The sequence below is a fragment of the Streptomyces sp. NPDC100445 genome (genome assembly GCF_044759735.1).
Classification (GTDB): Bacteria; Actinomycetota; Actinomycetes; order Streptomycetales; family Streptomycetaceae; genus Streptomyces.
The window spans coordinates 623,634-678,369 of the sequence record NZ_JBIVZV010000001.1; the positions used below are offsets into that span (position 1 = coordinate 623,634).

Annotated in this window: 55 protein-coding genes and 2 pseudogenes (2 of these 57 only partly in view); 31 read left to right on the forward strand and 26 right to left on the reverse strand. The window is 73.6% G+C overall.

The features are described 5' to 3' along the window. On the reverse strand, positions 1-16 hold the 5' end (the start) of the coding sequence (gene yicI, locus ACIQVT_RS02790) for an alpha-xylosidase (RefSeq protein ID WP_403746379.1). It extends 2,261 nt beyond the left edge of the window; 16 of the gene's 2,277 nt are visible here — the first part of the coding sequence; its start codon is at positions 14-16; its stop codon lies off the left edge, out of view. A 384-nt stretch (positions 17-400) separates the two neighbouring features. Here yicI and ACIQVT_RS02795 point away from each other — a divergent pair, with 384 nt between their 5' ends. Genes ACIQVT_RS02795 through ACIQVT_RS02810 form a run of 4 tightly spaced genes read left to right on the forward strand, consistent with a single transcriptional unit; the run spans position 401 to position 4,849 of the window. Continuing rightward, positions 401-1,654 carry an ABC transporter substrate-binding protein gene (locus tag ACIQVT_RS02795; protein ID WP_403746383.1) on the forward strand — a complete coding sequence of 418 codons (1,254 nt, stop codon included), beginning with the start codon at positions 401-403 and terminating at the stop codon, positions 1,652-1,654. 13 nt (positions 1,655-1,667) lie between these two features. Further along, a complete protein-coding gene (locus tag ACIQVT_RS02800; RefSeq protein ID WP_403746386.1) occupies positions 1,668-2,606 on the forward strand; it encodes a carbohydrate ABC transporter permease in 939 nt (312 codons plus the stop codon). Between the two features lie 5 nt (positions 2,607-2,611). Beyond that, positions 2,612-3,439 (forward strand): carbohydrate ABC transporter permease, encoded by an 828-nt coding sequence (locus ACIQVT_RS02805; protein WP_403746389.1) that lies wholly within the window; start codon positions 2,612-2,614, stop codon positions 3,437-3,439. Between the two features lie 30 nt (positions 3,440-3,469). Beyond that, on the forward strand, positions 3,470-4,849 hold the full coding sequence (locus ACIQVT_RS02810; RefSeq protein ID WP_403746392.1) for a GH1 family beta-glucosidase: 1,380 nt from the start codon (positions 3,470-3,472) through the stop codon (positions 4,847-4,849). A 23-nt stretch (positions 4,850-4,872) separates the two neighbouring features. Here ACIQVT_RS02810 and ACIQVT_RS02815 read toward each other — a convergent pair whose 3' ends face one another. From ACIQVT_RS02815 to ACIQVT_RS02825, 3 genes are all read right to left on the reverse strand, one after another. Beyond that, positions 4,873-5,691 carry a GNAT family N-acetyltransferase gene (locus ACIQVT_RS02815; RefSeq protein WP_403746395.1) on the reverse strand — a complete coding sequence of 273 codons (819 nt, stop codon included), beginning with the start codon at positions 5,689-5,691 and terminating at the stop codon, positions 4,873-4,875. A gap of 138 nt (positions 5,692-5,829) precedes the next feature. Further along, positions 5,830-6,771, reverse strand: a complete 942-nt coding sequence (locus tag ACIQVT_RS02820; protein WP_403746401.1) for an SDR family oxidoreductase — start codon at positions 6,769-6,771, stop codon at positions 5,830-5,832. Between the two features lie 190 nt (positions 6,772-6,961). Further along, positions 6,962-7,807, reverse strand: coding sequence for an SDR family NAD(P)-dependent oxidoreductase (locus ACIQVT_RS02825; protein WP_403746406.1), 846 nt, complete (start codon positions 7,805-7,807; stop codon positions 6,962-6,964). Positions 7,808-7,893: 86 nt separating this feature from the next. Here ACIQVT_RS02825 and ACIQVT_RS02830 point away from each other — a divergent pair, with 86 nt between their 5' ends. The 4 genes from ACIQVT_RS02830 (at position 7,894) to ACIQVT_RS02845 (ending at position 11,924) form a co-directional block, all read left to right on the forward strand. Further along, positions 7,894-8,394, forward strand: coding sequence for a MarR family winged helix-turn-helix transcriptional regulator (locus ACIQVT_RS02830; RefSeq protein WP_403746409.1), 501 nt, complete (start codon positions 7,894-7,896; stop codon positions 8,392-8,394). A 295-nt stretch (positions 8,395-8,689) separates the two neighbouring features. Then, the gene (locus tag ACIQVT_RS02835; protein ID WP_403746412.1) at positions 8,690-9,988 is read left to right on the forward strand and encodes an extracellular solute-binding protein; all 1,299 of its coding nucleotides are present in this window, start codon (positions 8,690-8,692) and stop codon (positions 9,986-9,988) included. Continuing rightward, positions 9,985-11,046 (forward strand): carbohydrate ABC transporter permease, encoded by a 1,062-nt coding sequence (locus ACIQVT_RS02840; RefSeq protein ID WP_403746415.1) that lies wholly within the window; start codon positions 9,985-9,987, stop codon positions 11,044-11,046. Before ACIQVT_RS02835 ends, ACIQVT_RS02840 begins: the two co-directional genes overlap by 4 nt. A 53-nt stretch (positions 11,047-11,099) precedes the next feature. Continuing rightward, entirely contained in the window at positions 11,100-11,924 is an 825-nt protein-coding gene (locus ACIQVT_RS02845; protein ID WP_403746421.1) for a carbohydrate ABC transporter permease, read from the forward strand. Between the two features lie 39 nt (positions 11,925-11,963). Here ACIQVT_RS02845 and ACIQVT_RS02850 read toward each other — a convergent pair whose 3' ends face one another. Further along, on the reverse strand, positions 11,964-12,464 hold the full coding sequence (locus tag ACIQVT_RS02850) for an EF-hand domain-containing protein (RefSeq protein WP_403746424.1): 501 nt from the start codon (positions 12,462-12,464) through the stop codon (positions 11,964-11,966). Between the two features lie 338 nt (positions 12,465-12,802). Here ACIQVT_RS02850 and ACIQVT_RS02855 point away from each other — a divergent pair, with 338 nt between their 5' ends. Next, positions 12,803-14,137 carry a cellulase family glycosylhydrolase gene (locus ACIQVT_RS02855; protein ID WP_403746428.1) on the forward strand — a complete coding sequence of 445 codons (1,335 nt, stop codon included), beginning with the start codon at positions 12,803-12,805 and terminating at the stop codon, positions 14,135-14,137. 64 nt (positions 14,138-14,201) lie between these two features. Here ACIQVT_RS02855 and ACIQVT_RS02860 read toward each other — a convergent pair whose 3' ends face one another. Then, positions 14,202-15,239 (reverse strand): LacI family DNA-binding transcriptional regulator, encoded by a 1,038-nt coding sequence (locus ACIQVT_RS02860; RefSeq protein WP_403746432.1) that lies wholly within the window; start codon positions 15,237-15,239, stop codon positions 14,202-14,204. Beyond that, entirely contained in the window at positions 15,236-17,659 is a 2,424-nt protein-coding gene (locus tag ACIQVT_RS02865) for a glycoside hydrolase family 2 protein (protein ID WP_403746435.1), read from the reverse strand. Before ACIQVT_RS02865 ends, ACIQVT_RS02860 begins: the two co-directional genes overlap by 4 nt. A gap of 269 nt (positions 17,660-17,928) precedes the next feature. Here ACIQVT_RS02865 and ACIQVT_RS02870 point away from each other — a divergent pair, with 269 nt between their 5' ends. From ACIQVT_RS02870 to ACIQVT_RS02885, 4 genes are all read left to right on the forward strand, one after another. After that, positions 17,929-19,248, forward strand: coding sequence for an ABC transporter substrate-binding protein (locus ACIQVT_RS02870; RefSeq protein WP_403746438.1), 1,320 nt, complete (start codon positions 17,929-17,931; stop codon positions 19,246-19,248). Positions 19,249-19,351: 103 nt separating this feature from the next. Beyond that, complete coding sequence (locus ACIQVT_RS02875) at positions 19,352-20,311, forward strand: carbohydrate ABC transporter permease (RefSeq protein WP_403746440.1); 960 nt, start codon at positions 19,352-19,354, stop codon at positions 20,309-20,311. Then, entirely contained in the window at positions 20,308-21,150 is an 843-nt protein-coding gene (locus ACIQVT_RS02880) for a carbohydrate ABC transporter permease (RefSeq protein ID WP_403746443.1), read from the forward strand. The genes ACIQVT_RS02875 and ACIQVT_RS02880 overlap by 4 nt, the downstream gene beginning before the upstream one ends. 84 nt (positions 21,151-21,234) lie before the next feature. After that, complete coding sequence (locus ACIQVT_RS02885) at positions 21,235-22,431, forward strand: glutamate--cysteine ligase (protein WP_403746445.1); 1,197 nt, start codon at positions 21,235-21,237, stop codon at positions 22,429-22,431. A gap of 174 nt (positions 22,432-22,605) precedes the next feature. Here the strand turns inward: ACIQVT_RS02885 and ykgO are convergent, their stop codons facing one another. Genes ykgO through rpmG form a run of 3 tightly spaced genes read right to left on the reverse strand, consistent with a single transcriptional unit; the run spans position 22,606 to position 23,236 of the window. Further along, a complete protein-coding gene (gene ykgO, locus ACIQVT_RS02890; RefSeq protein ID WP_121785362.1) occupies positions 22,606-22,728 on the reverse strand; it encodes a type B 50S ribosomal protein L36 in 123 nt (40 codons plus the stop codon). 35 nt (positions 22,729-22,763) lie between these two features. Continuing rightward, positions 22,764-23,024, reverse strand: coding sequence for a type B 50S ribosomal protein L31 (locus ACIQVT_RS02895; protein ID WP_403746449.1), 261 nt, complete (start codon positions 23,022-23,024; stop codon positions 22,764-22,766). Positions 23,025-23,071: 47 nt separating this feature from the next. Then, positions 23,072-23,236, reverse strand: a complete 165-nt coding sequence (gene rpmG / locus ACIQVT_RS02900) for a 50S ribosomal protein L33 (RefSeq protein ID WP_121785364.1) — start codon at positions 23,234-23,236, stop codon at positions 23,072-23,074. Between the two features lie 246 nt (positions 23,237-23,482). Here rpmG and ACIQVT_RS02905 point away from each other — a divergent pair, with 246 nt between their 5' ends. From ACIQVT_RS02905 to ACIQVT_RS02920, 4 genes are all read left to right on the forward strand, one after another. After that, on the forward strand, positions 23,483-23,761 hold the full coding sequence (locus ACIQVT_RS02905; protein WP_403746454.1) for a polyprenyl synthetase: 279 nt from the start codon (positions 23,483-23,485) through the stop codon (positions 23,759-23,761). Further along, the gene (locus tag ACIQVT_RS02910) at positions 23,751-24,806 is read left to right on the forward strand and encodes a polyprenyl synthetase family protein (RefSeq protein ID WP_403746456.1); all 1,056 of its coding nucleotides are present in this window, start codon (positions 23,751-23,753) and stop codon (positions 24,804-24,806) included. The genes ACIQVT_RS02905 and ACIQVT_RS02910 overlap by 11 nt, the downstream gene beginning before the upstream one ends. 36 nt (positions 24,807-24,842) lie before the next feature. Then, positions 24,843-26,006, forward strand: a complete 1,164-nt coding sequence (locus ACIQVT_RS02915) for an oxygenase MpaB family protein (protein WP_403746460.1) — start codon at positions 24,843-24,845, stop codon at positions 26,004-26,006. Positions 26,007-26,098: 92 nt separating this feature from the next. After that, complete coding sequence (locus ACIQVT_RS02920; protein ID WP_403746463.1) at positions 26,099-27,100, forward strand: NAD-dependent epimerase/dehydratase family protein; 1,002 nt, start codon at positions 26,099-26,101, stop codon at positions 27,098-27,100. A 23-nt stretch (positions 27,101-27,123) separates the two neighbouring features. Here ACIQVT_RS02920 and ACIQVT_RS02925 read toward each other — a convergent pair whose 3' ends face one another. Both ACIQVT_RS02925 and ACIQVT_RS02930 read right to left on the reverse strand, forming a co-directional pair. Further along, the gene (locus ACIQVT_RS02925) at positions 27,124-28,233 is read right to left on the reverse strand and encodes a sensor histidine kinase (protein ID WP_403746465.1); all 1,110 of its coding nucleotides are present in this window, start codon (positions 28,231-28,233) and stop codon (positions 27,124-27,126) included. Between the two features lie 2 nt (positions 28,234-28,235). After that, positions 28,236-28,976, reverse strand: a complete 741-nt coding sequence (locus ACIQVT_RS02930; RefSeq protein WP_403746468.1) for a response regulator transcription factor — start codon at positions 28,974-28,976, stop codon at positions 28,236-28,238. Positions 28,977-29,090: 114 nt separating this feature from the next. Between ACIQVT_RS02930 and ACIQVT_RS02935 the strand changes: the two genes are divergently transcribed. The 3 genes from ACIQVT_RS02935 to ACIQVT_RS02945 are packed head-to-tail and all read left to right on the forward strand — an operon-like array spanning position 29,091 to position 31,167. Then, on the forward strand, positions 29,091-29,810 hold the full coding sequence (locus tag ACIQVT_RS02935) for a glycosyltransferase family 2 protein (RefSeq protein WP_403746471.1): 720 nt from the start codon (positions 29,091-29,093) through the stop codon (positions 29,808-29,810). After that, on the forward strand, positions 29,807-30,424 hold the full coding sequence (locus ACIQVT_RS02940) for a DUF2064 domain-containing protein (RefSeq protein WP_403746473.1): 618 nt from the start codon (positions 29,807-29,809) through the stop codon (positions 30,422-30,424). Before ACIQVT_RS02935 ends, ACIQVT_RS02940 begins: the two co-directional genes overlap by 4 nt. Then, on the forward strand, positions 30,421-31,167 hold the full coding sequence (locus ACIQVT_RS02945) for a class I SAM-dependent methyltransferase (protein ID WP_403746478.1): 747 nt from the start codon (positions 30,421-30,423) through the stop codon (positions 31,165-31,167). The genes ACIQVT_RS02940 and ACIQVT_RS02945 overlap by 4 nt, the downstream gene beginning before the upstream one ends. Before the next feature lie 307 nt (positions 31,168-31,474). Here the strand turns inward: ACIQVT_RS02945 and ACIQVT_RS02950 are convergent, their stop codons facing one another. Then, positions 31,475-32,704 (reverse strand): molybdopterin-dependent oxidoreductase, encoded by a 1,230-nt coding sequence (locus ACIQVT_RS02950; RefSeq protein ID WP_403746480.1) that lies wholly within the window; start codon positions 32,702-32,704, stop codon positions 31,475-31,477. 115 nt (positions 32,705-32,819) lie between these two features. Between ACIQVT_RS02950 and ACIQVT_RS02955 the strand changes: the two genes are divergently transcribed. Beyond that, positions 32,820-34,196, forward strand: a complete 1,377-nt coding sequence (locus ACIQVT_RS02955; RefSeq protein ID WP_403746485.1) for a hypothetical protein — start codon at positions 32,820-32,822, stop codon at positions 34,194-34,196. A gap of 34 nt (positions 34,197-34,230) precedes the next feature. Here the strand turns inward: ACIQVT_RS02955 and ACIQVT_RS02960 are convergent, their stop codons facing one another. Further along, the gene (locus tag ACIQVT_RS02960) at positions 34,231-34,377 is read right to left on the reverse strand and encodes a hypothetical protein (protein ID WP_403746487.1); all 147 of its coding nucleotides are present in this window, start codon (positions 34,375-34,377) and stop codon (positions 34,231-34,233) included. Between the two features lie 413 nt (positions 34,378-34,790). On the opposite strand from ACIQVT_RS02960, the gene ACIQVT_RS02965 reads away from it, so the two are divergent. After that, a complete protein-coding gene (locus ACIQVT_RS02965) occupies positions 34,791-35,111 on the forward strand; it encodes a hypothetical protein (RefSeq protein WP_403746489.1) in 321 nt (106 codons plus the stop codon). 7 nt (positions 35,112-35,118) lie between these two features. On the opposite strand, the gene ACIQVT_RS02970 is transcribed toward ACIQVT_RS02965, so the two are convergent. Continuing rightward, positions 35,119-37,353, reverse strand: a complete 2,235-nt coding sequence (locus tag ACIQVT_RS02970; protein ID WP_403746492.1) for an FUSC family protein — start codon at positions 37,351-37,353, stop codon at positions 35,119-35,121. Between the two features lie 166 nt (positions 37,354-37,519). Between ACIQVT_RS02970 and ACIQVT_RS02975 the strand changes: the two genes are divergently transcribed. Continuing rightward, on the forward strand, positions 37,520-38,092 hold the full coding sequence (locus ACIQVT_RS02975) for a Dps family protein (RefSeq protein WP_403746494.1): 573 nt from the start codon (positions 37,520-37,522) through the stop codon (positions 38,090-38,092). Between the two features lie 80 nt (positions 38,093-38,172). Here the strand turns inward: ACIQVT_RS02975 and ACIQVT_RS02980 are convergent, their stop codons facing one another. The 3 genes from ACIQVT_RS02980 to ACIQVT_RS02990 form a co-directional block, all read right to left on the reverse strand. Then, on the reverse strand, positions 38,173-40,458 hold the full coding sequence (locus ACIQVT_RS02980) for a prolyl oligopeptidase family serine peptidase (RefSeq protein WP_403746497.1): 2,286 nt from the start codon (positions 40,456-40,458) through the stop codon (positions 38,173-38,175). Next, a complete protein-coding gene (locus ACIQVT_RS02985; protein WP_403746500.1) occupies positions 40,434-42,215 on the reverse strand; it encodes an N-acetylglutaminylglutamine amidotransferase in 1,782 nt (593 codons plus the stop codon). The genes ACIQVT_RS02980 and ACIQVT_RS02985 overlap by 25 nt, the downstream gene beginning before the upstream one ends. A gap of 162 nt (positions 42,216-42,377) precedes the next feature. Further along, entirely contained in the window at positions 42,378-43,577 is a 1,200-nt protein-coding gene (locus tag ACIQVT_RS02990) for a glutamate--cysteine ligase (protein WP_403746506.1), read from the reverse strand. A 291-nt stretch (positions 43,578-43,868) separates the two neighbouring features. Between ACIQVT_RS02990 and ACIQVT_RS02995 the strand changes: the two genes are divergently transcribed. The 5 genes from ACIQVT_RS02995 to ACIQVT_RS03015 all read left to right on the forward strand — a co-directional run bounded on the left by ACIQVT_RS02995 (position 43,869) and on the right by ACIQVT_RS03015 (position 46,406). Further along, positions 43,869-44,105, forward strand: a complete 237-nt coding sequence (locus tag ACIQVT_RS02995; RefSeq protein WP_403746509.1) for a DUF2945 domain-containing protein — start codon at positions 43,869-43,871, stop codon at positions 44,103-44,105. A 7-nt stretch (positions 44,106-44,112) separates the two neighbouring features. After that, entirely contained in the window at positions 44,113-44,454 is a 342-nt protein-coding gene (locus ACIQVT_RS03000; protein WP_403746512.1) for a DUF3140 domain-containing protein, read from the forward strand. Positions 44,455-44,551: 97 nt separating this feature from the next. Further along, entirely contained in the window at positions 44,552-45,772 is a 1,221-nt protein-coding gene (locus ACIQVT_RS03005) for a spore photoproduct lyase family protein (protein ID WP_403746515.1), read from the forward strand. Positions 45,773-45,851: 79 nt separating this feature from the next. Further along, positions 45,852-46,208, forward strand: a complete 357-nt coding sequence (locus tag ACIQVT_RS03010; RefSeq protein ID WP_403746517.1) for a PRC-barrel domain-containing protein — start codon at positions 45,852-45,854, stop codon at positions 46,206-46,208. Positions 46,209-46,232: 24 nt separating this feature from the next. Beyond that, positions 46,233-46,406 (forward strand): hypothetical protein, encoded by a 174-nt coding sequence (locus ACIQVT_RS03015; RefSeq protein WP_403746521.1) that lies wholly within the window; start codon positions 46,233-46,235, stop codon positions 46,404-46,406. A 6-nt stretch (positions 46,407-46,412) separates the two neighbouring features. On the opposite strand, the gene ACIQVT_RS03020 is transcribed toward ACIQVT_RS03015, so the two are convergent. The 5 genes from ACIQVT_RS03020 to ACIQVT_RS03040 all read right to left on the reverse strand — a co-directional run bounded on the left by ACIQVT_RS03020 (position 46,413) and on the right by ACIQVT_RS03040 (position 49,903). After that, positions 46,413-47,279, reverse strand: a complete 867-nt coding sequence (locus ACIQVT_RS03020; RefSeq protein WP_403746524.1) for an oxygenase MpaB family protein — start codon at positions 47,277-47,279, stop codon at positions 46,413-46,415. A gap of 693 nt (positions 47,280-47,972) precedes the next feature. Continuing rightward, entirely contained in the window at positions 47,973-48,455 is a 483-nt protein-coding gene (locus ACIQVT_RS03025; protein WP_403746526.1) for a DUF3618 domain-containing protein, read from the reverse strand. Then, positions 48,452-48,880 carry a phage holin family protein gene (locus ACIQVT_RS03030; protein WP_403746529.1) on the reverse strand — a complete coding sequence of 143 codons (429 nt, stop codon included), beginning with the start codon at positions 48,878-48,880 and terminating at the stop codon, positions 48,452-48,454. Before ACIQVT_RS03030 ends, ACIQVT_RS03025 begins: the two co-directional genes overlap by 4 nt. A gap of 151 nt (positions 48,881-49,031) precedes the next feature. Continuing rightward, the gene (locus ACIQVT_RS03035) at positions 49,032-49,316 is read right to left on the reverse strand and encodes a hypothetical protein (RefSeq protein ID WP_403746532.1); all 285 of its coding nucleotides are present in this window, start codon (positions 49,314-49,316) and stop codon (positions 49,032-49,034) included. 134 nt (positions 49,317-49,450) lie between these two features. Further along, a complete protein-coding gene (locus ACIQVT_RS03040; protein ID WP_403746534.1) occupies positions 49,451-49,903 on the reverse strand; it encodes an SRPBCC family protein in 453 nt (150 codons plus the stop codon). Positions 49,904-50,164: 261 nt separating this feature from the next. Between ACIQVT_RS03040 and helR the strand changes: the two genes are divergently transcribed. Continuing rightward, entirely contained in the window at positions 50,165-52,312 is a 2,148-nt protein-coding gene (helR, locus tag ACIQVT_RS03045; RefSeq protein ID WP_403746538.1) for an RNA polymerase recycling motor ATPase HelR, read from the forward strand. A gap of 106 nt (positions 52,313-52,418) precedes the next feature. Here helR and ACIQVT_RS03050 read toward each other — a convergent pair. Further along, positions 52,419-52,622 (reverse strand): annotated as a pseudogene (locus tag ACIQVT_RS03050) (STAS domain-containing protein); the annotation flags it as partial. 69 nt (positions 52,623-52,691) lie between these two features. Between ACIQVT_RS03050 and ACIQVT_RS03055 the strand changes: the two are divergent. Then, positions 52,692-52,996 (forward strand): annotated as a pseudogene (locus ACIQVT_RS03055) (MerR family transcriptional regulator). A 215-nt stretch (positions 52,997-53,211) separates the two neighbouring features. Beyond that, positions 53,212-53,637, forward strand: coding sequence for a septal ring lytic transglycosylase RlpA family protein (locus ACIQVT_RS03060; protein WP_403746541.1), 426 nt, complete (start codon positions 53,212-53,214; stop codon positions 53,635-53,637). A gap of 54 nt (positions 53,638-53,691) precedes the next feature. On the opposite strand, the gene ACIQVT_RS03065 is transcribed toward ACIQVT_RS03060, so the two are convergent. Then, positions 53,692-54,153, reverse strand: coding sequence for an AAA family ATPase (locus ACIQVT_RS03065; RefSeq protein WP_403746544.1), 462 nt, complete (start codon positions 54,151-54,153; stop codon positions 53,692-53,694). 65 nt (positions 54,154-54,218) lie between these two features. Further along, on the reverse strand, positions 54,219-54,736 hold the 3' portion of the coding sequence (locus ACIQVT_RS03070) for an MFS transporter (protein ID WP_403746548.1). It continues 922 nt past the right edge of the window; only the last 518 of its 1,440 coding nucleotides appear in the window; its start codon lies off the right edge, out of view; its stop codon occupies positions 54,219-54,221.

Consider the following 54,736-nt stretch of genomic DNA (forward strand, 5'->3'; position numbering starts at 1 on the left):
CGTTGGTGAACTTCATGGTCTTCCTCGGGGGGAGCAGGGCTGTTCGGCGGGGACTGCGGAGGCTGTCGCCCCGGCGGATGGATCGTACACAGGACGAGCGGGTCCGATGGGTGCTGCGCACCAGGAAAACCCGTCTCCAGCAGTGCTTTTTCGGGCATGCGCGGGAGCGGCGGCCGGGGCGGCGGAGGAAACGGAGTGGCGCACGGGGCTAGCGGGACGGCGGGGTTCTGACGTATTAGTCATCGCACCGAACAAAAGCACCGGCGGGGACGCCGGTGACGACCACAGCAAGGGCCACCGCATGCCGAAGCGATGTCGAAGCGCTTCAACGACGTCCGTCACCGTTTCCCCGGCGCCCGCTGACGCCCGTCCCTCCCCCTCCCACGCAAGGGCATCCACCGTGACAGCACCCCTACCGGCCCGCGCCCGCCGCGGACGCTCCCGCGGGGCCGTGACACCGCTCGCCGCCGTCTGCGCCCTGGTCGCCGGGGCGGCCCTGACCGGCTGCGGCCAGCACCGCGACGACGGCGTCTACACCGTGATGAACTCCTCGACCGACGAGAGCTACCACCGCTGGGACGCCGAGGCGATGACCCGTTGCGGCCGAAGGTTGGGCGTCACCATCGAGCAGCGGAGCGTCCCCGCCGCCCAGGTGATGACGAAGGCCCTGCGCATGGCGTCCTCCAGGTCGCTGCCCGACATCGTCCAGTTCGACGCCTCGGAGATGCCGACGTTCGCCGAGGCCGGTGGGCTGACCGACCTCAGGGCACTGGGCCTGCGCACCGACGGCGTCCCCCGGGGCATCGTCGACTTCGGCTCGTACGAGGGGACGTACTACGGCGCGGCCCGCTCGGTGAACACGCTCGCGCTGTTCTACGACAAGGACGCCCTCGCCGAGGCGGGGCTCGCCGTCCCGCGCACCTGGGCCGAGCTGCGCGCGACGGCGAGGAGGCTGACCCACGGCAAGCGGTACGGCCTGGTGCTCAGCGCGGGCGGCGCCGAGGACGGCGTCTTCCAGTTCACGCCGTTCATGTGGTCCAACGGCGGGGACGAGCGGCACCTCGACGGGCCGCGGGTCGTCGAGGCCCTGGACTTCTGGAAGACCCTGCTGGACGACGGCTCGCTGTCGAGGTCGACGGTCGGCTGGACGCAGGCGGACGTCAACGACCAGTTCATGGCGGGCAACGCGGCCATGATGATCAACGGTCCGTGGCAGGTGGAGACCTTGAACACCGACAAGTCGCTGCACTGGGGCCTCGCGCGGATCCCCGTGCCGAAGGCCGGGGACCGGTCGGTGGGCCCGCTCGGCGGTGCCGTCCTCACGGTCCCCGACACCGGGGACCGGACGCGGGAGCGGACGGCCGGGCGGATCGTCGCCTGTCTGTCCGGCGCCAAGGAGCAGCTGACGTACGCGCTCAACAGCTGGATGGTGCCGGCCGCCGAGAAGGCCGCCGCGGCCTGGCGCGAGCGGGTGCCCGAGCTGGACGCGCTCGCCGACCAGGTGGCCACGGCCCGCTCCCGCACGGCCGAGCTGGGCGCCGGCTGGCCGGGCGTGTCGCTCGCCCTCCAGAGCGCCTTCCAGTCCGCGCTCACCGGCGAGTCCAGCAAGGCCGCCCTGACACGCGCCCAGCAGCGGGCCACGAGCGGGAACTGAGGTACACGCGCACATGACCACGTCCACCGCCACCGTCCCGGCGTCCGGGGCGGCCGGCGCCCCGGGTCCCGGCGGGCCGCACCGGCGTCGCCTGGCACAGTGGGGGTTCGTCGCCCCCGCCGTCGTCTTCATGCTGCTGTTCTTCGGCTACCCGCTCGTCCGCAACGTCGTGATGAGCTTCCAGCACTACACGCCGCGGACGTTCTTCACCGGCGAGGCCCCCTTCGCCGGCTTCGACAACTGGTCGCACGTCCTGCGGGACGCGCTGTTCGGCAAGGCGTTGTGGCACACGCTCGTGTTCACCGCCGGGTCGCTGCTCGGGCAGTTCTGCGCCGGTCTCGCGCTCGCGGTGTTCTTCAGCCGCAGGTTCCCGCTGAACGGCGTGCTGCGGTCGCTGATCCTGCTGCCCTGGCTGGTGCCGATGGTGGTGTCCGGCATCGTGTGGCGGCGCATCCTCGACCAGGACACGGGCGTGCTGAACTCGTTCCTGGACACGCTCGGCGTCGGCGGCCACACCCCGTGGCTGACCAGCCCGCACCTGGCCCTGCTGTCGGTGATCCTGGTCAACATCTGGATCGGCATCCCGTTCAACATGGTCATCCTCTACGGCGGCCTCCAGGAGATCCCCCGGGAGTTGTACGAGGCGGCCGCGCTGGACGGCGCCTCGGCCTGGCGGACGTTCCGCTCCGTCACCCTGCCGGTGCTCAGGCCGGTGATCACCGTCGTCCTGGTCCTCGGCTTCATGTCCACGGTGAAGATCCTCGACCTGGTCCTCGCGCTCACCGAGGGCGGCCCGGCAGACGCCACCCAGACCCTGGGCACGCTGACCTACCAGAACTCGTTCGTGCGGCTGGACTTCGGGGCGGGCGCGGTCGTCGGCAACGTCCTCGTCCTCGTCTCCGCCGTGTTCGCGGTCATCTACCTGCGGGCCGGCCGCAACGAGGGGAAGTGACGGCCATGGCCTCCCGTACGTCCACGACGTCCCGGCGCCGCTGGGGTGCCACGCTCGCCGGTGTGCTCATCCTGTGCGTGATGCTCTTCCCGCTGTACTGGATGCTCGACACCGCGCTCCAGCCGGCCTCGGGACTGCTCCAGGCCGACCCGGTGCCCAGCCGCCTGGACCTGTCCGGCTTCTCCAAGGCCCTCGGTGACCAGGGCGGGCACCTGCTGACCTCGCTGGCCGTGTCACTCGGCGCGGTCGTGCTGTGTCTGGCGGTCTCCGCGCCGGCGGCGTACGGGCTGGCCCGGTTCGGACTGCGCGGCACCCGGACGATCGTGTTCGGCACCCTGATCACCCAGATGGTCCCGGGCATCGTCGTCGCCAACGCGCTGTACGACTCCTACGTCGAACTGGGCCTGGTCAACTCCTACTTCGGGCTGATGCTGGCGGACTCCTCGCTCGGCATCCCGTTCTCCATCGTGCTGATGCGGTCCTTCATGCTGTCGATCCCGGGCGAGGTGATCGAGGCGGCGCAGATGGACGGCGCCGGGCCGGTGCGGACGTTCGTGCGGGTGGTGCTGCCGATGAGCCGGAACGCGCTGATCACCTCGGGCCTGTTCGCGTTCCTGTTCGCGTGGAGCGACTTCATGTTCGCCCTGACCCTGAACACCACCGACGACGTCCAGCCGGTGACGCTGGGCATCTACCAGTACATCGGCGCGCACGTCGGCGACTGGGGCTCGGTGATGGCCGCGTCCGTCCTGTCGGCCGTACCGGCGGCCGTCCTCCTCGTCCTCGCCCAGAAGTACATCGCCGCCGGCATCACCGGCGGTTCGGTCAAGTGACCTGCACCCCATCGAGAACGGGCCACCGCCATGAGTGACTTCCCCTTGTTCCCGCCCGGTTTCGTCCTCGGCGCCGCGACCGCCTCGTACCAGATCGAGGGAGCGGTGCGGGAGGACGGTCGCGGTCCGTCGATCTGGGACACCTACAGCCACACCCCCGGACTGGTGGCCGGCGGCGACACCGGTGACGTGGCCTGCGACCACTACCACCGCTATCCGCGGGACGTGGCCCTGCTGCGGGAGCTGGGCGTGGGATCGTACCGGTTCTCGGTCGCCTGGCCGCGCGTCGTGCCGGACGGCACCGGCCCGGTGAACCCCAAGGGGCTGGACTTCTACTCCCGGCTGGTCGACGAGCTGCTCGCGGCCGGCATCGAACCGGCCGTCACGCTCTACCACTGGGACCTGCCGCAGGCGCTGGAGGACCGGGGCGGCTGGCGGGTGCGGGAGACGGCGGAACGGTTCGCCGAGTACACGGCCGTGGTCGCCGGGCACCTCGGGGACCGCGTGCCGCGCTGGATCACCCTGAACGAGCCGTGGTGCAGCGCCTTCCTCGGCTACTCCGTGGGCCGGCACGCCCCGGGCGCCCGGGAGGGCCGGGGCGCGCTGGCCGCCGCCCACCACCTGCTGGTCGGCCACGGCCTGGCCGTGCGGGCGCTGCGGGAGGCGGGCGTGCGCGAGGTGGGCGTCACGATCAACCTCGACCACAACCTGCCGGCCACCGGCTCGCCCGCCGACCTGGCGGCCGTCGTCCGCGCGGACACCCAGCACAACCTGGTGTGGACCGAACCGCTCCTCGCGGGCCGCTACCCCGCCACGGAGGAGGAGACCTGGGGGGAGTTGATCGCCGACCCGGACTTCCGGCTCGACGGCGACCTCGAACTGATAACCCAGCCGCTGGACTTCCTCGGCGTCAACTACTACCGGCCGATCGTCGTCGCCGACGCACCGCACCGCGAGGGCGACCCGGCACGGCGGGTGGCCACCGACAACCGGTACGAGGAGGTGCGGCTGCCGGGCGCGCGGCACACCGCGATGGACTGGCCGGTCGTCCCCGGCACCCTCACCGACCTGCTGGTGCGGCTGAAGGACCGGTACGGGGAGGCGCTGCCGCCGGTGTACCTCACGGAGAACGGTTCCGCGGAGGACGACGAGGTGGGTGCCGACGGAGCGGTGCACGACACGGACCGGGTGGCCTACCTGCGCGACCACCTCAGCGCGCTCCGGGAAGCGATGGACGCCGGCGTGGACGTCCGCGGCTACTACGTGTGGTCGCTGCTGGACAACTTCGAGTGGGCGTACGGCTACGGCAGGCGGTTCGGGATCGTCCGGGTCGACTACGCCACCCAGGCGCGCGTCCCGAAGGACAGCTACCACTGGTACCGGGCGATGATCGCCGCCCAGCCCGGCTGACGCGAGCGCCGGCGCGGTGGCCGTCAGGAGGGCGGGGCCGGCGTCCCGGCCAGGGCGTAGAAGTGGACGGGCGAGTTCGGCCGGAAGCCGATGCGGGGGTACACCGGGGCCCCGGCCGCCGTCGCGTGGAGGGTGGCGCGGGTCAGACCGGTGGCCCGGCCGCCCTCGTACAGTGCCTTGCGCGTCACGGCCTCGCCGTAGCCCCGGCGTTCCCACTCCGGGGCCGTGGCGACGAGCACGACGAACAGCCGGCCGTCCGCCTCCACCGTCGCCGCGCATGTCACCGGGACACCGTCGCGCAGCCCCAGGTAGGCGTGGATCCGGTTCTTCCACGCCGTCGACCCCCGAAGCCCGTCGCGGCCGTCCTCCAGGGTGAAGCCGTAGGCGCGTGCGTTCAGGTCGGCGTAGGCCAGGAGGTGTTCGTCCGTGTCCACGCGGACGAACACCAGCTCCGGGTGGGACGGTTCGGGGACGGGGAGGAGGTCCCCGGCCATGCCGGTGCCGGAGAAGGCGTACGCGAGGCCCGCCCGCTCGGCCGTCTCCCGCAGCCGTCCGCGCGCCCCGTCGTCGAGGAGGTCCTCGAAGAGCCACAGGAAGCCGGGGCGACTCTTGGTGCGCATGACGTCGACCGCCCGGTCCAGGCGGCGCGCGAGGAGCCCGGTGTCCGCGCCGATGTCCGTGAGGGTGACGCAGTTCCAGAAGGGGAACCGGCAGTCGGCCCAGCGGACGGCGACGCCCGGGAGGTCGCGCACATCGGCGTCCGGGTCGCGGTCGAGGACCAGCGCCCGCCAGACCAGGGAGAGTTGCTCCATCGATTCGACCGCTTCCGTACGATCCCTCATCGGTCCCCCGGGTGGTGGAGTCGGATCCGTCCGTCTTCCGGACACGCTACGTCAGCGGGCGACCGCGCCGGGTGGCCGCGCGCCCACCGGGGCACGTTCCAGGACATCGCCGTCCCGGGTGGAGCGGGGCGGGTGCGGCTATCCCCGCGGGCCGGAGCGCGGGTGCGCGGCGGAGGAGAAGGCGTCCCAGTCGGCGCGGCCCCCGGCACCCAGGACTCCGACCTCGTGGCCGAGTTCCGCGGTGGAGAGGGCCTTGAGTTCGCGCCGGGCGAGCCGGGCGACCAGGGGCGGGAAGAGCGGCCGCAGGGGCTGGCACCAGCGCAGCCACGGCGGGGCGTAGACGTGGTGGGCGCGGTGCAGGACACCGGCGGCGAGCCAGTCGGCCACCTGGTCGGGGGTGTGCACCCGGCGGGCGAACCAGGGCTGGTTCTGGCGCAGGGCACGCAGGACGGGATGGTCGTCGATGCCGCTGATCATGTCGGTGCCGGTCCAGTGGAGGTAGGCGATGCCGACGGCGACACCGTCGGGTTCGACCTCGCCGCGCAGGGCCTGGGCGAAGGATTCCACGCCGGCCTTGGAGGCGCAGTACGCGCTCATCATGGGCGCGGAGCCGAAGGCGGCGGTGGAGGCGATCTGGAGGAAGTAGCCGCGTGTCCGGGCGAGTTGCGGCAGGAAGGAGCGGGCGGTGTTCGCGGCGCCGACCAGGTTGACGTCGATGACCCGCTGCCACAGGTCGGCTTCCGTGCGGCTGAACGGTCCGCCCGCGGCGATGCCCGCGTTGGCCACCAGGACGCTGGCCGGGCCGAGCCGTTCGGCGACCTGCCGGGCGGCGGCGTCGAGCGCGGCGCGGTCGGTGACGTCCGCCTCGACGCAGATGCTCGGTGCGGTCAGGGCCGCGGCGGCCTGACGCAGGGTCTCCGCCTCACGGCCCAGCAGGGCCACCTTCATACCGGTGGCGGACAGGCGCCGGGCGAGCGCCTCACCGATCCCCCGGGCCGCCCCGGTGACGACGGCGACGCGCCCCGCCAGTGGTGTGCCGTGGGCGGAGGGCCGCCCGCCGGTGCCCGCGATGTCGCGCATTCGATCCTCGTGTCCGTAGGCCACCGGCGGTGGCGTTCTCTACCGCACTACCCGGAATGCGCGGATCTGCTCTCCGCCATGCGGAGTGACCGGGCGCGCCCCGCGTGCCGCCGGCGATGACGGGCGACCCGACGAGCGCGGGGCCGGTCGGGGTCGGGGCCTCGGCCGGCCGGGCACTCCGCGGGGTCGGTCAGGCGATCCAGGTGGCGGTGAGCTCCTGGACCGCGGAACCGTCGGTGTCGGCCAGCTTGGTGCCGACGAAGGAGCGGGCCCAGTCGGAGGTCTGGATCCGGAAAGCCGGCCGGTCGGCGTGGAGGGCCTCCATAACCGCCTCCGCCGCCGCGGCCGGGGTCTGGGCGTTGCCGTCCTTGAACTGCTCGGTGGTGCGGTCGATGTAGCGGCGCAGGGCGCCGGAGTACGGGCCGGCGGCCATGTCGGCGCCGAGGTCGATGCCGATGTTGTTCACGAACTCGGTGGCCACCGCGCCGGGTTCCACGACGGACACGCTCACGCCCAGCGTCCGCGTGACGGGGGCCAGGCTCTCCATGTAGCCCTCGACGGCGAACTTGGCGGCGCAGTACGCCTCGTTGAACGGCTGACCGACGACTCCGCCGACGCTGGTGACGGTGACCAGACGGCCACCGGTGGCGCGCAGGTGGGGCAGGGCGGCCCTGGAGACGTTCAGGACGCCGAAGAAGTTGACCTCCATCACGTCGCGGACGTCGTCCACCGTGTCGGTCTCCAGGGTGCCCAGGTGGCCGGCGCCCGCGTTGTTGACGACGGCGTCGAGGCGGCCGTGGTCGGCGATCACGCCGTCGACGGCGGCGGTGACGGAGTCCGCGTCGGTCACGTCGAGCTGCCGGATGTCGAGCGTGACACCGGCGTCCGCGGCGGCCCGGCGCAGCGCGTCGGCGCGGGTGGTGTCACGGAGGGTGGCGACCGTGCGCCAGCCCGCCTTCGCGGTGGCGACGGCGGCGGCGAGGCCGATGCCGGAGGAGGTACCGGTGATGAGGACGGTGCGGGGCGTGGTGGTCATGGTGAGGCCTTCCCTGAGGATTATGTGCGTGCACACACAACATAACTATATGTGTGTGCGCACGCAACTCGCCTATACTCGGTGCCATGCCGAAGAAGCTGTCGCAGGCCGAGATGCCCGCCGCGGACCACGCGTTCTACGGGCTCGTCTGGGCGGGCACCGTGATGACCGAGCACGTCGACCGGGCCCTGGTCAGAGCGCACGACCTCCCCGTCTCCTGGTTCGAGGTGATGCTGTGGCTGGCGTCCAGCCCGGAGCCCGTGCCGGCCTCCGTCCTCGGCAACAGCACCATGCTCAGCCGCAGCCAGGTCTCCCGGGTCGTGGACGCCCTCCAGGGGCGCGGCCTGGTGGACCGGACTCCGTCGGCGCGCGACGCGCGGTCGGTCGAGGTCTCGCTCACCACCGAGGGCCGCCGGGTCTTCGAGCAGGCGGACGCCACCCGCAGGGAGGCCCTGGCGCCGGTGTTCACCGACCTCCTCGACGAGCGGGACATCGAGGCCCTCGGCACGGTGTGGCGCAAGCTCAAGGCGCAGAAGGACAAGCTCGGACAGGAGCCGGCCACCCGGCCCGCGCGGCCGCGCCGGTGACCCAGCCGGTGACCCGCGGGCGGACGCCGCCCGCGGGCCACGGCTCCGGACCGCTCCACCGGTACCACCCGCCCGCATCAGATGGACCCCGCTCCACCGCCGCGACCGCGCGACGGTGGTTTTTTCATGCCCCGAGGCCTTTGCGACCGTTCGCCGTTGCACGGCGTGCGGCTGCCGGTCACAGAGTGGTTGAGACCTCTTGTGGGCACGTCGACGCTGTCTCTAGCCTCCGAGTGTTGTGCAGGGCGAAACCGTCATTGCGCATGCTGCAACGCGCCCATCGGAGGAGCACCGCATGAAGCTGTCCGTCCGTATTGCCGGGTTCACCGCGCTCACCGTCGTCCTGACCGCCGCCTGCGCGCCCCAGACCTCGGGCGGCTCCTCCTCCGGCAAGGACGAGAAGACCGGCACCCTGCGCGTCTGGCTCTTCCAGGAGGTCGACAACCAGCCCAAGCAGCGCGTCGTCGACGCGGTGCTCGCCGACTTCCGGAAGGCCCACGGGGGCGCCCGGGCCACCGTCGAGTACATCCCGGTGGAGAGCCGGGCCCAGCGCATCAAGGCCGCCTTCAACGACCCGAAGTCCGCGCCCGACGTCATCGAGTACGGCAACACCGACACCGCCGGCTACGTGCGCGACGGCGGACTCGCGGACGTCACCAAGGACTTCAACGCCTGGAGCGAGGCCAAGGACACCGATCCGACCGCCCGTCAGTCCGTCACCGTGGACGGCAGGATCTACGGGGCGCCCTACTTCGTCGGCGTCCGGGCGCTCTACTACCGGACCGACGTACTGCGCGAACTCGGCCTGCGCGTCCCGCGGTCGCAGGCCGAGCTGATCTCCACCGCGAAGCGCGTCCGGGCCGCCAGACCCGGTCTGTACGGCCTCGCGGTCGGCGGCGCCTACACGTACGGCGCGATGCCGTTCATCTGGGCCCACAGCGGCGACCTGGCCGGCGGCAAGGGCGGCTCGTACGCCTCGGTCATCGACCGTGCCGCCGCCCGGAAGGGCATCGAGGCGTACACCTCCCTCTTCGGCGACGACAACTGCCCCGCCGCCAAGTGCGCGGGCATGGGCGGCAACGACACCGTGACCGCCTTCGCCTCCGGCAAGGCGGCCATGGCGATCGGTGGTGACTTCAGCCATGCCGCGGTCGAGGCCGGGAAGGTCAAGGGCAAGTACGCGGTGGTGCCGCTGCCCGGTGTGGAGCCCGGCTCGATCGCCCCGGCGTTCGCGGGCGGCAACAACATCGGCGTACTGAAGAGCACCTCGCACCGCACCCTCGCCGTCGACCTGATGAAGCGGCTCGCGTCCAAGGAGACGCAGGGCCGGCTCTTCGACGCCATGGGCTTCCTGCCGACCTTCGCCGACGTACGGCAGCGGGCCGCGGCCGAGCAGCCGTTCGTGAAGCCGTTCGTGCGCACCCTCGCCGCCGGCACCAAGTTCGTGCCGGCCTCGCCCGCCTGGGCCCAGATCGACTCCTCGCTGGTGCTGCCGACCATGTTCCAGGAGATCGTCAGCGGCAAGAAGGACGTGGCCGCCGCCTCCGCCGAGGCGGCGAAGAAGATGAACGACGCGTTCGGGACCGTGGGATGACCCGGACGACCGGCGCCGCTCCCCCGCCGGACGCCGCCGGACCGGCAACCGGCGCCGGAGGGCCGGGGACGACCGCCGCGGACCGGGCGACGCGGACCGGCATCTCCCGGCAGGAGGCGGTCGCCGCACAGCCGGCCGTCGCGACACCGGTGCCGTCCCGCCGGAGCCGGCGCCCGGCGGGCCCGCGCGGTGGCTGGGTCCCCTGGCTCTACCTCGCACCCGCCCTCGCCGTCCTCGGCGGCCTGCTGGCCTACCCGGTCTACCAGCTCGGCCTGATGTCCGTCCTCCAGTACACCCAGGCGCAGGTCAGCGGGGGTGAACCGACCAGCTTCCGGGGCCTGTCCAACTACCGCGAGCTGTTCGCCGACGACCAGTTCTGGCAGGTGCTGCTGGCGACGATCGGCTTCGCGGCGGCCTGTGTGCTCTCCACGCTCGCGGTGGGCTGCGCGCTCGCGGTCCTGCTGACCCGCGTCCGCGCCGTCCCGCGGCTCACGCTGCTGCTGGCCGCGCTGGGAGCGTGGGCCACACCGACCGTCACCGGTTCCACGGTCTGGCTGTTCCTCTTCGATCCCGACTTCGGCCCGGTGAACCGTCTCCTCGGCCTGGGCGACTTCTCGTGGACCTACGGCCGTTACAGCGCCTTCCTCCTGGTCCTGCTCGAAGTGGTGTGGTGCTCCTTCCCGTTCGTGATGGTCACCGTCTACGCCGGCATCCGCGCGGTGCCCGGCGAGGTACTGGAGGCCGCCGCCCTGGACGGCGCCTCGCAGTGGCGGACCTGGCGCTCGGTGCTGGCGCCCATGCTCCGGCCGATCCTGGTCATCGTCACCGTGCAGTCGGTGATCTGGGACTTCAAGGTCTTCACCCAGATCTACGTGATGACCGACGGCGGGGGCATCGCCGGCCAGAACCTGGTCCTGAACGTCTACGCCTACCAGAAGGCGTTCGCGTCCTCGCAGTACAGCCTTGGTTCGGCGATCGGCGTGGTGACGCTGCTGATCCTGCTCGGCGTGACGCTCGGATACCTGCGGCTGCTGCGCCGCCGAGGGGAGGACCTGTGAGCGCGGGAGAAACCGTGGGCGGGAGGGGAACGGCGCGTGCGCGGCGCCGGCCCGTGCGGAGTCCATGGCGGCCGGCGGCCGAGGCGACCGCGCTGCTGACGGCGGCGGTGGTCGCCTTCCCGCTCTACTGGATGGTGCTCAGCGCGTTGCGACCGGCCGGGGAGATCGAGTCGACGCGACCGAGGCCCTGGACGTCGTCGCCCTCCCTGGACTCGTTCCGGCGCGTGTTCCAGCAGCACGACTTCGGGCGGTACTTCGTCAACAGTCTCGTCGTCGCGGTGAGTGTCGTGGTCGCCTCCGCGCTGCTCGCGTTCCTCGCCGCGACCGCCGTGACCCGCTTCCGGTTCCGCTTCCGGACCACCCTGCTGATCCTGTTCCTGGTGGCGCAGATGGTGCCGGTGGAGGCGCTCACCATCCCGCTGTTCTTCCTGATGCGCGACTTCGGCCAGTTGAACACGCTGGGTTCGCTGATCCTGCCGCACATCGCCTTCTCGCTGCCGTTCGCGATCTGGATGCTGCGGGGGTTCGTGAAGGCCGTACCGGAGTCGCTGGAGGAGGCCGCGTACCTGGACGGGGCGAGCCGGGCGCGGTTCCTGTGGCAGATCCTGCTCCCGCTCGTCCTGCCGGGCCTGGTGGCCACGAGCGTGTTCTCCTTCATCTCCGCCTGGAACGACTTCCTGTTCGCCAAGTCGTTCATCATCAGCGACACGTCGCAGTCGACGCTGCCGATGGCGCTCCTCGTCTTCTACAAGCCCGACCAGCCGGACTGGGGCGGGGTCATGGCGGCGTCCACGGTGATGACGGTGCCGGTGCTGGTGTTCTTCGTCCTCGTGCAGCGGCGCCTGGTCTCCGGGCTGGGCGGCGCCGTGAAGGAGTGACGGGCGGCCGCCTGCGGGGCAGGAGCCTACGGCGGCCGTTCAGGGGGCGGCGACCAGTGCGTCGTACATGGGTGACGCGCCCTCGCTGACGAAGGCGCGGATGGCGGCGAGGTACTCGTCGCGGTGGACGCGGCCGTCACCGTCGGCGTCCAGGGCGTCGAACGCCTCCCCCGCGTTGCCGGCGCTGTTCCCGAGGACCTCCCGCAGCCGGGTGAACTCCTCGCGGACCAGCATGCCGTCGGCGTCGGCGAGGTCGAACAGGGACCCCAGGGCCTGCCGGCAGACGTCGTCGAAGGTGTGGGCCCCCGCCCACGCCGCGTATTCCTCGAAGGTCACCCTGCCGTCCCCGTCCCCGTCCATGGAGTCGTAGACGCGCTCGTGCCGGCTGCGGGCGACGGCGACGAGCGGGTCGTTGACCCCGCGGCCCAGCCGCGCCGCGGCCCGTTCCGGCCGGACCAGGTACTCCTCGCGGGTGATCACACCGTCGCCGTCCGCGTCCAGCGTGCGGAAGACGCGGTCCCTCGCGGCCATGACGTCCATGGGGCTCCCTTTCACGAACCGACGGCCGCCCCGCCGGAGGACGCCGGAGACGGGCCACCACGGCTACTAAACCGGTTTCTCCAAATGATTCAGAAGACCCGCCCACGTGCCCGTCCTGCCGCGTCAGCTTAACTTCAACTAAACTTAACCGGTTTGGTTCGAATGGTTGTCCGCGCGACAGTCTCGTTCTAGCCTCTCTCCCGGCCCGCCGCCCGGTGCGAGCCGCCGAACCGGCACCGGGCGGCGGGCCGGACCCACAGCCATGCACTGAACGGCCGCGCCGTGCGCCGGAGACGTCCCCGTGTCCCGCCGCACGCGCCACCATCCTGGGAGCAGTCATGAGAAACCCCCTGGCCACCGCGGCGGGAGCGTTGTTGGCCCTCGCCGCCTCGATACTGGCCGCGCCGACCCCCGCACAGGCGGACACGCAGGCCGCACCGGGCTTCCACGTCACCGACGGGCGGCTGCTGGACGCCACCGGCAAGGACTTCGTGCTGCGGGGCGTGAACCACGCCCACGCCTGGTATCCCACCAGGACCGCGCAGGCCCTGAAGGACGTGAAGGCGCTCGGCGCCAACTCGGTGCGCGTGGTGCTCGCCACGGGTGACCGCTGGACCAAGAACGACACCGCCGACGTCGCGTCCGTCGTCGCCCAGTGCAAGGCGAACCGGCTCGTCTGCGTCCTGGAGGCCCACGACACCACCGGCTACGGCGAGCAGGACGGCGCGGTGTCCCTCTCCCGCGCCGTCGACTACTGGACCAGCGTCAAGGCCGCGGTGCAGGGCCAGGAGAAGTACGTCGTCCTGAACATCGGGAACGAGCCCTACGGCAACACCGGGTACGCCTCGTGGACGGCCGACACCACGAACGCCGTGACCCGCATGCGGGCCGCCGGCTTCCGCCACACCCTCATGGTCGACGCCCCCAACTGGGGCCAGGACTGGTCGTTCACGATGCGCGACCACGCCGCGGAGGTGTTCGCCGCGGACCCCGACCGCAACACGGTCTTCTCGATCCACATGTACGGCGTGTTCGACACCGCCGACAAGGTCGGGAACTACCTGGAGTCGTTCACCTCCCGGCACCTGCCCATCGTGGTCGGGGAATTCGGCAACATGCACTCGGACGGTGACCCGGACGAGGACGCCATCATGGCGACGGCGCAGCGCCTCGGCGTCGGCTACCTCGGCTGGTCGTGGAGCGGCAACGGCGGCGGCGTGGAGTACCTGGACATGGCCACCGGGTTCGACGCCTCGAGGCTCACCGCGTGGGGGCAGCGGATCTTCTCCGGTGCCGATGGCATCAAGCAGACCGCCAAGGAGGCCGGCGTCTTCGCCGACGGCACCCCGGCGACCGGGAGTTGCTCGGTCGGCTACGCCCTCAGCGACTGGGGCGGCTCGTTCAACGCGGACGTCACCATCCGCAACACCGGCACGACGGCCGTCAAGGGCTGGCAGCTCGCCTTCGCCTTCCCGGGCGCCCAGAAGCTCAACTCGGTGTGGAACGCCAAGGCCGTGCAGCAGGGCAGCGAGGTCCGGGTGAGCAACGAGTCGTGGACGGAGACGATCCCGGCCGGCTCCAGTGTGAGTTTCGGGTTCAACGGGTCCTCCACCGGCACCAACGGCGTGCCGGCCGCCTTCACCCTGAACGGGACCGCCTGCGCCAAGGGCTGACCCCGCTCACCCGGCGTGCCGGAGGGCCGCGTCCGCACCGGACGCGGCCCCTCGGTGTCGGTCCCTACGCGTCGCTCCCCGGCGCCGGCGCGGTGGAGCCGCGCGGGGTCAGGGACGGGGTCGGCACCTGATGGCCGCCGGTGTGCGTGCCGTTGACCACGTCGAAGAGCACGCGCGCCACCTCGGCGCCGAAGTGGTGCACGTCATGGCTCATGGCGGTCATCGTCGGGTGGGTGATCCGGCACAGCTGGGAGTCGTCCCATGCCAGCAGCGACAGGTCGTCGGGCACGGTGAACCCCATCTCCGCCGCGACGCCGGCCCCCGCGACCGCCATGATGTCGTTGTCGTAGACGATGGCGGTGGGCCGGTCGGCGGCGAGCAGCAGGGTGCGGGTGGCGCGGGCGCCCTCCTTCTCGTCGAAACCGGTGGCGATCTGCCGCCCTTCCTCCAGACCCAGTTCCCGGGTCGTGGCGGCGAAGGCGCGGGCCCGGATGGCGCTGTGCCCGAGGTCGGCCGGGCCGCCGACGCGGGCGACGCGCCGGTGACCCAGGGCCGCCAGGTAGCGGACCGCCTCGACGACCGCGGACGCGTCGTCCGTCCACACCGCCGGGAAGGGCCCGGTCAGGGAGGGGTGGCCGACCGCGACCGCGGGCAGGCCGAGGCCCTGGAGGGAGGGCACCCGGGGGTCGTCCTCGCGGAAGTCCACCAGGATGGCACCGGCGATCATCCGGCCGCGCCACCACTCCCGGTACAGCGCGATCTCCTCGTCGAGGTCGCGCACCAGGCGCAGCAGCAGGGAGCAGGACCGCTCCGCCAGGACGCTCTCGATGCCGGAGATGAAGTCCATGTAGAACGGCTCCAGACCCAGCAGGCGGGCGGGCCGGCACAGGGCCAGGCCGACGATGTCGACCCGCCGGCTGGACAGGCTGCGGGCGGTGGCGCTGGGAGCCCAGCCCAGTTCCTGGGCGGCCGCGAAGATCCGCTCGCGGGTGGCCTGGGAGACGCCGGGCTTGTCGTTGAAGGCGAGGGACACCGCCCCCTTGGACACCCCGGCCCGGGCCGCGACGTCCTTGATGGTGACCCGCTGGGCGGAGCCGCTCACACCACGTCCACGCAGAACAGGGCGGCCGTGACGGCGTCGACGGTGACGGGCCCGCAGTCCCGGACCCGGATGCGCGTCCGCTCGCCGGGCAGCAGGGTCTGCCGGCCGCGGTCGCAGACGGCGGCCGGGCCGAGCCGGTCGGGCTGGAGCAGGAGGTCTCTGACCAGAGTACGGGCGCTCACCACGACGTCGACTCTATCTCCCTGGCCGGGTACCGGCTCGAGCGTGACGTCGTAACGCGGCCGGGGGTAGGCGAAGTCCTTGTCGGGGACCGGGAAGTGCAGGGCCCGCAGGGCCTCCCCGGTCCCGTCGGCGTCGTCGTCCGCGTCGGCGACCAGGAACTCCTTGGCGGAGTCCGCGTCCGGTACGAGCGTCGGGGGCACCTCGGTCCGGGTGACGGAGCGGGGGCCGGCGGTGAGGTCGAGGCGGGCCTCGCCGGCCACGGTGCCGTCCGCCTCGACCCGCCGCAGCGTCACCGTGGTGCGCCAGGTGCCGGCGGACTGGTTGACCACGGCGAGGACGAGGCCGTCGGCGTCCGGCTGGAGGGTGAGCAGCCGGTCGGCGTAGACGCGGCGCAGCTCGTGGTAGAGCGGCTTGGGGCGCCCGTCGCCGTCGACGGCGGCCCAGGAGGTGACCGGCCAGCAGTCGTTGAGCTGCCAGACGATCGTCCCGGCGCACACGGGCCAGTGGGCGCGCCAGTGCTCGATGCCCGCGGCGACGGCGCGGGCCTGCACGAGCTGGGTCAGGTAGTGCCACCGGTCGAAGTCGCCCTCGGGCAGCGGGAAGTGGCGCGCGACACCGCGGTTCAGCTTGCCGTTGCCGTCCTCCGCCTTCTGGTGGTGGAGCATGCCCGGGGAGTCGGGGGCGAGGTCCTCGCCGGGCAGGGCGCGGCGCAGGGTGGTCAGCGCGGGCGGCGCCTGCCAGCCGAACTCGGCGACGAACCGGGGGACGTTCGCCCGGTACTCGGCGTAGTCCTGCCGGTTCCAGACCTCCCACGAGTGGTGGGTGCCGTGGGCCGGGTCGTTGGGGTGGTGGTCCCACGAGCCGGACCAGGGGCTGCCGGCGGCGTAGGGGCGGGTGGGGTCGAGTTCGGCGACGACGCGGGGCAGCAGGCCGAGGTAGTAGCCCTCGCCCCAGGAGTCGCCGGCGAGGGGTTCCTCCCAGTCCCAGTCGCGGAAGCCCCAGAGGTTCTCGTTGTTGCCGTTCCACAGCACCAGCGAGGGGTGCGGCATGAGCCGGACAACGTTGTCGCGGGCCTCGGCCTCGACCTCCCCGCGCAGCGGCTGTTCCTCGGGGTAGGCGGAGCAGGCGAAGAGGAAGTCCTGCCACACCATGAGGCCCAGTTCGTCGCAGGCGTCGTAGAAGGCGTCGTCCTCGTAGATGCCGCCGCCCCACACGCGCACCAGGTCGACATGGGCGTCGGCGGCCTGGGTGAGGCGGGCGCGGTACCGCTCGGGGGTGATCCGGGAGGGGAAGGCGTCGTCGGGGATCCAGTTGACGCCACGGGCGAAGATCCGTACGCCGTTGACGACGAGGGTGAAGCCGGTGCCGTGCCCGTCGGCCGACCGGTCCAGCTCCACGGTGCGGAAGCCGATCCTGCGGTGCCAGGTGTCGAGCGGGCCGGACTCGTCGCCGAGGGTGATGTCGAAGTCGTACAGGGGCTGTTCGCCGTAGCCGCGGGGCCACCACAGGCGCGGGTCGGGGACGTCCAGGCGCAGCACGGCCGTGTCGCCGGTGACGGTGGCCTCGGCGCGCACGCCGGCCACCCGGGCCTCGGCGCGCAGGGCGCGTCCCTGCCCTCGCGCGGTGCGTTCCAGTTCCAGCCGCACCTCGACCCGGCCGGTGCCGTCCTCCACGGTGACCAGGGGCCGGACGCGGGCGATGCGCGCGGTGGACCAGTGCTCCAGCCGGGCGGGGCGCCAGATGCCGGCGGTCACCAGGGTGGGCCCCCAGTCCCAGCCGAACGCGCACGCCATCTTCCGGATGTACTGCGAGGGTTCGGGATAGACGTTGGGCCGCTCCCCCGTGACCGCGCGGACGGCCGCCGCCTCGTCGTAGGCGGAGGCGAAGCGGATCTCCAGCTCACCGGTGCGTCCGGTGACGTCGAACCGGTGACCGCGGTGCATGTTGCGCGTCGTGCCGACGGGGCGCCCGCCCAGGGTGAGGTACGCGGCCGTGTCGAGCCCCTCGAAGACGAGGTCGGTGCGCTCGTGCTCGCTGTCGTGGTCCAGTTGCCGGACGTAGGTCCAGGCGCGGCGCCCCACCCAGGCGACGTCGGCCTCGTTGCGGTCGAGGAACGGGTCCGGGATGATCCCGGCCGCCAGCAGGTCGGTGTGGACGCAGCCGGGCACCCGGGCCTCCAGCAGGTCCTCCCCGTGGCGCAGGCTCCAGCCCCCGGTGAGCGGGGTGACGTCCTTCATGGTGCGGCTCCAATCGCCTGACTCAGGCCGTTCGAGGGACAACGGCGGACAACCTAACGCGCTGATCAACGCACTGTCCATAAACCGGTCTAGTGACTTCCGCGAGGGGACCCCTCCGCGAGACTTCCACGTCACGGCCCTCCGATCCATCGAACGGTAACAATTACGCATCGTGCTCGAAATTTCAGCTTTACCGGTTAACCAAGGGCTGACATAGTGCCGACATCCCACTCGCAGAGCTGAGCCGCGATCCTGAAGGAGCTGGGCACATGGGGAAGAAGAGGACACTCGGCGGGGCGCTTCTGGCGACCGCGATACTGACCGTCGCGGGCTGTGGCGGTGGAGGCGCCACCTCCACCGAGACCGCGAAGGCGCCCGCCGACCCGGCCGACGCGTCGGGTACGATCAAGGTGCTGACGGCCCGCACCGACCTCGTCCAGAACGGGACGATGGCCCGGTACGCCGCCGACTTCAACAAGACCTACCCGAAGGTCAAGGTGAGGTTCGAGGCCCTCACCGACTACGAGGGCGAGGTGAAGATCCGGATGAACACCGAGGACTACGGCGACGTCCTCATGATCCCGGCCGCCGTCTCCAAGAACGACTACCCGAAGTTCTTCGCCCCGCTGGGCACCACGGCGGACCTGAGCGCCACGTACCGCTTCAGCGACAAGACCGACGTCGGGGGCAAGGTCTACGGCATCGCCCAGTTCGGCACGGCCAACGGCTTCCTCTACAACAAGGCCGTCTGGAAGAAGGCCGGCATCACCCGGTGGCCGGCCACCCCGCGGGAGTTCCTCGGTGACCTCAGGGCCGTCAAGGCCAAGACGGACGCCCTGCCGTACTACACGAACTTCAAGGACGGCTGGCCGCTGACCGCCTGGAGCAACAGCATCGGCTCCGTCACCTGCGACGCCAAGGCCGACGACAGGCTCGCCGGCGCCGTCTCCCCCTGGAAGCCGGGCGGTGAGCTGAACACCATCGACTCCCTGCTGTACGACATCGTCAAGGGCGGCCTGTCCGAGAAGGACCCCAGCACGACCAACTGGGAGGCGTCCAAGGGCCTGATAGCCCAGGGCAAGGTCGCCACCATGCACCTCGGTTCGTGGGCCATCACGCAGATGCGGGACGCGGCGAAGAAGGCCGGCACCGACCCCGACGACATCGGCTTCATGCCCTTCCCGGTGCGGAAGGGCGGCAAGTACTGCGCCGTCCTCGCCAGCGACTACCAGCAGGCGGTCAACATCCACTCCTCGCACAAGGCGGCCGCCCGCGCCTGGATCGACTGGTTCACCCAGAAGTCGGGCTACTCGGCGAAGGAGGGTGCCGTCTCCGCCCTCAAGTCCGCTCCCATGCCCGGCACCCTGAAGGACTTCGCTGACAACGATGTCACCTTCCTGGAGCGCTCCGAGGCGAAGACCGGCGAGGTCAACACGATCGACAACGCCGCCGAGATCGGCCTGAACAAGCCGGACTACCGCCAGAAGCTGGTCGACCTCGCGCGCGGCGCGCAGCACGGAAGCCTCGACGACTACTTCACGGACCTCGACAAGCGGTGGGACGCGGCGGCCCGGACCGCCGGTTCCTGAGCGGCCGCCGGCGCTCCCGGCCCGCCGGACGCCGGTACCGGCCCCGTCCGCACCTGGACGGGGCCACCGCCCGTCGCCCACCCGCGAAGACGAAAGGCCCGACATGACCGAGACGACCCGCACGGCACCCGCGAAAGTGCCGGGCACCGCTCCGCCGCCCCGCGCGGTCCCCGCCGGGGACGGGAGCCGCCGGGGCGGGCGCGTCCTGCGCCGGCTCACCCCGTGGTTCTTCCTCGCCGTCCCCCTGGTCCTGCTGGTCACGTTCACCTACGTGCCCGTGGGCAACATGCTCTACTACAGCCTCACCGACTGGGACGGCGTCAGTCCCGACCGTCACTTCACCGGCGCCGACAACTACCGGCAGATCTTCACCCGTCCCGAGCTGTTCCGGGTGTTCTTCGTCAGTTTCTACTACCTCGCCGCGTCGGCCGTGCAGATCTTGATCGCCCTGTACTTCGCGACCGTGCTCAGCTTCGACCTGCGGTTCCGCAACCTGTTCAAGGGCATCCTGTTCTTCCCCTACCTCATCAACGGCGTGGCGATCGGCTTCGTCTTCCTGTACTTCTTCCAGGATGGCGGCACGCTCGACTCGGTGCTGTCCTGGTTCGGCGCCGGTTCCGGCCACGCCTGGCTCGGCGCCCCCTCCTCCGCGAACACCTCCCTGGCGGGGGTGTCCGTCTGGCGCTTCACGGGACTGAACTTCGTGCTGTTCCTCGGTGCGATCCAGTCGATCCCCGGCGAGCTGTACGAGGCGGCCCAGTTGGACGGGGCCACGCGTTGGCAGCAGTTCCGGCACATCATCGCCCCGGGCATCCGGCCGGTGCTCAGCCTCAGCGTCATCCTGGCGGTCTCCGGCTCCCTGTCCGTGTTCGAGATCCCGTACATCATGACCGGCGGTGCGACCGGCACGACCACGTTCGTCATCCAGACGGTCAAACTCGCCTTCCAGTTCAACAAGACCGGCCTGGCCTCCGCGGCCGCCGTCGTCCTGCTCCTGATCATCCTGCTGATCACCTGGATCCAGCGGCGCCTCGTGCCCGACGAGAAGGTGGACCTCGTATGACCACGCCCCTGCCCGCCCGCCGCCGGATCGCGCCCGCGCTGACCTACCTGTCGCTGATCGTCGCCTCGCTGGTCGTGCTGGTCCCGCTCGTCGTCGTCCTCCTCACCTCCCTCAAGACCTCGAAGGAGGTCACGGACGGCGGCGCGCTGTCGCTGCCGGGCGACTGGCTGAACTTCGACAACTACGCGACGGCGTTCAGCGACGGCAAGATGCTGTCCGCTTTCGCCAACACCACGTTCATCCTGCTGTTCTCCATCACCGGCACGGTGATCATCGGCTCCATGACCGCCTACGCCATCGACCGCTTCGACTTCCGCGCGAAGAAGCCGGTCATGGCGCTGTTCCTGGTGGCGACCCTGGTGCCCGGGGTCACCACCCAGGTCGCGACCTTCCAGGTGGTCAACAGCTTCGGGCTGTTCAACAGCATCTGGGCGCCGATCCTGCTCTACATGGGCACGGACATCGTCTCCATCTACATCTTCCTCCAGTTCATCCGGGGCATCCCGGTCTCCCTCGACGAGGCCGCGCGCCTGGACGGGGCGAACACCTTCACCATCTACTGGAAGATCATCCTGCCGCTGCTCAAACCGGCGATCGCCACGGTCGTCATCATCAAGGGCATCACCGTCTACAACGACTTCTACATCCCGTTCCTCTACATGCCGTCGGAGGACCTGGGCACCATCTCCACCGCCCTCTTCCGCTTCAAGGGGCCGTTCGGCGCGCACTGGGAGGACATCTCCGCCGGCACGATCCTGGTGATCCTGCCGACCCTCCTCGTCTTCCTCTTCCTCCAGCGCTACATCTACAACGGCTTCGCCCAGGGCGCGACAAAGTGACCTCCCCTCCCCCGCGACCGGCCTCCGCCGCTTGGCCGACTTGCGTGCCCCGGCATGGCGCCCCCTCGGGTCACACTGATGGCCATGGAGAGCGAGACGTGGACATCCGCCGGTGTCCGGCCCGCGCCGGCCCGTGACAGCAACACGTCGTACGAGTGCGGGGGCGCGACCGCGCTCACGGTCGGCGTGGAGGAGGAGTACCTGCTGGTGGATCCGGTCTCCCGGGAGCTGAGCACCCGGGCGGACAAGGTCGTGGCGCAGGCCGCGGAGGGACTCGGCGACCGGGTCACCACCGAGCTGACCCGGTTCCAGGTCGAGGTGCGCACCGAGCCGCACGACAGCCTGACCGGCCTGGGGGCGGAGCTGCGCGGGACGCGCGAGGCCGTGGCGGGGGCCGCCGCCGGGCTCGGGCTGCGCATCATCTCCAGCGGGACGCCCGTCCTGGGCCGCCCCGGTCCCCCACCGCTGACCGCCGGGGTCCGTTACGCGCAGAGCCTGGCGACCTTCCGCGCCCTGGACCACGAGCAGACCGTCTGCGCGTGCCACGTCCACGTCGGCATCCCCGACCTGGCCACCGCGCTGGCGGTCGCCAACCACCTGCGGCCCTGGCTGCCGGCGCTGATCGCGCTGACCGCGAACTCGCCGTACTGGGACGGGCAGGACACCGGCTACGACAGCTGGCGCACGCTCACCTGGGGGCGGTGGCCGGTGGCCGGGGCCCCGCCGTACTTCGAGTCGGTCTCCCACTTCGAGGACCTGGTCGGCCGGCTCATCAGCGGCGGCACCCTCCTCGACCGCGGCGGGCTGTACTGGGACATCCGCCCCTCCCACCATGTGCCCACCCTGGAGATCCGCGTCGCCGACGCGGCCCCCACCGTCGAGGACACGCTGCTGCTCGCCGCGGCCGTCAAGGGCCTGGCCGGCGCCGCCCTGTCGGCCGTACGGGACGGGCGGCCCGCCCCGCGCCCGGAGCCCGAGCTGCTGCGGGCCGCGTACTGGCGTGCCGCCCGCGACGGCGTCCGGGGCGGGGCCGTCGACCTGCGGACCGGCCGGCTGGAACCCGCGGCCGAACACCTCGACCGGCTCTGGCGTACCGCCCTGCCGGCCCTCGCCCCGGCGGAGCGCGGCGTGGTCCGCGCGCTGCGGGAACGCCTCGGTACGGCGGGGAACGGTGCCGACCGCCAGCGAGCGGCCCACCGCCGCCGGCACAGCCTCCACGACGTGGTCGACCACCTGATCCGGCGGACCGTCCCCGGTCCGGACGGAGCCCCCGCCTCGTGACCGACGGGGCGGAACGACGCGGCAGCGGGCGGACCGGGTGCCGTTGCCCGCTGGTGCCGGCCGGCACGGTCGCCTCCCGCGTGACGGGACGCGTCCGGCGGGGCTGAGCGGTTGGACGCGGACGGGCCCGGTCCCTCCCGGGGACCGGGCCCGTCCGCGTGTGCGGTCGTCCGCTCAGCCCTGGCGGGCCTTGAAGCGGGGTTCCTTCTTGTTGAGCACGTAGGTCACTCCGCGCCGGCGCACCACCTGGGCGCCGGGCCGCGACTTCAGCGCGCGCAGGGACTTGCGCACCTTCATCGGCGTCCCCTTCCCTTCGTCGGGTGCCGGCCGCCTCAGCCGCGGGCCGGCTCGGTACGGCCGTAGCGGCGCCGGAAGCGCTCGACCCGGCCTTCGGTGTCCAGCACGCGGGAGGTGCCGGTGTGGAACGGGTGGCTCGCCGAGGAGATCTCGACGTCGATCACCGGGTAGGTGGCGCCGTCCTCCCACTCGACCGTCCGGTCGGAGCCGGCGGTGGAGGGGATGAGGAACGCGACGTCCGCGGCACGGTCGCGGAAGACGACCGGGCGGTACACGGGATGGATTCCGGGCCTCATGGGGTTGTCCTTCCTCTCGGCGGTCCTGGGGCCGACACGGGTCCGGGTCAGCGCGCCTCGCGGAAGAGGACGTGCCGCCCGGCCACCGGGTCGTACTTGCGCAGGACCAGTCGGTCGGGGTCGTTGAGTCGGTTCTTGCGCGTCACGTAGGTGACGCCGGTCCCGGCCGCCGACGTCAGCCGGACGACGGGACGCACGGTGCTGCGTGCCATGGGGCCCTCCTTCTTCGGGACCGGCAGCACGTCGTCGACCAGATCACTTTCTTGGTCCGTGCATGTCAGTCACATGGGTGTCAACGGAGCTGGCCCCCCGGACATTCCCGGCCGGCCGGACGCGTACGGGCGTACGAGGTGATCACTCGTTGGTGAGTTCCGCGGGCGTCCCGCCGGCCGCGCGGACACGCTGGCGGGGACGGCGCGCGACCGGCGGCGTCCGGTGCTCGGACGAGGGGAGAAGACGTGGCTGGGGATGCCGGACGCCGAGGGGGTCTGGACGAGCAGGCGGTGCTGGTCGCGGCGGGGCTCGCGGACCTGGCGGTGAGCACCCTGGTGTCGGCCGCCGGAGCGGTGCGCGGGCTGCTGCGCCGTTCGGACACCGCGCACCTGGCGGCTCAGGCCGAGCAGGAGCTCGCGGCCCGCGGACGGCTGGCCCTGGACCGGTACGCGGTGGTGCCGCCGGCCCACCTGGAGGTGCTCGCCCGGCACGTCGTGGCGCGGCGGGCCGGCGATGGCGGCTGACCGCTGGGACGCGCCCGCGTTCAGAGCCCGCGTCGACGGGGTGCTGCGCGCCTTCGTGAGCGCCGAGGCCGACGCGCTGGCGGCCGTCGACCCGGCGCTGGATCCGGTCGCCGGGCAGCTGGAGGCCGCGGTGGCCCGGGGAAAGCGGCTGCGGGCGGCGTTCTGCTACTGGGGCTGGCGGGCGGCCGGGCAGCCGGACAGCGCGGCCATGGTGCGGGCCGCGGCCTCGATGGAGCTGGTGCACGCCGCGGCGGTCGTGCACGACGACCTGATCGACGACAGCCCGTTGCGGCACGGACGGCCCACCGTGCACGTGGCGCTGCGGTCCGCCGTGCCCCACCGCCCCGGGGCCGCGCGGGCGGGGAAGGCGCTCGGGATGCTCGTGGGCGACCTGTTGATGTCACTGGCGGGGCAGCTCTTCGCGACCAGTGGCCTGCCCGCCGCCTATCTCGCCCGGGCCCGGCCGCTGTGGGGGACGCTGGCCCGGGAGCTGGTCGCCGGCGAGTGCCTGGAGATCCTGCGGACCGCGCAGGTCCCGGACCTGGCGGCCTCCCTGAAGGTGATCCGGTACAAGACGGCCAAGTACACCGTCGAGCAGCCCCTGCTGATCGGGGGTGTCCTGGCCGGGGCCGGGGACGGGCTGTGCGGGGGTTACTCCTCCTACGGGGTGCCGCTGGGCGAGGCGTTCCAGCTGCGGGACGACCTGCTGGGGCTGTTCGGGGACGAGCGGGTCACCGGCAAGGCCGGCTCGGACGACGTGCGCGGCCACCGCCCCACCGCGCTCCTCGCGGAGACCTGGCGGCTGGCCGGCCCGGCCGAACGGGAACGGCTGGGCGCGCTGCTGGGGCGCCCGGACCCGGACGGGGAGTGCCTGCGGGCGGTCCGGGAGCTGATGGGCCGGCTCAAGGCGCCGGACCGCGTCGAGGCGCTGATCACCGAGCGTGTCGACGAGGCCCTCGCCGCGCTGGACGGACTGCGCCTGCCCATGCCCGCGGACGACGCCCTGCGCACCCTGGCGCACTCGGCCACGGTCCGCCCGTACTGACCGGCCGACCGGCGGCCGGCACCAAGGAGCCCTGTCATGACCTACACCAAGGCGTCGCTGGACGCCCTGCGCCACGGCGGCGACGAACTCGCCGACGCCACAGTCGCCACGCTCTTCGCGCGCGGGGAGGTGGGCCAGTTCAACACGCTGATGCGGTACGTCTCCACGGTGGGCGCGCCGCTGCCGGACGGGCTGCCGGAGGTCGCCCGGGAGTACCTCGCGGCGACGAGCGTCCCGCCGGCCTGGGTGGACTGGGGGGAGATGGAGCGGGCGCGGCTGTTCTTCATCGACAACAACGTGCACATCTCCACGGCGCTGTCCTTCGCCGCGATGCCCGCCTGTTACGTCGTCCCCAACGTGGCGCGGCTGCTGTCGGCGACCCACTCGCTGCGCTACCCCTCCAAGCGGATGGCGGAGACCGGGCAGTTCACCGTCTACCTGATGCAGCCCGACGCCTTCGAGGCGGGCAGCCGGTTCATCCCGGCCGCCCAGAAGGTCCGGCTGCTGCACGCCTCCATCCGCCACCACCTGGAGCGCGAGAACCGCTGGGACACGCGGGCGTGGGGGACGCCGATCTGCCAGGAGGACATGATCGGCGGGCAGCTGTTCTTCTCGCTGCTGGTCCTCGACAGCCTGCACCGGCTCGGCATCCACATGACCACCGAGGGCGCGGAGGCCTACTACTACGCGTGGCGGGTGGTCGGCGCGATGCTCGGCGTCGACCAGGACGCCGTACCGAAGACCCTGGAGGACGCGCGGGCCTTCCTCGACCTGTACATGATCCGGCACATGGGGCCGTCCGAGGAGGGGGCGGAACTGACCCGGCAACTGATCGACCTGTACGAGGAGGTCGTGCCCGGCACCTTCTTCGACCCGATCGTCTCCGCGCTGATCCGGCACCTCGTCGGCGACACCTGCGCCGACTGGCTACGGGTGCCCCGCACCCGCTGGGACACCCTGGTCAAGGCGGTGCCCCGGCTGCTGGGCGTGCTGGAGACCATCGAGGACCGCTCACCCCTCGGCGCCTGGGCCCTGGACCGCCTCGGCCACCTGACCACGGTCCTCGAACTGTCCTCCCTCACCCGCGGACGGGTCATGCACTACGCGATCCCGGAACACCTGCGCGAGGACTACGGCGTGGAGGGCGGGGTGCCGCGCACCCGCCGGTGGACCCCGCCCGGCGCCACGGTCGCCCCCTGACCGGTCCGGCGGGGTACGGCGAGGTCTTACGGAGCGGTGACGTGCCGGTCGGGTCACCGGTTCCGCGAGGTCGGCGGACCTAGCGTGGCCGTATGCGTGTACTGGTCACCGGCGGTGCCGGGTTCATCGGGTCCCATGTCGTCGAGGCGCTGCGCGGGCGCGGGCACGAGCCGGTGGTGTACGACGTCCGGGACGATCCCGCCGCCGACGTGCGCGACTCGCGGGCGGTGGCCCGCGCGCTGGCCGGCGTCGACGCCGTCTGCCACCAGGCGGCGATGGTCGGGCTGGGCACCGGGTTCGCCGACGCGGCGGAGTACGTCTCGCGCAACGACCTGGGCACCGCCGTCCTGCTGGCCGCGATGGCCGAGCGGGGCGTACGGCGGCTGGTGCTGGCCGGGTCGATGGTGGTGTACGGGGAGGGCCGGTACGAGTGCGGTGCGCACGGGGTGGTGCGGCCGGGGCCGCGGGCCGTCGCCGACCTGGACGCGGGCCGGTTCGAGCCGCTGTGCCCGGTGTGCGGGGAGGATCTCCGCCCCGGACTGGTCGGCGAGGACGCCCCGGCCGACCCGCGCAACGTGTACGCCACCACCAAGCTGGCGCAGGAGCATCTCGCCGCCGCCTGGGCGCGGGTGACGGGCGGGTCGGCGGTGTCGCTGCGCTACCACAACGTGTACGGGCCGCGGATGCCCCGGGACACGCCGTACGCGGGCGTCGCCTCCTTCTTCCGTTCGGCGCTCGCCCGGGGCGAGGCCCCGCGGGTCTTCGAGGACGGGCGACAGCGCCGGGACTTCGTGCACGTCAGGGACGTGGCGGCGGCCAACGCGGTCGCGCTGGAGGCGGACACGCCCGCGGGGGTGCTGCGCGCGTACAACACCGGCAGCGGTGAGCCGCACTCGGTCGGCGAGATGGCGCGGGCGCTGGCCGCGGCCCACGGCGGTCCGGCGCCGGTGGTCACCGGCGAGTACCGCTTGGGCGACGTCCGGCACATCACCGCCGACTCCGCTCGGCTGCGCGAGGAGTTGGGGTGGCGGCCCGCGGTGGCGTTCGAGGAGGGCGTGCGGGAGTTCGCGCGGGCGGCGCCGGACGGCCGGTGACCGCACCGGCGGTGGACGGCCGCTTACGACGGCAGCGGCAGTGTCACCTCGAAGCGGCAGCCGCCGGGGATGTTGCGTACGGCGGTCCGCCCCCGGTGCGCCTCCACGATCCCCCGGACGATGGCCAGGCCCAGCCCCGCGCCGGCCGGGGGCGTGCGGGCGTCGGTGCCGCGCCAGCCGGTGTCGAAGACGCGGGGCAGGTCCTCCTCGGGGATGCCGCCGCAGCCGTCCGACACCGACACCACCACGCCGTCGGGCCCGCGCTCGGCGGCGACGGCCACCGTGCCGTCGGCGGGTGTCCGGCGGATGGCGTTGACCAGCAGGTTCCCCAGGACCCTGCTCATCTCCCGGCCGTCGATCTCCACCGGCACCGGCTCGACGTGGGCGCCGACCAGCCGCACCCCGTGCTCGCGGGCGAGCGGGTCGGCGCCTGCCAGCGCGTCGCCGACCAGGTCGTACAGGGACATGCGGGAGAGGGAGAGCGAGAGCGTGCCGGCGTGGATGCGGGAGAGTTCGAAGAGGTCGCCGACCATCGCGTCGAGCCGCTCGACCTCGGTGCGGATCTGCCTCAGGTAGCGGTCGGGGTCGGCGGCGACCCCGTCCTCCAGGGCCTCGGCCATGGCGCGCAGTCCGGCGAGCGGGGTGCGCAGGTCGTGGGAGATCCAGGCGACGAGTTCCCGCCGGGAGGTCTCCAGCGCCCGCTCCCGCTGCCGGGACTCGGCGAGGCGGGCGCTGGTGGCCGCCAGTTCCCGGCTCAGCGCGTCCAGTTCGGCGGTGGCCGGCCCGGTGGGCGCGCGGAAGGCGCCGGCGTCGCCGAACGAGCGGGCGGCGACGGCGAGTTCGTGGCTGCGGGCCACCACCCAGCGGCCCAGCAGCAGCGCGGTGGCCAGCGAGACCACGGCCGCCATGGCGACCACGGTCGTCACGACGGTCAGATCGTGCGGGGAGAGGAACATCGCCCAGGCGACGGCCAGGGTGCCCGCCAGCATCGCCACCACGCCGACCGCCGCCACCACGGCGAGCGAGGCGGTGAGCGAGCGGCGCCGGGTGAGCCGCAGCACGCCCGCTCCGGCGAGACCGGTCGCGGCGGCGCCGGCGAAGGCGTAGAGGGCGATCAGGAGGGTGTCGCGCATGGTCAGCCCGTCTCCCCGGTGTCGCCCCCGAAGCGGTAGCCCACGCCCCACACGGTCTGGATCAGGCGCGGGCGGGCCGGGTCGTCCTCGACCTTGCCGCGCAGCCGGCGCACGTGCACGGTGACGGTGGACAGGTCGCCGAAGTCCCAGCCCCACACCTCGCGCATCAGGTCCTCGCGGCTGAACGCCCGTCCGGGATGGCGCAGGAAGAAGGTGAGCAGGTCGAACTCGCGCAGTGTCAGCGCCAGTTCGCTGCCGTCCTTGGTGGCCCGGCGGGCGGCGGGGTCGACGGTGAGCCCGGCCGCGCCGACCGGTGCCGCCGGCGAGGCGGCCCGCGGGCGGGTGCGGCGCAGCACCGACTCCACGCGCAGGACGAGTTCGCGGGGGCTGAAGGGCTTGGTGACGTAGTCGTCGGCGCCGATCTCGAGGCCGAGGATGCGGTCCTCCTCGTCGCCGCGCGCGGTGAGCATGACGACCGGTACCGGGCCGCGGGCGCGCAGCCGGCGGCACACCTCCAGGCCGTCCATGCCGGGCAGCATCAGGTCGAGCACCACCAGGTCGGGCCGGTGGGCGTCGGCGCGGGTGAGGGCCGTGGGGCCGTCCTCGGCGCGGTCGACGAGATGGCCGGCGCGGTCCAGGTAGCCGGCGACGACCTCGGAGACGGTCGGGTCGTCGTCCACCACCAGGATGCGGGCGGGCCGGCCTGCCGCCCGGGCCTCGACGGGCTCGTACTGCTGTCGCATGCCCCCAGCCTGGCACCGCCTCCCGCCCGGCGTCGCCCCGCGGGGCCGCACGGCCTCCGACGTCCTCGTTTCGTAAGGAGCGGACGTCCGAAACGCCCGGTTCGCGTCCGTAGGGTGAAAGCCGTGACCATCTCACCGCCCCCGCACGACGTCGACGTCGTCCTGCCCTGTCTCGACGAGGCCGAGGCCCTGCCGTGGGTCCTCGCCCGTATCCCGGCCGGCTGGCGTGCCCTCGTCGTGGACAACGGATCCACCGACGGCTCCGCCGAGATCGCCCGGGCGCTCGGCGCCACCGTGGTGCGCGAGCCGCGCCGGGGTTTCGGCGCCGCCTGCCACGCCGGCCTGAGCGCCGCCACCGCCGGCATCGTCTGCTTCTGCGACTGCGACGCCTCCCTGGACCCGGCGCTGCTGGTGCCGTTCGTACGCGAGGTCCGGGACGGCGCCGCCGACCTGGTGCTGGGCCGGCGCCGTCCCGAGGCCCGGGGCGCCTGGCCCGCGCACGCGCGCGCCGGGAACCTGGCGGTGACGCGGATGCTGCGCCGGCGCACGGGACTGCGCCTGCGCGACCTGGGGCCGCTGCGCGCCGCCCGCCGTGAGGCGCTGCTCTCCCTGGACCTGACCGACCGCCGCAGCGGCTACCCGCTCCAGATGGTCGTGCGGGCCGCCGACGCCGGCTGGCGCGTCACCGAGCACGACGTGCCGTACCGGCCGCGTACCGGGGCCTCCAAGGTGACCGGGACGTGGCGCGGGACCTGGCACGCGGTCCGCGACATGGGCCGGGTGCTGGCCGAGCGGCCGGTCGGGGCGCCGGAGGGGCGGGGGGTCGTACGGTGACCACGCTGCTCGTCATCGCCAAGGAACCGCGGCCCGGACGGGTCAAGACGCGTCTCACCCCGCCGTTCACGCCACGAGAGGCGGCCGCGCTGGCCGAGGCGTGCCTCGCGGACACCCTCGACGTGGTCGCGGCCACCCCGGCCGCCCGCCGGGTCCTCGTCCTGGACGGGGACCCCGGGCCCTGGCTGCCACCCGGCTTCGAGGTCGTCCCGCAGTGCGCCGGCGGTCTCGACGCGCGGCTGGCGGATGCCTTCGCCGGCTGCCCGGGTCCGGCGCTCCTCATCGGCATGGACACCCCGCAGGTGACCCCTGAGCTGCTCACCGTGGACTTCGCCGGCTGCGACGCGTACTTCGGGCCGTCGGCCGACGGCGGTTTCTGGGCCCTGGGACTGGCCGAGCCCGACCCCGCTCTGCTGCGCGGTGTGCCGATGTCGGCGCCGGAGACGGGCCGGGTGCAGCGCCGGCGGCTGGTGGACGCGGGACTGCGGGTGCGCGACCTGCCCCTGCTGCGGGACGTCGACACGGCCTTGGACGCCCGTGCCGTGGCCGCGCTGGTCCCGCACGGCCGGTTCGCCGCCCGGCTCGCCCGCTGCGGGACGGAGGCGGGCCGATGAGCACCGCCGTGCCCGCGTGGGCCGCCGCCGACTCCTACACGGCGGCCCTGCGCGCCGGACGCGGGCCGCTGTTCCTGCGCCGCGAGGACGGCTGGCTGCTGCCGCTGGAGGTGGAGCGCTGGTGCGCCCGGGCCGACGCGGCCGACCTGGACGTCCTGGACCGGTGCGAGGGCGCCGTGCTGGACGTGGGGTGCGGGCCCGGACGGCTGGTGGCGGAACTCGCCGCGCGGGGCCGGGCGGCCCTCGGTATCGACGTCAGCGAGGCCGCCGTCGGTCACGCCGTACGGCTCGGCGGGCAGGCCCTGCGGCGCTCGGTGTTCGAGCCGCTGCCCGGCGAGGGCCGCTGGGGCACCGTGCTGCTGATGGACGGCAACGTGGGCATCGGCGGGGAGCCGCGCGCCCTCCTGGACCGGGTGGCCCGGCTGCTGCGCCCCGGCGGGCTGCTGATCGCCGAGACCGCCCCGGTGGACGTCGACGAACGCGCCCGCGTACGGGTCGTGGACGCGCCGGGCGGCCGCGCGGCCGGCGCCCCGTTCCCGTGGGCGCGGGTCGGGACACCGGCGCTGCTGCGTCACGCGCGGGGTTGGCAACCTGCCGGCCGGTGGACGGCCGGCGGCCGCTGCTTCGTCGCTCTGCGCAGCCGCAGCGCCAGCAGCAGGGCGGAACCGCCGAAGAGCACGGCGGTGATCAGCAGCCAGCGGGCGAGGAAGCCGTCCGGGGAGAGCCCGGTGGCGAGCCGGTAGCGCCGGTCCGTCATCCCGCTGACGAGCGGGAACCAGACGAGCAGGAGCAGCGCGGACAGGGCCGCCGGGACGCGTACGTACATCGTCCACTCCCGGCGGCCGACCGTCTCCAGACCCCGTACGACGGCCCGGTCCGCGACCGCGTACAGGGGCAGCAGGACCAGGTCGTGCAGGAGGGCCGCGCCCACCCACCACAGCGCTACGCCCGTCCAGTCGTCCGCGAGCAGACGCACGCCCGCGTAGGCGGCCAGCGCGAACGAGCAGGCCAGCACGAGCAGGTGGAAGGGGCTGCCGAGCGGCGGGCGCCTCATCGCAGGTCTCCGAAGGTCAGCTTGGCCACCCATTTGGTGTTCAGGACACCGGGCGCGGCGGGGACGATGACGCGCGCCGGGTGGCCGTGGTCGGGGGAGAGTTCCTCGCCGTTGACGTACAGCGCGAGCAGCGAGCGGGGGTCGGCCACCTGGTTGGCGCGCAGGGCCGCCTTCCGGAAGGCCCCGTGGGTCTGGAGGGACTCGACGAACAGGTCCGGCGGGTCGCCGTCGTGGCCGGCCAGGGCGGCGAGGTCGCGCAGCCGCACGCCGCGCCACCACTGGTCGGAGGTGGACCAGCCTTCCACGCAGGCGATGGGCAGGGCGGCGCTGTGCAGGGGGAGGCGCAGGAGGTCGGTGCGGGTGAGCCGGACGGTCCCGGCCCGGCCGGTGACGACGAGCCGCCACGCGTCCTCGTCCGTGTCCGCCGGGCGGATGCCGGCGTAGGCCGCCGTCTTGTTGATCTGGAAGCCGTTCGGTCCGGCGCCGGGATCGGCGCCGCCGTGCGGCGCGAGCAGGGCGGTGCGGCGCAGCCCGTCGAAGCTCTGCCCCACCGTCGTGGCGAACAGCAGCAGCGAGCCGCCGCCGGTGAACAGCAGTGCGCCGCGCCGGGAGACGGTGGGCGGGTCCGGCAGCGGGGAGGCCGTCGCGCCGCCCTGTTCCCCGCGCCCGCGCAGCGTGCGGAGGGCCGCCGGTGTCTTGAGCACGGCGTGGGCGACGAAGGCGGCGAAGAACACCCAGGCGCCGTAGAAGTGCAGCGGGTAGAAGGAGCCCGGGAAGACGTAGTCGAGCTGGATGTTGAGCACGCCGGTGGTGAACTCGAACAGCGCGCCGCCCACGAGGAGCAGCAGGGAGATCCGCTCCAGCGCGTGGGTGAGCGAGCGGGCCGGCGGCAGCGCGAACAGCCTGGGCACCACCGACCACAGCTTGGCGAGCAGGACCGGGATCAGGGTGATGCCGAGGGTGACGTGGACGCCCTGGTCGAGCCGGTAGAGCCAGTGCGGGTGGGTCGGCCAGGCGAAGAGGTAGAAGCCGAGGAGGCCCTTGCCCGGGGTCTGGTCGTTCACCGGCGACAGGCCGGGATTGTAGGCCGCGTAGGACGCGAGGCCCGTCAGGAACAGGACGGTGATGCCGGCGAGGAGGACGACGCCGAGCGCCGAGGTGAGCCAGGTGCCGCGCGCCGGGCTGCGCCAGAAGGCGGGTGTGGTGGGTGAGAGGGGGTGCCGCATGTCTCGACGGTAGGCCCGCGGACGGGCGCCGCGGGGTGTGCCGGTGATGACGAAACGCTGACGTCGCGGCCGGACCGCGGTACGCGACCGGCCGCGCGGCCTAGCGTGTGCCGGTGTGATCCGCTTCCGCCCCCGTGGCCGCTCCGCCGACCTGTACGCGGACCTGTGCGCCGCCCTCGCCGCCGCCCTCCTCGTGCTGGTGGCCGTGCTGGTCGGCCGTCGCGTCCAGGACGCCCACCACTCCCTCTTCGTCCACTGGCCGCCGCTGTTCGCCGACTGGGACCCGCACGTGGGACCGGGGACACCGGCCGCCGTGCTGGTGGCCCTCGCCGCGGTCGTGTACGGGCCGGCCCTGGCGCTGCGGCTGCCATGGCGCCGGCTGCTGGCCGTGTCCTGGGCCGCCGCCCTGGCCTGGACGTGGTCGCTGGCCCTGGTCGACGGGTGGCAGCGGGGCGTGGCCGGGCGGCTCACCACCCGCAACGAGTATCTGACGGTCATCGGCCGCTTCCACGACGTCCCGGCCGCCCTGCGGGACTTCACCCGGCACATCGTGTCGGGGCCGCCCGGTGCCTGGCCGGCGCACATCGCCGGACATCCCCCGGCTTCCACGCTCACCTTCGTGCTGCTGGACCGGGTCGGTCTGCGGGGCGGGGGCTGGGCGGGGGCCTGGTGCGTGACCGTGGGCGCGACGGCGTGCGTGGCCGCGCTGGTGACGATCCGCGCGCTGGCCGACGAGCGGCTCGCCCGGCGGGCGGCGCCCTTCCTGGTACTGGCCCCGGCCGCCGTGTGGGTGGGCGTCTCCGCCGACGGGTACTTCATGGCGGTCGCCGCCTGGTCCGTGGCCCTGCTGGCGCTCGCGGTGACCGGACGGTCCGTGGGGTGGGCGGCCCTGTCGGGGCTGCTGTTCGGCCTGACCTGCTACCTGTCGTACGGGCTGACGCTGGTCGCGCTGATCATGGCGGCGGTGCTGGTGTCGGGGCGGCACGGGGTGCGCGCACGCCCGGTGATCTTGGTGGCCCTGGCCGCCGGGGCCGCGGTCGTGCCCGTGCTGTTCACGATCGTCGGGTTCGACTGGTGGGAGGCGTACCGACTGCTGGTGACCCGCTACTACCAGGGCGTCGGCGGGACCAGACCGTACGGGTACTGGGTGTGGGCCGACCTGGCCTGCGCGGTGCTGATCACGGGGGTGGCGACGGCGGCGGGCCTGCGCCGGACCGGTGCGCTGCTGGTCCGGCGCCCCCGTGACGTGCTGTCGGCGCCCGGTGGTCCGGGGGCGGCGGCCCGGCTCGCGCTGCTCGTGTCCGCCGCCCTGCTCGCCCTGCTGTGCGCGGACCTGTCCGGCATGAGCAAGGCGGAGACGGAACGCATCTGGCTGCCGTTCGCGCTGTGGCTCCTGGCCTCCGGCGCGTTCCTCGGCCGCCCCCGCGCCTGGCTCACCGCCCAGGCGGTACTCGCCCTGCTCCTCAACCACCTGCTGTTCACGGGGTGGTGAGGCCGCCTCACCCGCGGCGGGGGCACCCCCGACGTCACCGGCGGGCGCGCAGCCTCTCGAAGAGCCGCTGCGCCTGCGCGCGGCGGCGGGGGTCGGACGCGGCGCGGCGGGCCTGTTCGATCGTGCGCCGGCCCTGGGGGCTGCGCGCGAACTGCTTGATCCGTTCGACGACTCCGGACACGGCTCTCCTTCCGCCGGGGCACCGGGTGCCCCGCTGTCTTCGGGTCCTGTGCCGTTGCGCCTACCCGGTCGCGGGCGGTCCAGCCCCGTCCTGTTCCGGCCGAGGCCGCACCGGCGCGGTGCCGGGGGCCTTGCAGTGGCGGGGCGGCATCGGGGCGTCCGTCGTCCACCGGTGCCCGCCCGCCTGAAACGGTTGAAGCGTCACCCGAGTCGGGGGTGCGGCCGGGGGCGCGTCGGGGCCGGTCAGGGCCGCGGGGCCGCTGCAAGGGTCGCGGCGTCCGAAAGCGGGCAGTGTCTGTTGCGCCGCGTCCCGCGCCACTGGAATGTTCGACTTCTGAACGCACCGGTCGCACGTTCGCCGTGATCGTTCCGATTCCCGGTGCGCCTTCGTCAAGTAACCAGAGGAGTGAGATCGTGCGGAGATGGACGAAACGGGCCGTAGTGACCGCCGGTACGGTCATTGCTTCGAGCCTGTCACTCGCCTTCCCGGGACCGGCCTCCGCGGCGGACGGGGCCGCCGCGCCCGCCCCGTCGTGCGTGGCGATGTACGAGAGCTGGCGGTACACCCAGGCCGCCAACGACTGCTCGGACGCGCTCGACGTCATGGTCGTCTACCAGGACGGCGCGTCGGGCCTGTGCTACGCGCTCCCGGAGGGCGGCTTCACCACGGTCGGCGAGGGTTACCTCGGCGCGCACGGCCACGCCGACCACCTCGCCGCGTGCGAGCCGTCCTGACGCGCCCTCAGGGACGTCGGCCGGTGGTCCGCTCGCCGGCCGCGGCCGCCGCCGCGGCACCGGCGCGCGCGATCCGGGCCAGGTCGGTCATGAGCGAGGACAGCCAGGACTCGGTCGCGTAGTACCGCCGTGGGGCGCCGGGCGGCTCGGCGCGGAACGCCGCCAGCGCCGCCGCGTCGGGAGAGACCACCGGCACCGATGCCGGGGTGTCGTCCCCCGGGTCCAGCGCCGCGGAGACCAGCAGCATCCGCCCCGCCACCCGCTCCCCCAGCGCGCCGGCCGACCTGGCGGCCGCCGGGCCCAGCGCGGTGACCGGTGGCTCCAGCAGCCGGTCCGAGCCCCACAGGGTGTGGTGCCCGGCCATCAGGGTGGCCTGCCAGTCCATGTCGGGCAGTTCCGCCCTGCGCCTGCTGAGCTGGAACGGCGTCGGCTCGCTGAGGTACTGGGCGTAGGCCGACTCCGCCAGGATGACGGCGCGCTGGAGCGACCGGTGGCCGGGCACGCCCGACCGGGCGGCCGCCGCGGTGCCGTCGGGACCGGCCACCGAGGCGCTGGTCGCCACGACGATCTCCGCCGCCCTGCGCAGCAGTTCGGCCGCCGCGTACCGCAGCTCGTCGTGGGCGCCGCGCGGCCAGGCCAGCACACCGAAGACGGCACCGATGGCGCTGCCGACCAGCACGTCCAGCAGCCGCACCTCCGCCAGCCGCCAGGTCGGCGGCGCGAGCTGGGCGAAGACCAGGGCCACGAGGACGGTGAACAGCCCCTGTGCCCAGCCGACGCCCTTGACCGGGCCGACCGTGAAGCCGAACAGCATCCACAGCGGCAGCACGGCGGCGTAGACGGCGGTGTCCGGGCCGACCGCCAGCAGGATCCCGGCGGTCAGCAGGGCCCCGGCCAGGGTGCCCACCAGCGCCAGCCGGACGGTGCTCCAGGTCTGGTTGACGGTGGTCCGGGTGATGGTGAGCGTCGCGAGCATGGCCCAGAAACCGTGCGGCAGCGTGTCGACCCCGGCCACCAGCCGGACCGCGGTCAGTGCCAGGGCGATGCGCACCGCGTTCTGGAAGAACACCGACCGGCGCCCGGCGTGGCCGCGCAGCCGGTGCCACCACAGGACCGGGGCCGACCGGGAGGCGTACCAGAACCGCCCGAGCGGTACCGGCACCGTGGCGCGCCGGCCGTGCACCGCGAGGTCGGCGGCCGTGCCCATCGCCAGCGCCGCGTCGGCGATCTCCAGCAGGGCGGCGTGGCGGCGCAGCACGGCGGGCGGGAAGACCGGCGCGGGCGCGGTGCCGTCGGACGGGTGCCCGTTCCCGGCCGGGCCGGGAGCGGGCCCCGCGGACAGGGCGGACAGGTGGGCGCGGGCCGCGGCCGCCCGTTCCCACTCCACCGTGGGCGGCACACCCGACCGCAGGCAGGTCGCGGTGGCGGTGGCCAGCCCGGCCACCGCGCCCAGCAGGGCGGCCGTGTCCGGGCCCGGGTCCCGCCCGGGCACGGCCGGCAGCTGCGCCAGTCGGGTGAGCAGGGCGCGCACGGCCAGACCGGTGTGGCCGAGCGCGCGGGCCCGTACCCCCGGCCCCGCCGGGCGCTCCGCCTCCGGCACGGTGGCCGCCCGCAGCGACTGCCCGGCCCGACGGGCGTCCTCGACGTCCGTGCCGGCGAGGGCGTAGGGCGGGGCGACGAGCAGCGCCACGCAGCGCGCGGCGGCCAGGGCGCCGCGGGCCGCCCGCTCCCGGTACGTCGTCGGGCCCGGTCCGGCGCACAGCAGCGCCTCGGCGGCGGCCAGCACGAGCACGCCGGTGGTCGTCCCGGTCAGCCGCTCACCCAGCGAGCCGGGATCGTACGGCGGGAACGACGGCAGGATGTACAGCAGCTGGAGTCCCGGCGCCGCCCCGGCCGGACGGGGGCCGCCGACGGCGGCGAAGGCCAGCGTGAAGCCGATCACCAGCATGCCGGCCACCGCGCTCCAGGTCCGCACCGACAAGCACGTGCCGGCCGTCACGAGGACCCAGGACACCGGGAGTGCGCGCAGCATGATGCCGGAGCGCACGCGCCCGTTGCCGGGGATGCGGGACAGGCCGCCCAGTGCCACGGCGCCGAACAGGGCGTAGGTCGCCGCCACGGGCCGGCCCAGGCCGTAACGGAAGAGGTAGAAGCCGGCCGCCGCGGCCAGCGTCACGGTCAGCGCCCGGCGGGCGGAGACGGCGTAGGCCGTCGGCAGACGGCCGACCAGGGCACCCCACACCCCTCCAGGATCACCCCGGACGCCGGTCGCGGCACCTCGCGCCGGTCGCCGGGCGCCACTCCTCGCGGCCCGCACGAGGTGCGGCGGGCCCGGGGGTCTGACAGCGTCGGACGGGGGCACCTGTGCTCAGGCAGGAACTTCACCCCCATCGACTCAGAGGTGAGCAATGACCACTCGGTCCAACGACCTGACCCCCGAGTACACCGTTCCGGGCATCGAACGGGAGGCGGCCGGCCGGCTGATCGGTCTGCTGCGTCTGCGCCTGCACGCGCTCAACGACCTGCACCTGACGCTGAAGCACGTGCACTGGAACGTGGTCGGTCCGCACTTCATCGCCGTGCACGAGATGATCGACCCGCAGGTCGACCAGGTGCGGGAGATGGCGGACGACGTGGCGGAGCGCATCGCCGCGCTGGGCGGGGTCGCCCAGGGCACGCCGGGCGCCCTGGTGGAGGAGCGCACCTGGGACGACTACTCCATCGGCCGTGCCGACGCCATCGCGCACCTCGGCGCGCTCGACCTCGTCTACACCGGCGTGATCGAGGGTGTCCGGGCCGCGGTCAAGGAGGCGGGCGAGATCGACCCCGCCACCGAGGACCTCCTGATCGGCCAGCTGCGCGACCTGGAGCAGTTCCAGTGGTTCGTGCGGGCGCACTTGGAAAGCTCGCGCGGCACCCTCGCCACGGGCGGCGCGCGCTCCGAGCAGGAGGCGGCGGCCAAGGGTGCCGAACTCGGCTGAACCCGCCCGGGCGGCCACGACCGCCCCACCCGGCGCGCCGCCGTCGCGTGAAGGGCGGCGGCGCGCTTTCGGTGGGGGCGTCAGCCGGTCAGATGACGTTCGAGCCAGTCGGCGGCGGAGCGGCGGAAGAGCCGCCGGTTGTCGGCGCGCAGGAAGTCGTGGCCCTCGTCGCGCAGGGTGAGCAGCTCGGCGGTGAGGCCCCGTTCGCGCGCGGCCCGCACGAACTGCTCCGACTCCCCCGGCGGCACGTTGGTGTCGTGCTCCCCGTGGACGGCGAGCACCGGCGCGCGCAGCGCGTCGATCCGGCTCATCGGCGACAGGGAGCGCAGCAGTTCGCGGTCGCGGTCCGGGTGGCCGTACTTGTGGGCCGCCGACTGGGCGATCCAGGGTTCCGTGCCCTCGAAGAAGGTCGCGAAGTCCGACATGCCGCACACCGCCACCCCGGTGCGGAACAGGTCCGGGTGCCCGACCAGCGAGGCGAACGTGAGGTAGCCGCCGTACGAGCGGCCCATGACGGCCAGCCGGGACGGATCGGCCGGCCCGGCCACCACCGCGTGCGCGGCACAGTCGGCCACGTCGTCCAGCGCGGCGAACCGGCCCCGGCCCAGGTCCGCGTCGACGAACGAGCGGCCGTAGCCGGACGATCCGCGCACGTCGGGCGCGAAGACGTCCAGTCCCCGGCCCAGGATCTCGTGGTACAGCGGGTTGAGGACGGGGCGTTCCTGTTCCTCCGGGCCGCCGTGCAGGTGGATCACACAGGGCGCCGGTTCCCCGGAGCCGCGCCCCGGCGCGCGGTAGTACCAGCCGTTCAGCGGCAGCCCGTCCCGCGCGGTCAGCCGCAGCTGGACGGGCCGTACCGGCGGGCGGCCCGGGGGGACGGCGTCCTCGTCGCGGGAGGACCACGGGGTGCGGACCAGGGCCACGCCCTCCGGGAGCCACCACACGCCGGGCCTGCGCTGGGACCCGGACAGGGCCAGCGCCAGCCGTCGCGGGCCGGCGCCCACGATCCGGGTGACCACCTCGTGGGGCAGGGGCACCGGCCGGGGCGGGCCGGTGGCGGCGCCGGCCGCCGCGGAGGGGTACAGGTCGACGATCTCCACCTCGCCGGCGCCCCGCACGTTCCAGGCCAGCACGGCGGTGCCGCCGTCGTGGGCGACGTGGAGCAGTTCCAGGTCGGTGTCCTCGCGGGCGGCGGCGACGGACCAGCCGCGGGGCCGTCCCTCCGGGTCGAGGCCGGCGGCGAGCAGCACCGCGAACTCCCGGTGGGCGTCGCTGCGCAGCCAGAGGGTGTCCGCGCGGGGCGAGAACCTGCCGATCCACGGGTCGCCGTCGGCCACCGGCACCACGCAGGTCGTCACCCGGTCGGTGGTGCGCAGCACGGCCGCCTCGCGCCGTCCGCGTGGGCCCCGGCGCAGCAGGGCCAGCGTGCCGTCGCGGCTGAGGTCGCAGACGCGGAGCGTCGCGGCGTCCTGCTCGGCGGCGAGCAGGACGGGTGCGGTCTGGCCGTCCGGGTCGACCAGGTAGGCCGACAGGCCGTCGCCGAAGCCCGCCGTCGGGGTGGCGTGCCGGTCGTACGGGGCCCCGGGGGCCGTGACGGCGCCGCCCGGTGCGGGCAGGAGGAGTCCGCGTACCGGACCCGGGCGGGGCGGGGCGCCGAGGAGCACGGCGTCGCCCTCCCGGCCGGCGTGCGGCCCGGGGTCGGCCGTCGCGGGCTCCGCCCCGGTGTCGTGGGGCGCGGGCGGGCCGGTGGGGACGGCGACGGTGACCGCGACAGCCGATCCGTCGTGCGCCCAGCAGCCCAGGTGGGCGGAGGTGCCCGGGTCGGCCCCGGCCAGGATGTGCCGGTCGGTGCCGTCCGGGCGTACGCACAGCACCCGTGAGTGCTCACCGCCGCCGGGGGCGGTGGTGTACGCGATCCAGCGGCCGTCGGGCGACCAGGACACCTCGCGGACGGGGTCCGGGTCGGAGTCCAGCAGCCGCACGTCGTCACCGTCGACGGGTCCCGCCCACAGCTGGGGCACGCCGCCGCGGTCGCAGATGAACGCCACCTGGTTGCCGGCCGGGTCGGCCGAGGGGTACCAGCAGCCGTGCGCGACGAGGCGGGTGGTGGCGTCGCGCGGTCCGGAGGCGTCCGGCAGCGGGACGCGCGCGGGTGCGGCGAAGGCGCGGTCGTCGGTGGTGTGCCCGTCGTGGGCGTGCGCGTCCGGACCGTGCCCGTCGCGGGTACGGCCGTCCGGGACCGGCGGGGCCGGGGTCGCGCCCCGTGTCCGGTGGGTGACGGGGGGCTGCCCGGCCGCCGCGGTGACCGTGCCGGCCGTACCGTCCGCGGTGCGCCGCTCGGTCAGATTCCGTGCGTCTGAAGCCATATCTCCAGCAAAGCCACCTGCCACAGCGCGTTCGCTCCGCGCTTGGTGCGGTGTCGGTCGGGGGCGGCCAGGAGTTCGGCGAGGTACGCGTCCTGGAACAGGCCGCGCCGCTTGGCCTCGGGGGCGTTGAGCGCCTCGCGGACCCGGTCCAGGACGGGACCGGCCATGTGGGTGATCGCCGGGACCGGGAAGTAGCCCTTGGGACGGTCCACCACCTCGTGGGGCAGCAGCTTGCGGCCGGCCTCCTTCAGGACGCCCTTGCCGCCGTCGGCCAGCTTCAGCTCCGGCGGGCAGGCGGCGGCCAGCTCCACCAGTTCGTGGTCGAGGAAGGGCACCCGGGCCTCCAGGCCCCAGTCCATGGTCATGTTGTCGACCCGCTTGACCGGGTCGTCGACGAGCATGACGTGGGTGTCCAGGCGCAGTGCCGCGTCGAGCGCGGTCTCGGCGCCCGGGGCCGCCATGTGCTCGTGCACGAAGCGCCCGGAGACGTCCTCGCGCGCCAGCATGTGCGGCTGGAGCATCGCGGCGAGGTCGGCGTGCGGGCGGTCGAAGTACGTCTCGGCGTACCGGTCCGGCTCGTCCTCGCGGGCCACGGAGGCCAGTTCCGGGTACCAGTGGTAGCCGGCGAAGACCTCGTCCGCGCCCTGCCCGCTCTGGACGACCTTCACCTCCTTGGCGACCTGCTCGGACAGCAGGTGGAAGGCGACCACGTCGTGGCTCATCATCGGCTCGCTCATCGCGGCGATCGCGCCCTCCAAGGCGGTCGACACCCGCTCCGAGGGGACCACCAGCTGGTGGTGGTCGGTGGCGAACTCGCGGGCGACGAGGTCGGAGTAGGCGAACTCGTCGCCCTCGTCGCCGCCTTCCGACTCGAAACCCACGCTGAAGGTGGCCAGGTCGCGCTGTCCCTCGTCGGCCAGCAACGCCACGATCAGGCTGGAGTCCAGGCCGCCCGAGAGCAGGACGCCGACGGGCACGTCCGCGACCATCCGGCGGCGTACGGCGGTGCGCAGGGCGTCGAGGACCGCGTCCCGCCACTCGCTCGCGCTCATCCCCGCGTGCTCGGGGCGGCGCGTGTACGACGGCTGCCAGTAGCGGTGGTCGCGGTGGGTGCCGTCCGGCTCGACGACGCGCACGGTCGCCGGGGGCAGCTTGCGCACCCCGTTCAGTACGGTGCGCGGCGCGGCGACGGTGGCGTGCCAGCTGAGGTACTGGTGGACGGCGGCCGGGTCCAGCGAGGTGTCCACGTCGCCGGCGGCGAGGAGCGCCGGCAGCGACGAGGCGAACCGCAGCCGTCCGGGTGTCCGCGCGAGGTACAGGGGCTTGATGCCGAGCCGGTCGCGTCCCAGGATCAGGCGGCCCGTGCGGTGTTCGACAAGCGCGAAGGCGAACATGCCGTGGAAGTGGTCGACGCAGTCGGTGCCCCACTCCTGGTACGCCTTCAGCACGACCTCGGTGTCGGAGGTCGACCGGAACCGGTGACCGAGGTCGATGAGCCGCCGGCGCAGCTCCTCGTAGTTGTAGATGCAGCCGTTGAAGACGCCGGTGATCTCCTGCGCCTCGTCGGTCATCGGCTGGGCGCCGAGCTCCGAGAGGTCGATGATCTTCAACCGCCGATGTCCCAGCGCGACGGCGCCCCGGGTCCAGATGCCGTGGCCGTCGGGGCCGCGGGCGGCGAGCCGGTCGCTCATGCGCTGTACGGCGGCGACGTCCGGCCGCCCGCCGTCGAAGCGCATCTCTCCGCTCAGACCGCACATCAGGCACCACCTCCCCGGTGCGCGTCCGGGTCCCGTGGTGGGGTGTGCGCGGACCCGCCCGTCGGTATCTGGTCGGGGCTGGTTGACATGGTGGTGCATCTCCTTCGGGTGCGGGGGTGCGTACGGTGTGACCGGCCGGCGCGGCGGAGGGCTCCGCCCGCGTCAGCCGCCGGCGACCGGTGCCGGGTGGGGGCCGGGGATGTCGTTCCCGGCGGGCACGGCGACGCCGGGGACGGGCCGGGCCGGGTCGCCGGCGGTCCGGCGGCGCAGCCCGGGGGCGCCGCGGGTCTCCGCGATCGCCAGGTCGGTGCAGGCCAGCAGGTCCTGGTCGGCTCCCCGGCGGCGCAGGCGGTGGGCGGCGCTGCCGTCGGCGAGCGCCCGCTCGGCGAGTTCCCGGACCGTCGCCCAGTCGCCGGCGGCCTCGAGGGCCGGGCGGACCCGGCGCAGCAGGCCCCGGACGACCTCGGCCGCGGGCGCCTCCTGGCGGGTGCGGGGGTCGACGAGGACGCCTTCGAGGCCGGAGCGCGCGGCGCGCCAGGCGGCGGCGCGCAGCCAGTCGTGGCGGCCCGCGCAGGCGGGCGCGCCGGTCCGCTCCAGCCGCTCACGGGCCTCGGTCACCAGGGCCCGGAACAGGCCGGCGACGAGCACGACCGTCTCGGCGCGCGGGCTGGCGTCGCAGATGCGCAGTTCGAGGGTGTTCTGGTGCGCGGAGGGCCGGATGTCGTGGTAGATCATCTTGGCGTCGCTGATGACGCCCGAGCCGATGAGTTCCCGGACGGCGGCGTCGTACTCGGCGGCGTCCGCGTAGCACCCGGCCGGTCCCGCGGTGGGCCAGCGCTGCCAGAGCATGGTCCGCCAGCTGGCGTAGCCGGTGTCGGCGCCGAGCCAGAACGGGGAGCTGGCGGACAGGGCCAGCAGGACGTGCAGCCACGGCGAGACCTCGCACATGAGGCGTACGGTCAGGTCGCGGTCGTCGGGGGCGTCGACGTGGACGTGGGCTCCGCAGATCAGCTGCTCGTCGGCGACCATCCGGTACTCGTCGACCATGTGGCGGTAGCGGAAGCCGGGGGTGGGGTGGATGTCCGCCGTGCGGGCCAGCGGCACGGTGCCCGCGGCCACCACGGCCAGGCCGTGGGCGGTCGCGGCGGCGTCGAGCCGGCGCCGGGTGCCGGTGACATCGCCGTACAGGTCGTCCAGCGACGTGTGGACGCCGCTGTTCGTCTCCACGGCCGCCTGCTGGAGCTCGGTGGTGAAGATCTGCCCGGGGAGGCCTTCCAGCACCGTGTCGGCCCGTGGCACGAGCAGGCCCGTCTCCACCTCGACGATGTGGAATTCCTCTTCCACTCCGATGCGAACGGTCACGGTACTCCTTGAGGTGACGGGCGGGCGATCGGCCGCCTCGCCCCGAAACCGACCCCGCCGGGCCGGCTGTGCGGGCGGCGGGCTGTGCACCTCCGACTTCCCAGCTGGCTCGGCAATAAGCAACCGATGTGCTCCGCGGAGGCCGCGGACACGCAGATGAGCGGCGCGTGTACGGGGCGCCACGGCGCTCGCGGGGTCGCTCCCCGGCCGCCGTGCTGCGCGTGCGAGGCACGGCCCCCGCCCGCAAGGTGGTACTGCGAGACAGCGATCCGGCACGGTGGGAGGACCCCCATGGCGAAGTCGAAGGACTCTTCCGGGAAGAACGAGCCGTCCAAGGGCGACAAGGTCGCCTGGCGCAGCCACGGCAGTGAGACCTCGGGCACGGTGGAGAGGAAGATCACCGAGCGGACCGAGGCGGCCGGCCGCACCGTGGACGCCTCACCGGACGACCCGCAGTACGAGGTGCGCAGCGACAAGTCCGGCCGCAGCGCCGTGCACAAGCCGTCGGCCCTCAAGAAGAAGAAGTAGCGGCGGCGTGGCGGGCGAGGACGGGCGCCGCGAGACCTGGGACTCCTTCCGCGAGCTGGTGAACATGTCACCCTCCGCGCTGGAGAAGTGGCTGGCGACCGAGGAGTCCCGGGCCGCCGGGCAGCACAAGGACGGGGGCGAGTCCACCGGGCACGCCTCCGGCCGCGCCATCGTGGAGATCCTCCGCACGAAGAAGAGCGACCTTTCGGACGACGATTACGCGCACATGCGCAAGGTGACCGGCTACATCCGCCGCCATCTCGCGCAGCGCCCCTCCGGGGACGTGCGGGACTCCCGTTGGCGCCATTCGCTGATGAACTGGGGCCACGACCCCCTCGACGACGACTGAGCCGTGCCGCGACGGCCGAACCGCGGGTCCGCCGCACGTCCGGGGCATGCCTACAGTGGAACGAGGCCGCCACCCCGACTTCCCGAGCGGAGCGCACATGAAGTACCCCTCCGCACCGGACGACGGCGCCGACACCCTGTTCGGCCTCGACGCGCTGGCCGTACCGGCACCGCACGGCGGGGACGGCACGGCCGGGCGCGGCGGCCCGGCACCCGGGGACGGGGCACCGGGCCGCCCCCTGTTCCGGGACTCCGCCGAGGCCCGCCGGCTGCTGCCCGTGCGGACCGTCTACGCGGAGCCGGCCGCCGCCGCCTCCGCCCGCGGCCGGCAGATCCTGGGCCGCTTCCCGGCCGCCGAGGTGATCGAGGTGCCGTCCCACTGGCGCATCCCGGGCCTGCACGGCAACGAGGGCAACGTCGAGCGCTGGGTGCGGGTCAAGGGCGAGACGCTGGTCCTCGGCGTGCGCAAGACGCTGGCCACCCGGCCCAACGGCCGGTCGGCCGACTGGATCGCCCCCGGCCCGTCCAACGGGTGCGCGCTGGCCTGCGCCTACTGCTACGTGCCGCGCCGCAAGGGGTACGCCAACCCGATCACCGTCTTCACCAACATCGACGGCATCATCGCCCACCTGGCACGGCACGTCACCCGCCTGGGCCGCAAGACGGAACCCAACCAGTGCGACGAGTCGGCCTGGGTGTACGACATCGGGGAGAACGGCGACTGCTCGGTCGACGCGCTGATCTGCGACAACACCGCGGACCTGGTGCGCGCCTTCCGGCAGTGGCCCACGGCCAAGGCGTCGTTCGCCACCAAGTTCGTCAACCCCGACCTGCTGGCGCTGGACCCGCGCGGCCGGACCCGGATCAGGTTCTCGCTGATGCCCGCGGCCGACTCCCGGCTGCTGGACCTGCGGACCTCGCCCGTGGGCGACCGGATCGCGGCCGCGGCGGACTTCCTCGACGCCGGCTACGAGGTCCACTTCAACCTGTCCCCGGTGGTCGTGCGCCCCGGCTGGCAGGACGCCTGGACCGAGCTGCTCCGGCAGCTGGACGACGTCCTGCCGGACCGGGTGAAACGACAGGCCGCCGCCGAAGTCATCATGCTGACCCACAACCAGGAGCTGCACGAGGTCAACCTCGGCTGGCACCCGCGCGCCGAGGAAGTGCTCTGGCAGCCGGCCCTCCAGCAGGGCAAACGGTCGCAGAACGGCGCGTCGAACGTCCGTTACACCAACCACGTCAAGGCGGAGGCCGTGCACGCCCTGCGCGGTCTCGTGACCACCCACGCCCCCTGGCTGCGCATCCGGTACGCCTTCTGATCACCGCAATGGCGGCGGCGGATGGCGGCGGCGACATCACGGGCGTCATCGTGGGTACCCCCGGCGAAGGAGGTTTCCGATGTTCGAGGCATCCGACATCCGTGAATGGCGCGGCCACGACGTGGTCGACCCCGGCGGCCACAAGATCGGCGTGCTCGAGTCGATCTACGTGGACACCGGCACCGACCAGCCCAGCTTCGCCACCGTCACCGTGGGCCTGCCCACCCGGCGCCGGCTGGCGTTCGTGCCGCTCACCGGCGCGACCGTCGGCCCGAACTACCTGAAGGTCGCCCACAGCAAGGACGCCGTCAGGAAGGCTCCATCGATCGACACCGACGGCGAGCTGTCCGCCACCGAGGAACCAGATGTCTTCGCCCACTACGAACTGCCCTACGCACCGGGCGCCGGCGGCGAGCGACGCCTGGCCCGCCGCTGACGCACCTAGCCGCCGGGAGACCCGATGAGCGTGTTCCTGTTCCTGATCCTCGTGGCCGTCGTCCTGGGCATCATCGGAGTCGCCGCGCACGGCCTGTTCTACCTGCTGGTCATCGGCGCCGTCGTGCTCGTCGTCGACCTCGTCTACGCCGCGATCCGGTTCCGCCGGGGCGGGAGGAAGCACCGCATCCCCCGCTGACCCGGATCACTCGATCACCGCGCGCGCGTAGGGCGGCGGCGACATTGCCCAGCGGATGGTGCGGGTCAGCACGTGGCCCGCGGGGCGCACGGTGACGTCCTCCACCACGGGGAGCCGGGGCAGCCACAGCATGGTCCGGGCCCACGACGGAAGCAGTGCGACGCCGTTCGCGGCCAGCCCCGCGTAGAACGGCCGGGCCGCCAGGGGCAACGGGGGCCGCAGCAGCAGGAAGCGGGCGGCGGCACGGGCGTCGGAGGCGGCCCGCAGCTCGGGCCGGTAGGCGGCGAGGCGCTCGGCCAGGGCACGGCGGTCACGGGGTGGGTCGATCACGCCGAGCGCCTCGGCGACGCGCGCGGTGTCGGCGACGTACGCGTCGTATCCGGCGCCGTCGAGCGGGCGGGCGCCGTAACGGGCGTGGGCGCGCAGGAAGCTGTCCGTCTCGGCGGCGTGCACCCAGCCCAGCAGGTGCGGGTCCGCGGCGTGGTAGTCGAGGCCGTCGGAGGTCGTGCCGCGGATCCGTTCGTGGATGGCACGGACGTGGTCGACCGCGCCCTGGGCGTCCTCCGCGGTGCCGTACGTCGTCACGGCCAGGAACGTGCTGGTGCGCTGGAGCCGGCCCCAGGGGTCGCCGCGGTACCCGGAGTGGGCGGCGACGGCCGCCATGGCGCGCGGGTGCAGCGACTGGAGCAGCAGGGCGCCGATGCCGCCGATGAACATCGAGGCGTCACCGTGGACGACGCGGATCGGGCGGTCGGGGCCGAACCAGCGGGGGCCCGGTGTCCCGTGGATCCGGGCACGGGTGACCGGGCCGTTGGGGCCCGCGACCCGGTGGAACAGGGCCCTGCCGAGTTGCGCACGCACGTCTGCCAGCATCCGCCGTCTCCCGTCTCCCCCTTCAGTGTCCGGCACGACGACCGGACGGCGTCGGGCGGGGGTACGGCGGCGGGTGCGCGCGGGACGCCGGTCCGGGGGCGGCCTCGGTGCCGGGGAGTTCCGGTGCGGAGCAACGCGGGAGGAAGCAGGGGCCCCCTGGCAGCGAGAACAGCACGGCCGTGGGGACGTGCCGCTCGCGGCGTGACCGGGGGCAGGGGCTGCCGGGACGCCGCTGCGAGGACGGCTCGCTTCGGCGCGGCCGGTGCCTGCGCACGGACCCGGGCGATGTCACCGGGGCTCTCACTTCCACCTGGCCGGTGCCGCACCCGGACGTGCGAGGGGGCGCGGCTTCGGTGGCGTGGTCGAGGGCGCCGGGGCAGACCTGGCGCGGCCGCGATGGCGCGTCGCTCGGGGGCGGCCGAAGCCGTACCCCGGGGCGAGCCCGGGGGCATCGCCTTCGGTGATGTCGCCGGAACCGCCCGGGCACCGCTGCGGGCGCGCCTCGCTTCGGCGGGACCGTGGCCGCGCCCGGGGGCGCGCCGGGCTGGTGCGGGCGTCTTGCGTGGGCGCGGCCCCGAGGGCGCGTCGGGGGCGCCGGGTCCGGTGGGTCGCCGGTGCCCCCGTGCGGGGGTGGATCAGGTGGGCGAGTGCCCGGCGGTGTCGGGCCGGCAGGCCCTCGTCGCCGTCACCGGTTCAGCCCTTGCGGCGGCGGCAGACCAGGCCCAGCACGACGGCCGCTCCGACGGCCGCCACGAGCAGGGTGCGGTTCTCGCGGGCCACCCGGGCGCCCTGGGCCGCCTTCTCCCGCACCGGCTGCGGTGCCTTCTCCTCCCACAGCCGGCCGGCCTCGGCGGCCTTGTCCTTGACCGGGTCGGGGATCTTGTCCTGCACCCGGGCGGCGGCCTCGGCGGCCCGGGCCTTGACCTCGCCGGCCTTGACCACGGCCTGCTCCCTGACCTCGCCGGCCTTGACCACGGCCTGCTCCTTGAGCTCAGCGGCCTTGACGGCGGCCTGTTCCTTGACCTCCGCGGTCTTCTCCTGGGCGCGGGCCTTCACGTCGGCCTTGGCCGCGAGCGCCTCCACGGTCTCCCCCAACTCCTGACGGGTGTGCTCGACCTGCTCCCGCAGTTCCTCCTGGCTGGAAGCGATCGGCTCGTCGTGCGGTGGCTGGGTCATCGGTGCGCACTCTCCTTGATCTCGGCCACGTCGGCCTTCACGTTCTCGATCGTCTGCTGGGGCGCGGGCGGCGCGGCCTGGGCGACTTCCTTCTTCCCCATCAACGCCATCACCCCGGCGATCACGCCGAGGACCGCGGTGACGATGAGGGCCGCGGCCCACACCGGCAGGGGCACCGCCAACGCGGCGATCACGGTGGCCACGAGGGCCTGGAGCATGAGGAACCCGACCAGTCCGGCTCCGCCGAACAGTCCGCCGCCCTTGCCGTACCGCTTGCCCTTGTCCTTCATCTCCGCCTGCGCCAGGCGCAGTTCGCCCCGCACCAGCTCGGTCAGCTGCTGCGACGCGCGCTGCACCAGTTCGCCCACCGGCTCCGAACCCGTCGCCTGTCGGCCTGTCTCCTGGTGGAACTGTGTGTGCGACATGACGATCACCTCCCGTCACTCGTTGCGTCCGGGCCTACGACACCTTCGGCGTCCGACCCCCGGAGAGCGTGCGAGTACCCCGAACGGAGCGGTGCAGGGCAGTCGACCCGGCTTCATCGGATGACGGTGGCGAAGCGGTGCCCCGGTGCTCTCATTCGGGCGGCAGCGCCGGCAGCGCCTCCGCCCTCTCCGCTGTCAGGTCCAGCGGCCGCAGCCGGCTCCAGTACCGGTGCAGCGTCTCCTCCGGTGCGTCGGCCGACGGGACCGTCGGGTCCTGGAAGGCCAGGTGCAGCTCCTCCACCCGGTCCTCGCCCGGCCCCTGCGGGAAGGGCCGCGGCCGGCGACGGTTCCACCAGCGGACGGCCGCCACGGCCGTCCCCGCTCCTGCCATCGCCGCGAAGCCGATCGCGTACGCCTCGTGCCGCGTGAGCGCCATGGCCCTGTCCCCTCCTCGTCGCGCGGTTACCCGCCGTCACCACGCGTGTTGCCCGGCCGGCCGGGGTTATGCCCCCGCGTCGGCCGGACGCCGTCCGGCCCACGCGCCGGGCGGCGTCCCGCACCGGGCGCGGCTCAGACCTCGCCGCGCCAGGCGCCGGTCTCGTCGCCGCCGCGGGCCTCGATGAACTTCTTGAACCGCGCCAGGTCGCCGGTGACCTGACGCTTGACGACACCGAGCTTGTCGCCGACGGTCTCGGCGAGGCCGTGCGGCTCGTAGTCGAGCTGGAGCATGACCTTGGTGCGCGTCTCGTCCAGGCGGTGGAAGGTGACGACGCCCGCCTGCTCGGCCTCGCCGCGCACGGTCGTCCAGGCGACGCGCTCGTCGGGGATCTGCTCCGTGATCTCGGCGTCGAACTCGCGGGTGGCACCGTCGATGCTGGTCACCCAGTGGGTGAGGGTCTCGGTGCGCTGCTCGATGCGCTCGACGCCCTCCATGAACTGGGGGAAGGTCTCGAACTGGGTCCACTGGTTGTAGGCGGCACGGACCGGGACGTCGACCTCGATGGACTCTTCCACCTGCGACATGTGTGTTCTCCTTGTTGTCTGCGTTCTCTGCGTTCTCTGGGTTCTCTGCGTTCTTCGGGCTCTGGGCGCTTCGGGTTCTTCTCGGGGTTCGCGGGCCCGCCCGGGTTCTCCCGCGTCTGCCGCGCGTCGGGAACCGGACGGCGGCGGGCGGGGGTGTGGGACGCGGGTATCCCGAAGCCGGGTCCGTACACCAAGATCGTTCGCAGCGGCGCCCACCGGGTGCCGTCCCGGCCGCAAGTGACCTCATATCGGAGCTGATGCGTGAACCCCCTGGCCCTCGGCGCGTTCGACCTTCCCGACCGCCTGTCCTCCAAGGCCGACCCGGCGCTCATCGGTGGTGACGAGGAGCACTTCGCGGCCGTCGCGGAGTGCCTGGAGCAGTCGGTCGCCGAGCTGTCCGGCCGACTCGAGGCCGAGCGGAGGGCACCCGGCGGCAGGGGCCGGCAGGCGATGGACCGGGACGCGGAGATCCACCGGCTCACCACTCGCCTGCGCGCCCTTCGCCGCTTCGGCCTGGACCTGTGTCTGGGGCACATGGTGCGCGCCGACGACCCCGAGCCCGTGTACGTCGGACGGCTCGGCCTCACCGACGGTTCGGGACGCCGGCTGCTGGTGGACTGGCGATCGCCCGCGGCGGAACCGTTCTTCGGAGCCACCCACGCCAACCCGATGGGCCTGGTCAGCCGCCGCCGCTACCGCTGGACCCGCGGCCGGATCAGCGACTACTGGGACGAGGTGTTCGCCACCGACGCACTGGAGGGCCGCGCCGCGCTGGACGACCAGTCCGCCTTCATCGCGGGTCTGGGGGGCAACCGGTCGGCCCGGATGCGGGACGTGCTCGCCACCATCCAGGCCGACCAGGACGCCATCATCCGCGCGGGCTCCCGAGGCGCCCTGGTCGTGGACGGCGGCCCGGGCACGGGGAAGACGGTCGTCGCGCTGCACCGCTCCGCCTACCTCCTGTACTCCGACCCCCGGCTCGGGCACCGCCGGGGCGGCGTGCTGTTCGTCGGCCCGCACCGGCCCTACCTGGACTACGTCGCCGACGTGCTGCCGAGCCTCGGCGAGGAGGGCGTGCAGACGTGCGTCCTGCGGGACCTCGTCGCCGAGGGCGCGACGGCGGCGGTCGAGACCGACCCGGACGTGGCCCGGCTGAAGTCGTCCGCGGACATGGTGCGCGCCGTCGAGAAGGCCGTCCGCTTCTACGAGGAACCGCCCACCGAGGGGATGACGGTCACGACGCCCTGGGCGGGAGTCCCGCTGACCGCCGACGACTGGGCCGTGGCCTTCGACGCGGCCGAACCCGGTACCCCGCACAACGACGCCCGCCACCAGGTCTGGGAGGAGCTGCTGACGATGCTGGTGGACCGGCACCCCGGCGACGTCCCGGAACCCCTGCTGCGCAAGGCGCTGCGGCAGAACAGGGAACTGCTCACGGCGTTCGGCCGCGCCTGGCCGCTGCTGGAGGCGGCCGACCTCGTCGGCGACCTGTGGACGGTCCCCGCCTACCTGCGGCTGTGCGCCCCCTGGCTCGGCCGGGACGACGTACAGCGGCTCCAGCGCGCGGACGCGCAGGCGTGGACGGTGTCGGACCTGCCGCTCCTGGACGCGGCCCGGCAACGGCTCGGCGACCCGGAGTCCTCGCGGCGCAGGCGCCGGCACGAGGCCGCCGTCGCCGCCGAACGCGAGCGGATGTCCGCGGTCATCGAGGGCCTGCTCAGGGCGGACGACGACGGTGAGGGCGCGGTGACGATGCTGCACGGGCAGGACCTGCGGGACAGCCTCGTCGACGAGAGCGGCCTGCCCGCCGCCGACCCGGACCTGCTCGCCGGGCCGTTCGCGCACGTCGTCGTGGACGAGGCGCAGGAACTCACCGACGCGGAGTGGCAGATGCTGCTGCTGCGCTGTCCCTCACGGAGTTTCACCGTGGTCGGCGACCGCGCGCAGGCCCGCCACGGGTTCACGGAGTCGTGGCGGGAGCGGCTGGAGCGCGTCGGCCTCGGCCGGGTCACCGTGGCACCGCTGAGCATCAACTACCGGACGCCCGAGGAGATCATGACGGAGGCCGAGCCCGTCATCCGGGCCGTGCTCCCGGACGCCAACGTGCCGGTGTCCGTCCGCCGCGGTGGCGCGCCCGTCGTGCACGGCCCGGCCGCCGACCTGGAGGCGGTCCTCGACGGCTGGCTCGCCGCGCACCCCGAGGGGACCGCCTGCGTCATCGGTGGTCCCGCCTTCCGGGCGCGGCCCCGCGTCCGGTCGTTGACCCCGGAACTGTCCAAGGGTCTCGAGTTCGACCTGGTGGTCCTCGTGGATCCGCAGGAGTTCGGCGAGGGCGTCGAGGGGGCGGTGGACCGCTACGTGGCCATGACCCGGGCCACCCGGCACCTCGTCGTCCTCACGAGCGACTGAGCCCGCCGGCCGCGCGTCCCGCCGAGGGCTCGCGGCGGTGCCGGTCGGCCGCGGACGGGCCCCGCCCCCTGAGGCGAGGCCCGTCCGCGCCGTCCGGGGACGGTGCTCAGTGGCTGCCTGCCAGCTCGCCGCTGAGCGTCCCGTGCATGCGGACGCCGGCCTCGTTCAGGCCGGTGATCTCGACGGTGGTGCCGTGCCGGGCGTACTTCGTCTCCACGGCGTCCAGCGCGGCCACGGCGGAGGCGTCCCGGATGTGCGCGGCCGACAGGTCGATGACCACCCGGCCCGGGTCGGTGGCGTAGCGGAAGCGGCTCGTTGGGGTAGGGACCGGCTCCGGCCACCTCGGCCGGTGGCCACCCGAGGAGGAAGGCGCCCCGGCGTGAGCGGCGGACACACGCGGATCGGTGAGGTCGCCGCACGGACCGAGCTGTCGCTGCGCACCATCCGGCACTACGAGGAGACCAGCTCGGCTTCGGTCACGACGAGACGCGGGACCTCCTCGACGCCACCGACCGCCTCGACTTGGGCACGTACCTGCCGCACCGGGAGCGGGAGACACTGCTGGAGCGGGTCCGCGGCTTCGAAGACGCCTCCCGCCGGCGGGTGCGGGACCTGCGCACCCAGCTGGCCCGGGCCGAGGAGTTCGCGGCCACGCCGGCCGAGCGCCTCCCCCGCACCCCGTAGGCCGGACCACGCGGGCGGCACCCCGGCACCCCGTCTGCCGCCCCCTCGCGCCCCAGCCTCTTCGTCAGCCAACTGGCCTACGACGACGGCCTGTTCACGCCCTTGACCGCTGTGGTGCAGACCTTTTACGTTCCGGTGCCGGGCGGATCTTTCGTGCGGGGCACCAGGTGTCGCACGGCCCGCCCGGCCACCGTCGACCGCGAAAGGCCGTTTCCGTGACCGTCCGACCGTCCACGCGCTCCGCCCTGTTACCGGCCGCGCTCGCCTTCGCCCTCGCCGTACCGGCCTGCCTGCTCGACGTCGCCCCCGCCCGGGCCGCCACCGAACAGTGCTGGGCGACGCACTACGGCCCGCAGCCGCCCGGCGCGCTCACCGCCAGTGGTGAGGTCTTCGACAACAACGCCGACACCGCCGCCACTTCGCTCAGCCGTCAGCCCCAACTCCCCTTCGGCACCCGGGTGCAGGTGACGAACGTCGCCAACGGCAGATCCCTGGTGGTCCGGATCAACGATCGGGGCACGTTCGCGCAGACCCCGCAGGTGCCCAAGTGCCTCGACCTCACCGACGGCGCGTTCGGCAGGCTGGGCGGCAGCCTGAACCCCGACGCCGGGCACATCGTGGTCACGCAGAAGGTGCTCTGAGGGCGGACGGGCCTTCGCGCGGGCGACCCGCCGGGGGGCCGGTGTCCGTCTGCCTCAGGCCCGCACCTCGAAGCCGCCCCTGCCGTCGAACCGTACCTCGTGGACCGTGTCGAATCCGTCCGCCGGTGACGGCCGGCGCAGCCGCTTCAGGGTGGCGAGGACACCGACGTCCGGGACCCGGTCGCGGCCCTCGCGCGCGGCGTTGCGGCGCAGCGAGCCGGTCACGTCCGGTGGGAACCAGTAGGCCGTCGCCGTCGCGCCGTGCGCGTGGGCCAGCTCCACCAGCGGAGCCCACTCCTCGGGCGACGGGTTGGTGTTGTCCACGGCCACGGCCCGCCCGGCCGCGAGGTGCTCGGCGACGAGCAGCATCTGCCGTCGCTGCTTGTTCCTGGCCCCGCGGGGGAACAGGTCCTTGCTCACCAGCCGGTACCGGTCGCACAGGCACCGCGTGTAGAAGGTCGACTTCCCCGAGGCCTGTAGCCCGACCAGCACGGCCACGTCCGCGTACGCCGTCATACCCGCCACGATGACACGTCACCGCCGGCCGGACGAAACCCCCGCCGGGACCGGCGACGGACGGGTCAGCGGGTCCTCGCGGCGGTCGGCGTGCCGGGCCCCGCGGCGCGCCGCGCCCGCTCCGGACGGGACGCGCGGGCCACGAGGAGCAGCAGGACTCCGCAGGCGGCGACCAGCAGCCAGCCCGGACGGGAGGCGTGGGCGAGTCCGGCGGGGCCGATGCCGGCGACGAGGCCGCCGGCGACGGCCACGCCGACGGCGGAGCCGAGCTGACGGGCCGTGGAGGTGACGGCGCCCGCCACGCCGGCCCGGGAGGGCGGCAGTCCGCTCACCGCGGTGTTGGTGATCGGCGCGTTGGCGAAGCCGAACCCGACGCCGATGAGCAGATGGGCGAAGAGCAGCAGGTACACGCTGGTGTGGCGGTCGATACCGGTCAGGCACAGCCCGCCGGCGGTGAGGAAGCCGCCCGCCGCGTACAGCGGCGGACGTGGGCCGGTGCGGGCCACGAGGCGGCCGGACCAAGGCGCGCAGACGGTGGCGCCGAACGCCAGGGGCAGGGTCGCCGTACCGGCGGCGAGCGGGG

Bases quoted from the DNA above. Each gene is read 5' to 3' on its own strand.
- ACIQVT_RS02800 (WP_403746386.1), top strand. From the start codon at position 1,668: ATGACCACGTCCACCGCCACCGTCCCGGCGTCCGGGGCGGCCGGCGCC.
- ACIQVT_RS02805 (WP_403746389.1), top strand. From the start codon at position 2,612: ATGGCCTCCCGTACGTCCACGACGTCCCGGCGCCGCTGGGGTGCCACG.
- ACIQVT_RS02810 (WP_403746392.1), top strand. From the start codon at position 3,470: ATGAGTGACTTCCCCTTGTTCCCGCCCGGTTTCGTCCTCGGCGCCGCG.
- ACIQVT_RS02815 (WP_403746395.1), bottom strand. From the start codon at position 5,691: ATGAGGGATCGTACGGAAGCGGTCGAATCGATGGAGCAACTCTCCCTG.
- ACIQVT_RS02820 (WP_403746401.1), bottom strand. From the start codon at position 6,771: ATGCGCGACATCGCGGGCACCGGCGGGCGGCCCTCCGCCCACGGCACA.
- ACIQVT_RS02825 (WP_403746406.1), bottom strand. From the start codon at position 7,807: ATGACCACCACGCCCCGCACCGTCCTCATCACCGGTACCTCCTCCGGC.
- ACIQVT_RS02830 (WP_403746409.1), top strand. From the start codon at position 7,894: ATGCCGAAGAAGCTGTCGCAGGCCGAGATGCCCGCCGCGGACCACGCG.
- ACIQVT_RS02835 (WP_403746412.1), top strand. From the start codon at position 8,690: ATGAAGCTGTCCGTCCGTATTGCCGGGTTCACCGCGCTCACCGTCGTC.
- ACIQVT_RS02840 (WP_403746415.1), top strand. From the start codon at position 9,985: ATGACCCGGACGACCGGCGCCGCTCCCCCGCCGGACGCCGCCGGACCG.
- ACIQVT_RS02850 (WP_403746424.1), bottom strand. From the start codon at position 12,464: ATGGACGTCATGGCCGCGAGGGACCGCGTCTTCCGCACGCTGGACGCG.
- ACIQVT_RS02855 (WP_403746428.1), top strand. From the start codon at position 12,803: ATGAGAAACCCCCTGGCCACCGCGGCGGGAGCGTTGTTGGCCCTCGCC.
- ACIQVT_RS02865 (WP_403746435.1), bottom strand. From the start codon at position 17,659: ATGAAGGACGTCACCCCGCTCACCGGGGGCTGGAGCCTGCGCCACGGG.
- ACIQVT_RS02870 (WP_403746438.1), top strand. From the start codon at position 17,929: ATGGGGAAGAAGAGGACACTCGGCGGGGCGCTTCTGGCGACCGCGATA.
- ACIQVT_RS02875 (WP_403746440.1), top strand. From the start codon at position 19,352: ATGACCGAGACGACCCGCACGGCACCCGCGAAAGTGCCGGGCACCGCT.
- ACIQVT_RS02880 (WP_403746443.1), top strand. From the start codon at position 20,308: ATGACCACGCCCCTGCCCGCCCGCCGCCGGATCGCGCCCGCGCTGACC.
- ACIQVT_RS02885 (WP_403746445.1), top strand. From the start codon at position 21,235: ATGGAGAGCGAGACGTGGACATCCGCCGGTGTCCGGCCCGCGCCGGCC.
- ykgO (WP_121785362.1), bottom strand. From the start codon at position 22,728: ATGAAGGTGCGCAAGTCCCTGCGCGCGCTGAAGTCGCGGCCCGGCGCC.
- ACIQVT_RS02895 (WP_403746449.1), bottom strand. From the start codon at position 23,024: ATGAGGCCCGGAATCCATCCCGTGTACCGCCCGGTCGTCTTCCGCGAC.
- rpmG (WP_121785364.1), bottom strand. From the start codon at position 23,236: ATGGCACGCAGCACCGTGCGTCCCGTCGTCCGGCTGACGTCGGCGGCC.
- ACIQVT_RS02910 (WP_403746456.1), top strand. From the start codon at position 23,751: ATGGCGGCTGACCGCTGGGACGCGCCCGCGTTCAGAGCCCGCGTCGAC.
- ACIQVT_RS02915 (WP_403746460.1), top strand. From the start codon at position 24,843: ATGACCTACACCAAGGCGTCGCTGGACGCCCTGCGCCACGGCGGCGAC.
- ACIQVT_RS02920 (WP_403746463.1), top strand. From the start codon at position 26,099: ATGCGTGTACTGGTCACCGGCGGTGCCGGGTTCATCGGGTCCCATGTC.
- ACIQVT_RS02925 (WP_403746465.1), bottom strand. From the start codon at position 28,233: ATGCGCGACACCCTCCTGATCGCCCTCTACGCCTTCGCCGGCGCCGCC.
- ACIQVT_RS02930 (WP_403746468.1), bottom strand. From the start codon at position 28,976: ATGCGACAGCAGTACGAGCCCGTCGAGGCCCGGGCGGCAGGCCGGCCC.
- ACIQVT_RS02945 (WP_403746478.1), top strand. From the start codon at position 30,421: ATGAGCACCGCCGTGCCCGCGTGGGCCGCCGCCGACTCCTACACGGCG.
- ACIQVT_RS02950 (WP_403746480.1), bottom strand. From the start codon at position 32,704: ATGCGGCACCCCCTCTCACCCACCACACCCGCCTTCTGGCGCAGCCCG.
- ACIQVT_RS02975 (WP_403746494.1), top strand. From the start codon at position 37,520: ATGACCACTCGGTCCAACGACCTGACCCCCGAGTACACCGTTCCGGGC.
- ACIQVT_RS02980 (WP_403746497.1), bottom strand. From the start codon at position 40,458: ATGGCTTCAGACGCACGGAATCTGACCGAGCGGCGCACCGCGGACGGT.
- ACIQVT_RS02985 (WP_403746500.1), bottom strand. From the start codon at position 42,215: ATGTGCGGTCTGAGCGGAGAGATGCGCTTCGACGGCGGGCGGCCGGAC.
- ACIQVT_RS02995 (WP_403746509.1), top strand. From the start codon at position 43,869: ATGGCGAAGTCGAAGGACTCTTCCGGGAAGAACGAGCCGTCCAAGGGC.
- ACIQVT_RS03005 (WP_403746515.1), top strand. From the start codon at position 44,552: ATGAAGTACCCCTCCGCACCGGACGACGGCGCCGACACCCTGTTCGGC.
- ACIQVT_RS03010 (WP_403746517.1), top strand. From the start codon at position 45,852: ATGTTCGAGGCATCCGACATCCGTGAATGGCGCGGCCACGACGTGGTC.
- ACIQVT_RS03015 (WP_403746521.1), top strand. From the start codon at position 46,233: ATGAGCGTGTTCCTGTTCCTGATCCTCGTGGCCGTCGTCCTGGGCATC.
- ACIQVT_RS03020 (WP_403746524.1), bottom strand. From the start codon at position 47,279: ATGCTGGCAGACGTGCGTGCGCAACTCGGCAGGGCCCTGTTCCACCGG.
- ACIQVT_RS03025 (WP_403746526.1), bottom strand. From the start codon at position 48,455: ATGACCCAGCCACCGCACGACGAGCCGATCGCTTCCAGCCAGGAGGAA.
- ACIQVT_RS03030 (WP_403746529.1), bottom strand. From the start codon at position 48,880: ATGTCGCACACACAGTTCCACCAGGAGACAGGCCGACAGGCGACGGGT.
- ACIQVT_RS03035 (WP_403746532.1), bottom strand. From the start codon at position 49,316: ATGGCGCTCACGCGGCACGAGGCGTACGCGATCGGCTTCGCGGCGATG.
- ACIQVT_RS03040 (WP_403746534.1), bottom strand. From the start codon at position 49,903: ATGTCGCAGGTGGAAGAGTCCATCGAGGTCGACGTCCCGGTCCGTGCC.
- ACIQVT_RS03065 (WP_403746544.1), bottom strand. From the start codon at position 54,153: ATGACGGCGTACGCGGACGTGGCCGTGCTGGTCGGGCTACAGGCCTCG.